The sequence below is a fragment of the Falsiroseomonas oleicola genome (assembly GCF_019029495.1).
Lineage (GTDB): Bacteria > Pseudomonadota > Alphaproteobacteria > Acetobacterales > Acetobacteraceae > Falsiroseomonas > Falsiroseomonas oleicola.
In genome coordinates this window covers 1273447-1326991 of record NZ_JAERQM010000001.1, presented here as the reverse complement: position 1 = coordinate 1326991, position 53545 = coordinate 1273447, and the positions used below count along the sequence as shown (strand labels likewise).

The following is a 53545-nucleotide window of genomic DNA, read 5'->3' as shown; positions in this document are numbered from 1 at the left end:
AAGGGCAAGGCCCAGGGCGCCGTTGGCCGCACCAAGGACGCCGCGCGCGACGCGATCGACGGCAAGGATCGCGTTTGACGACCGGCGTGGGGCTCCGGCCCCACCCGTGTGCAGATAAAAACCCCGGCAGGGTGACCTGCCGGGGTTTTTCGCGTCCGGAAGCCCTCAACCCCAGGGGTTGCGGCGCGGCCCGGCGGGAGGCTTCGACCAGGGGCCGGCGGCGGGCGGGGCCACCGGCATCGGCCGCGAGGGCGGCCGACCGGCGCCGCCCCCCAGCGCGCGCAGCGCCGCGACCCGGTTCGCCGTCTTCGGATGGGTGGAGAACAACCCATCCATGCGCAGTCCCGACAGCGGGTTGATGATGAACATATGCGCGGTTGCCGGATTGGCCTCCGCCGCCTGGTTCACCCGGCCTTCCTTGTAGGATTCAAGGCGCATGAGTGCGGAGGCCAGACCCTCCGGATCGCCGGCGATCTTGGCGCCCACCCGGTCCGCCTCATATTCGCGGGACCGGCTGATCGCCATCTGCACGATCATCGCGGCGATCGGCGCCAGCACCATCATGGCGATGGTGCCGATCAGGCCGAAGGGATTCTGGCGGTTGTCGCCCCGGCCGAACAGGAAGCCGAACTGCGCCAGCATGCCGATGGCACCCGCGATGGTCGCCGTCATGGTCATGATGAGGGTGTCGCGGTTGCGGATATGCGCCAGCTCATGCGCGATCACCCCCGCCACCTCCCGCTCCGGCATCATGTCGAGCAGCCCGGTGTTCAGCGCCACCGCCGCCCGGTCCGGGCTGCGGCCGGTGGCGAAGGCATTGGGCTGGTCCTCATGGATCACATAGAGCGCCGGCATCGGCAGCCCGGCATTGGTGGCGAGCTGCTGGGTCATCTGGAACAGCCGGGGCGCGTCACCCGGGCCGATGGGCTGGGCATTGTGCATGCGCAGCAGCATCCGGTCGCTGTTCCACCAGGCGAAGACGTTCATGCCGCAGGCGACCAGGAAGGCGATGACCATGCCCTGCTGGCCGCCCAGCATGAAGCCGACGCCGACGAAGATCGCGGTCATCCCTGCCAGCAGCACCGCGGTCCGCAGATATCCGCTCATCCATCCTCCGATCCGAATGCCCTGTCATGCGTTGCAGCCTCTGCAAGCCGTACAGGGATCGCCTACATGTGGGGCATGAGCAACGCGAATCACGGGGGGGCGCCTGCCGCCGCCCACATCACGAATAGCCCGGCCTTGGCCCAGCAGGTGCCGCTGCCGCCGCAGGAACCGCCTGGCCCGCCGCCGGGCCATCCGGTGCCGGAGCCCGACCCCGCGCCGATCCAGCCGCCGCCGGATGGCGACATGCCGATGCCGGGCGACCCGCCGCCGCCCCCGCTCGGCGATCCGCCGGCCGAGGCGCCGATCCGCCTGGCCCTGCCGCCGGAGATCGGGGGGCCGAAGGGGCCGGAGCCGACACGCTATGGCGACTGGGAACAGAAGGGCCGCGTCAGCGACTTCTGAGGCCAACGCTCGATTTCATCGACCGCTGGAATCATATTTGATGCCCTCAGGCGCCGGGCGCGGCCTCCGGCCGCTTGGCTCATCGCGCCGAAGGCGCGCCTTCGGCGCGACGGACAACCGGCGGGCCGCATTCGCGGCCTCGGCCGGCATTGCCGGCCGCAGGTTCAGTCTTTTCGGGCGTTGGTATGAGCCGCCGATTCCGTGTGCCCCGACTCGAGTCGCGACTCGGGCGCGACTCGGGGAACGCGCTAGTCGGCGACTCGGAGGCCTACCCCCACATCTTGTGGTGGGAGAACGAAATCCGGGAGTCAGCGATTCGTTCCCGCGACTCGGACCAGGCTGTTGATTCAAAAGGGGCGTGCCTGGCACGGATTACGCCTGATTCACCTCATGTTCCAGAACAGGGGCGAATCGCGAACCAGAACGGTGGCGGCAGGCGCCTCAGCGGCCCCGGCGCGCCAGCCAGAAACCGAGGCCCAGCACCCCGGCGGCGGAGACGGCCAGCGCCCATTCCGCCCCCAGCGCGGCCCGCCCGGCGCCCATCGCGGCGGGGCCGAGCGACTGGCCGAGGAAGAAGCTGAAGGCATGCAGCGCCACGGCGCTGCCGCGGGCCATGGGCGCCACCTCCGTCACCCGGGTCTGGATGGAGCTGTGCATCATGTAGAAGCCGAGGCCGAGCAGCAGGCAGCCGCCGATCAGCACCGCCGCCACCGGCGCCAGGGCCTGGGCCAGCAGCCCCAGCGCCGCCAGCGCGCCCCCCAGCACCACCATGCGCGACTGACCCATGCGCCGCAGCATCAGCCCGGCGAGGGCCGCGAAGACGAAGCCGCCGACGCCGAAGAAGGCCACCGCCAGCCCCGCCTCCGCCACGCCACCCTGGCCACGCTCCGCCAGCAGCGGGGCGATGAAGGGGAAGATGCCGAAGATGAACATCCCCTCCAGGAACACGCAGGCATAGAGCACCCGCGCCGCCGGCTGGGCGATGATCTGCCCGTAGCGGCGCAGCGCATCGGCCAGGTTCAGCCTTGGCCCGCGCAGCTCCGGCCGGCTGCGATCCGCCCGCAGCATCGGCACCGCCGCCAGCGCCGCGGCCGCGCAGACCAGGGTGACGCCGCGCCAGCCGATCCAGGGCTCCAGCATCGCCGACAGCAGTGCGCCACCGGAGGACCCGGTGAGCCCCGCCACCAGCAGCCGCGACAGCGCCACCTGCCGGCGCTCGATCGGCACCTGGTCGCCGATGGAGGCGATGGCGAGGGGAAAGATGCCACCCGCCGCCGCCCCCGCCAGGATGCGCAGCAGGGTGAGGGACAGCAGGTCCGGCGCCATCGCCGTGATGGCCAGCGCCACCGCCAGCAGCAGCAGGCAGATGCGGATCACGCGCTGCTTGCCGGCCGCATCCCCCAGCGGCCCCAGCACCGGCTGCACCAGCGCATAGGGCAGGGCGAAGGCGGTGGAGAGCAAGGCGATGGTGGCCGGGGTGGCGCTGAATTCCGCCGCCAGCTCCCCCACCAGCGGGTCGAAGGCACGCATGGCCAGCGCTGAGGCGAGGCAGGCCAAGCCGAGCACGAGGATCAGGCGGCGCGTCTCGGAAGAGCGCCTTTCGGGAGGGTCGGCCATGGCCGCGGATGCTGCTTGCTGGCGCCGGCCCGCGCAACCGCGCCCGGCGCAATCCTGGCGGGCGCCCCGGATGAGGCTGGTGGCACGTATCAAACCATGTGTTAATTATCGTATTCTGGACATGCTCTTCGTCAGGACCGCCGTGTGACTCCCCCCTTCGCCGTCGCCTTCCAGCCCATCGTCGATGTTGAGACCGGCCTGACCCTGGCGCAGGAAGCGCTGGTGCGCGGCCCGGCCGGGGAATCGGCCGGCAGCGTGCTGGCTTCCGTTGCGCCGGAGGCGCGCTATCGCTTCGACGCCGAAATCCGCCGCGGCGCGATGGCGGAGGCGCTGCGCCTGGGCCTGCCGGCGACCAATGCCGCGCTGACCCTGAACATCTTCCCCGGCTGCATCGGCGCGCCCGAATTCTGTGCCACCCGCACGATGGCCGATGCCGAGGCCATGGGCTTCCCGACCGACCGCCTGATCTTCGAGATCAGTGAGATGGAGCCTGTGGAGGATCCCGAGGCGCTGGGCCGCACCCTGGCCAATTTGCAGCGACGCGGGTTGCGCATCGCGCTGGACGATGTTGGCACCGGCCATGCGCGAATCCCGCTGCTGATGGTCTGGCGCCCGGACGGCGCCAAGATCGCGCGGGAGGTCATCATGGGCCTCGACAAGGACGAGGCCCGCTTCGAACGGGTGCGGGAGACGCTGGAACAGCTTCTCGCCTTCGGCATGGTGCCGGTGGTGGAGGGTATCGAGACCCCCGGCGAACTGGCCGCGCTGCGCCGCCTCGGCGTGCGGGCGATGCAGGGCTACCTGTTCGCCCGGCCGGGGCTGGGCGTGCTGCCGGTGCCGGTGGTGCCGCGCGCCGCTACCTGATCCTGTTATCCACCAGGTCCTGCACCACGCCCGGATCCGCCAGCGTCGAAGTATCGCCCAGCGCCTCCGTCTCATTCGCCGCGATCTTGCGCAGGATCCGGCGCATGATCTTGCCGGATCGGGTCTTCGGCAGGCCGGGCGCCCATTGGATGGCGTCGGGGCTGGCGATGGGGCCGATTTCCTTGCGGACCCAGGCCACCAGCTCCTTGCGCAGCGCCTCGGTGGGCTCCTCGCCGGTCTTCAGCGTGACATAGGCGTAGATGCCCTGGCCCTTGATGTCGTGCGGCATGCCGACCACGGCGGCCTCCGCCACCTTGGGATGGGCGACCAGCGCGGACTCGACCTCCGCCGTGCCCATGCGGTGGCCGGCGACATTGATGACGTCATCGACGCGGCCGGTGATCCACCAATAGCCATCGGCATCGCGCCGGGCGCCGTCGCCGGTGAAATAGGTGCCCTTGAAGGTCGAGAAATAGGTCTGCACGAAGCGCTCATGGTCGCCATAGACCGTGCGCATCTGCCCGGGCCAGCTATCCAGCAGCACGAGGTTGCCCTCGGTCGCGCCTTCCAGGACATTGCCGTCATTGTCGACCAGCGCCGGCAGCACGCCGGGCAGCGGCAGCGTGGCGGAACCCGGCTTCTGGGCAATGGCGCCGGGCAGCGGCGAGATCAGGATGCCGCCGGTTTCCGTCTGCCACCAGGTATCGACGATCGGGCAGCGCTCGTCGCCCACATTCCGGTAGTACCAGAGCCAGGCTTCGGGATTGATCGGCTCCCCCACGCTGCCGAGAATCCGCAGGCTGGCGCGGCTGGTCCGCTTCACCGGCGCCTCGCCTTCGCGCATCAGGGCGCGGATGGCGGTGGGGGCGGTGTAGAAGATATTGACCTGGTGCTTGTCCACCACCTCCCAGAACCGGGAGACGGTCGGGTAGTTAGGCACGCCCTCGAACATCAGCGTGGTCGCGCCATTCGCGAGCGGGCCATAGACGATGTAGGTGTGCCCGGTCACCCAGCCGACATCGGCCGTGCACCAGTAGATCTCGCCGTCGCGATAGTCGAAGACGTTCTCATGGGTGAAGCTGGCCCAGACCATGTAGCCGCCGGTGGTGTGCAGCACGCCCTTCGGCTTGCCGGTGCTGCCGCTGGTGTAGAGGATGAACAGCGGGTCCTCCGCGTTCATCCGCTCCGGTTCGGCGGTTTCCGGCTGGGTGTCGCAGGCGTCCGACCACCAATGGTCACGCTCCGGCATCATCTGTACCGCGCCGCCGGTGTTTTTCGCGACGATGACGTTGCGGATGGAGGGGCAGGTCTTCAGCGCCTCATCCGCATTGGCCTTCAGCGGCACCTTCCGGCCGCCGCGCCGGCCCTCATCCGCCGTGATCAGCAGTACGCAATCCGAGTCCTGGATGCGGGATGCCAGGCTGTCGGGTGAAAAGCCGCCGAAGACGATGGAATGCACGGCGCCGATGCGGGCGCAGGCCAGCATGGCGACCGCGGCCTCCACGATCATCGGCAGGTAGATGCAGACCCGGTCGCCCTTCTGCACACCCATGTCGCGCATGGCATTCGCCAGCTGGCAGACCCGGGCGTGCAGTTCCTTGTAGGTCACCTTGGCATCGCTGGCCGGGTCGTCCCCCTCCCAGATGATCGCCACCTGGTCGCCGCGGGTCGCCAGATGCCGGTCGAGGCAGGAGACGGAGGCGTTCAGCACCCCATCCTCGAACCACTTGATCGAGACCTTTCCGGATTCGCCGCCGAAATCGGTGTTCTTGATGATGGTCGGCGCCTGCATCCAGGCGATGCGCTTTGCCTCCTTCGACCAGAAGGCGTCGGGGTCGCGGGTTGCGGCCTCCACCATCGCCTTGTAGCCGGCGGCGTCCACATGGGCGCGCGCGGCGATCTCGGGCTTCACGGCGATCAGGCTGTTATCGGTCATGGGCGGTCCCCGCAGTCTTGTCGGCGCATCTCGTTCCGGTCTTCTGACCGGTTCATAGAAAGGGAATGGGGCACGCGGCCATGAGATGCGTCAACCGGCGGCATGCGAAGTTGAAGGAGAGGCCGGCGTGACGGCAGGGGATGGATGGGCGAATTCGGCCGCGGCCTGGATTGAGGCCCAGGGCGAGGCCGGCGACTACGGCCGCCGCTTCGTGCTGGATGCGCCGATGCTGGCACGCGTGGCGGCAGCACCGGTGCGGCTGGCACTCGATATCGGCTGCGGCGAGGGCCGCTTCTGCCGGATGCTGCGCGACCGCGGCATTCCGGCCATCGGCATCGACCCGACCGAGGCGCTGCTGGCCGAAGCCCGCCGCCGCGATCCGGAGGGCGACTACCGCCCTGGCCGGGCGGAGGCGCTGCCCCTGACGGATGGCGCCTGCGACCTGGCCATCAGCTACCTGAGCCTGATCGACATTCCGGACGCCGCCGCCGCCATCGCCGAGATGGCCCGCGTGCTGGCCCCCGGCGGCCGCCTGCTGATCGCCAATCTCAACCCCTTCTTCACCGCCGGCATGCCGGAGGGCTGGGTGCGCCAGGACGGCGAAAAGACGCATTTCGCCATCGACCACTATCTGGAGGAGCGCGCCGACTGGGTCGGCTGGCGTGGCATCCGCATCCGCAACTGGCACCGGCCGATGAGCCACTACATGACCCTGCTGCTGGGCCAGGGCCTGGTGCTGACCCATTTCGCGGAACCCGCCCCCGCACCGGGCGGCGACCCGCACGCGGCGGCGCGCTACCGCCGCGTGCCCTATTTCCACATCATGGAGTGGAAAAAACCTAACTCTCCGCCGTGATCCCCCGTTCCCGCGCGATGGCCGCGAAGGTCGCCACCGTGCTGTCGAACAGGCTGGCAAAAGCCTCCCGCCGCAGGCCGGAGGGGGTGAAGCCCAGCGCGGCCAGCCGCGCCTGCAGCGCCGGGTCCGACAGCATGGCGGCATTGGCGGCCTGAAGCCGCTCCAGCGCCGGCTCCGGCGTGCCGGCGGGGGCGAAGAAGCCGATCCAGGTGTCCTGGACGAAGCCGGGGGCGATGCTCTCCCCGGCCGTCGGCACCTCCGGCAAGGCCGGCGGGCGGCCGGCGCTGGTGACGAACAGCGGCACCAGGCTGCGCGCCCGGGCATGCGGCACGCCGGCGGAGAAGGTTACCACGCCGACATCGATATTGCCGGCTAGCAGGTCCTGCAGCACCGGCCCGCCGCCGCGATAGGGCACATGCTCCACCCGCAGCCCGCCGGCGGCGCGCAACATCAGCTCGCTGGTCAGGTGCTGGGAGGCACCGATGCCCGGCACGCCGACATTCAGCGCCCCCGGCCGCGCCCGCGCCGCCTCGGCGAAATCCCGCGCATGGGTCAGGCCGGAGCGCGGATGGGTGAAGAAGCCATGCTCCGCCGTGATGGCCAGCGCCACCGGCCGCAGGCTCTGGCTGAGGGAGGGTGCGCCGGGCACCGGCAGGGCCTCGGTCGCGGCGAAGGTGTCGTTGGCCAGCAGCAGGGTATGGCCATCCGGCGTGGCGCGCGCCGCCGCCTGGCCGCCAACGCGGCCGGAGGCGCCGCCGATATTCTCGATGACGATGGTCTGGCCGAGCTGCGCGCCCAGCGCCTGCTGCACCGCGCGGGCGAGCTGGTCCACCGCGCCGCCGGGCGGCCAGGGGACGACCAGGCGGATCGGGCGGTCGGGCCAGGCGGATTGGGCGCGGGCGATGCCGGGGGCCGCCAGCGGCGACAAGGCGAGGGTGCGCAGCAGCAGGCGGCGGCGGAAATGGTCACGGGGCGCGTGAGTCATGGGAGGCTCCGAAGGGCGTCAGGATCAGCGGGATAGGCGCGGATCCGGGCGACATCGCGCGGTCTGGCGGGGCGGAATGGGCTTGTGCATGGAATTTTATTCTATCAAACACAGTATATCCGTCAATCAGAAGATTTTTATTCCATGTTGGGGCCTGGTGCAGAGAGCCGCCATGCTGCCGTAGCCGGCCGCGGCGCGGTTCCCTGCCCGATTGGCGCCGAAGCGCGGCGGAGTTCCGTCGCATCGCGCTGGCGTGATGTCCCTGCCGCTTTCCTGCCACGGTCGTGCCACCCATCTGCCGTGGCGGACCGCGGCAATGGGCCTGCATCGGAAAGGGTCCTGCCCATGCGCCATATCCGCCGTGCCGCCGTCACCGGCCTGCTCGCCGTCTGGCTCGCCCCGCTGTCCCAGGTGGCGGAGGCGCGCAGCGCCCGCGTCTTGGCGGCCGAACAACCCTGCCTTCAGATGATGGAGGAGGAGCCGGAGCGCGTGGCGATGCCGCAGCGCCCGACGCCCCCCGGCGACCCGGCCGGCTGACGCCGGAACCCTCTCCACCCAAAGGGGGGAGAGGGCAGGGTGAGGGGGGCGTGCCGAACGCCGGACGCCTTTCCCTGGCTGCGCCGGCCCCTAGCTTCGCCGGAACGCCACCAGCAGGTTGTTGGCCGGCATCTCCGTGACCCCGGGCGCGCCGAACCCCGCCTGCGCCGCCTCCGCCGCCACATCCTCCAGCCGCCGCAGGCCCCAGGACGGGTCGCGGGCGCGCAGGCTGGCGTCGAAATCCTCGTTGCTCGGCGCGGTTGGCACCCCCTCGCGGCGATAGGGGCCGTAGAGCACCAGCGGCGCGCCCTTCGCCAGCACGGCCGCGGCGCCGCGTATCAGGCCGGGGGTCGCCGCCCAGGGCGCGATATGGATCATGTTGACGCAGAGCACCGCATCCGCCTGCGCCAGCGGCCATTCCGGCGCCATCGCATCCAGCGCCAGGGCCGGGCGGATATTGGGCTGGCCGGCGCACCAGGCATCGATGCTGGCCCGCGCATCGGCATCCGGATCGCTGGGCTGGAAGACCAGGCCGGGCAGCGCCTGGGCGAAATGCAGCGCATGTTCGCCGCTGCCGCTCGCCACTTCCAGCACCAGGCCGTTGGCCGGCAGCAACGGCCGCAGCGCCTCCAGGATCGGGTCACGGTTGCGGGCGGCGGCGGGGGCTTCGCGGCGTAGGTCGGGGGTCATGCCTTCCTTTCCCCATGCCATGCCGAAGACGTCAACCGCGCGGCGCGCAATCGGTTGCGCAACATCTTGATGCGCGGCCCGGCGCTGCGCCATCCTGCGCCGCGACGCGGGCCCTGGAATGCCCGCGCGGAGGAACGAACCCATGATGCGCAACACGATCGCCGCGGCCGGCTTTCTGGCCGCGCTGACCTGCCTGCCCGGCGTGATCCAGGCCCAGCAGCCCGCCGCGCCACCCGCCTGGGCCATCGGCCGGGAAGGCAGCGGCATGGCCGGCACGCTGGCGCCGCACGCCCCGCGCCTGACGGTGACGCCGCCCGCGCAACTGCCGCTTGCGGCCATCCGCCTGCCGCAGGGCTTCACCGCGGAGGTCTATGCCCATGGCATGCCCGGCGCGCGGATGATGGCGGAGGGGCCGAACGGCACCATCTTCGCCGGCAGCCGCACCATCGGCCGGGTCTATGCCATCACCCGCAATCCGGACGGCACGACCCGCACCCGAACCCTGCTGCAGGGGCTGAACCAGCCCAACGGCATCGCCGTGCTGGACGGCAATCTCTATGTCATCGCCATCAACAGGGTGCTGCGCTTCGACAATATCGAGCAGAATCTGGACAATCCGGGCAGCGGCACCGATCTGACCGCCGCCTTCGCCCTGCCGACGGAGGAACACCACGGCTGGAAGTTCCTGACCACCGGGCCCGATGGCCGCCTGTATACGAATGTCGGCGTGCCCTGCAATATCTGCGACTTCAACCGCGACACCCATGCCCTCCTGGTCTCCTTCCGCCCCGATGGCAGCGACCGGCGGATCGAGGCGCGCGGCGTGCGCAACAGCGTCGGCATGGCGCTGCATCCGGTGACGCGCGAGCTCTGGGCCACCAATAACGGCCGCGACTGGGCCGGCAACGACATCCCCAACGACACGCTGCACCGGGTGCGACGCAGTGGCGAGGATCACGGCTTTCCCTTCTGCGTCGGCGACTGGGCCGATCCCGGCGCGCCATCCCAGCGCAATTGCAGCGAGTTCGTGCAGCCCGCCGCGCTGCTCGGCCCGCATGTCGCGGCGCTTGGCATGCGCTTCTACACCGGCACCATGTTCCCGGAGGCCTATCGCAACCAGATCTTCATCGCCCGCCGCGGGTCCTGGAACCGGGAACGGCTGAACGGCTTCGACGTGGTGGTGGCGAAGCTGGACGCGGAGGGCCGGGTGACCGCCATCGAGCCCTTCCTGGAAGGCCTGCGCGACGATGCCAATCAGCGCTTCCTCGGCCGGCCTGTCGATGTGCATGTGATGCGCGACGGGTCGCTGCTGGTGGCGGAGGAGCAGTTCGGCGCCATCTACCGGATCACCTACCGCCAGTGACGGGCTGGCGCATGACCCTGGTGGCGGCCGCCCTGGCCGCCACCGCCCTGTTTCCCGCCGCCGCGCAGGATGCGGCGCGGGGGGCGGCCCTGGCGGAGGCGCGTGGCTGCGGCGGCTGCCATGGCGCGGCCGGCATCAGCGAGGTGGCGAACACCCCCTCCCTCGCCGGCCAGCCGGCCGAATTCATCACCCTTCAGATGATCCTGTTCCGCGAAGGTCTGCGCCAGGCGGCGCCGATGAACGCGCTGTCGCAGGGGCTGGAGGATGGGCAGGTGGAGGATCTGGCGGCACATTACGCGGCGCTGACGCCCGCCGCCCCGCCCGGTCGCGGCGCGCCGGATGCCGCCCTGGCCGAACGCGGCCAGGCGCTGTCCGACCGGCTGCATTGCGGCGTCTGCCACCTGCCGGATTTCAGCGGCCGCAACCAGATCCCGCGCATCGCCGGCCAGCGCGAGGACTTCCTGCGCCACACCTTGGCGCAATACCGCGACAGCCAGCGCCGGGGCACCGACACCAATATGAATGCGGTGATGCATGGCGTCACCGATGCGGAGATCGCCGCCCTGGCGCATTTCATGGCCCAGCAACGCTGATGCCAATGGCTGAAAGGCTGCCCAGCGGCCGGTGAAGCCGGCCGAGGCCGCGCATGCGGCGAGCCAAGCCGCTAGAGGCGGCGCCCGTCACGCCTTCGGCGTGCCTGTGGCACGCATGAGGGCCAAAAAGGCAGCCGGCAAAGCCGGCTGAGCGGCCGAATGGCCACCGCCGCCTATGCGGCGAGCCAAGCCGCCGGAGGCGGTGCCCGGCGCCTGAGGGCCAGAATCACGTCACTCTATCCAGTTCCGCATCGCTCATCGCGCCCGGCACGATGGTCATCGGCACCAGCAGCCTGCCGGCGTAGCGGCCGGTCAGGGCCTGGATCAGCGGCCCGGGGCCGGAGCCGCCGATGGCGCTGGCCAGCACCAGGATGGAGATGCGGGGGTCTTCGGCCAGCAGGGCCAGCAATTCGTCGCGGGCATCGCCTTCGCGGATCAGCAGCATGGGCAGGCCGCCGGTGATCTCGTTCACCTCCGCCGCCAGGCCGGAGAGCATGCGCTCCGCCTCCTCCCGCCTTTCCTCGCTGAGCATGGCGCCGACGCCGGCCCATTCCACCTGGCCGGCTGGCTCGATCACCCGCAGCAGGGCGACACGGCCGCCGGATTTGCGCACCCGCAGCGCGGCATAGCGCAGCGCCACCCGGCGTTCCGCGCTGTCATCCACCACCACCAGGAAGACCCGGTCCCGCCGCGCCTGCGCCGCCTCCGCCGTTTCACCCATCGCTCGATCCCCCAGGCTCGGGGCCGACCGGGCAGGCGGTCAGTTGCGCCGGAAGACGACGCTGCCGAACCAGCCTGCCAGGCCCGCCATGACAATGCAGGCGATGCCATACAGCACCGGCTGGTTGCGCGCGATGTCCGCCACCCAGGCGGCGCTGCCGGTGCGCACCACATCCAGCCGCAATTCCTGCCGCGCCACCACCCTGCGGTCGCGCACCAGCATCACCTGCACCTGGTAGATGCCATGCGCCACCGTGGCCGGCAGCGGCAGCCGGGCATGGAACAGCCGGCCGCCGGAGACCTCGATCGGCCTTTCCCGGTCCACCCAGAGCCCGGCTTCCTGCTGCAATCCCGCCAGCGCCTGCCGGAATTCCGCCCCCTGGGAGCCGAGCTGCACCAGCGGCAACTGGTCCAGCGCCAGCCGCAGGTCGGCGCGTTCCACCCGGTCCAGCATCGCCGGCACCGGGCGGGTGGAGGCCAGCGCCCAGTAGCTGGGCACGCGGTTGAAGCGGGCGGCGTCGCCGTTGATCCAGAAGCCCAGCACATTGGTCTTCTCGCGCACCATCATCGCCGTCTCGGGGCCGGTGACCAGCACCAGCACCTCATCCCCCAGCGGGCCGATCAGCCGTTCGGTGGCACCGAAGACCAGGATCTCGGCGCCGGAAAAGGCGGTGGTCACCTCGATCCGGCGGGTGGAGAGTTCGACGGACAGCGAAGGCGGTGCCACGGCGGTCGCCTGCGCCAGGGCCATGCGCGGCGCGGCCAGCAAGGCCGGCAGCAACAGAAGCAGGCCCAGCCAGCGCCTCATGGCACCGGGCCGATGACGAACAGCGCCTCCGGCACCCGCAGCAGGTCCCACAGCAGGGACAGCGCCACCGCCAGCACCAGGGCGCCGAGCAAGGCGCGCATTTCCTCGCCCCGCAGCTTGGTGCCCATGGCCGCGCCGAACTGCGCGCCCGCCACGCCGCCTGCCAGCAGCAGCAGGGTCAGCACGATGTCCACGCTGCCGACCTGAATCGCCTGGAGGAATGTGACATTGGCGGTGACGAAGACCACCTGGAACAGCGACGTGCCGATCACCACCGCCGTCGGCATGCCAAGCAGGTAGATCATCGCCGGCACCAGCATGAAGCCGCCGCCGACACCCATGATGGCCGACAGCACGCCGATGGCGAAGCCGATGCCGAGCGGCGGGATGACGGAGATGTACAAGCGCGACTTGCGAAAGCGCATCTTGAAGGGCAGGCCGTGCATCCAGAGATGCTCATGCAGCCGTGCCGGCCGCGCGCGCTTGCGGCGCAGGATGGCCGTCAGGCTTTCGCGCACCATCAGCGCGCCGACGCTGCCCAGCACGACGACGTAGAAGATGGCGACCGCCAGATCGACCTGCCCGGCACGCCGCAGCCAGGCGAACAACTGCACGCCGGCCAGCGAGCCGAAGAAGCCGCCGATGATGAGCACGAAGCCCATCCGCATATCGACATTGCCGCGCCGCCACTGCGCGATGAGACCGGAGACGGAGGCGCCGAGCGTCTGGTTGGCGCCCGATCCGACGGCGACGGGGGCGGGGATGCCGATCAGGATCAGCAGCGGCGTCAGCAGGAAGCCGCCACCAACACCGAACAGGCCGGACAGCCAGCCCACGCCAAAGCCGATGCCCAGCAGCAGCAGGGCATCGACCGACATCTCGGCAATCGGCAGATAGACCTGCATCGCGCGGAAGTCTCGCTTGGCGGCGTGGCCGGAAGAAGGCGGCCAGAAAATACGGGGAGGAAGGCGGCGACAGAAGGGCGGTATCGACCTGCGCGCAGCGCGCCGCAACCCGGCTTGACGCCGTAAAGGCGATCATTCCGGTCAGATCGACGTGCGAGGGATGCCTGTGCGGTACAGGTGATGCTTCGATGACGGCACGGCGTGGCCGATGACGGAACGAGGGCGATACGCTACCTGAATGCGCCTCGCCCGGAGCAACCCCGATGATCCTGCGCCGTCGCCTGCTCATCACCCTGTCGGCCGGCCTCGCCGCGCCCGCGCTGCGCGCGCCGGCGGCCCAGGCGGCGCGGCGCGTCACGCTGCTGCACCTGAACGATTTCCACAGCCGGCATGAGGGTGCGCAGGCCTCCGCCGCCAGTTGCCGCACCGAAGCGCCCTGCCTCGGCGGCGCGGCGCGGCTGGTGGCCGCCTTCCACGCGGCGCGCGCGGCCGCCGCCGCGGAAGGCCGCGCGGTGCTGGCGCTGGATGCGGGGGACCAGTTCCTCGGCAGCCTGTTCTACACCCTGCACAAGGGTCTGGCCGAAGCGGCGGTGCAGCGGCAATGGGGCGTGCAGGCCATGGCGCCCGGCAATCACGACTTCAATGGCGGGCCGGAGGTGCTGGCCGGCTATCTCCGTGCCCTCGGCGCGCCGCTGCTCGCGGCCAATATGGACATCGCGGGGGAGCCGGCGCTGGCCGGGTTGGTGACACCATACCGGGTCTTCACCACCGGCGGCGCGCGCATCGGCGTCATCGGGCTGACGCTGGAGAATATCCCGCAGGTCTCCTCCCCCGGTCCGAATCTCCGCTTCACCTCCGGCGAGGCGGAGGTGGCACGTGCCATCGCCGCGAGCCGGGCGGAGGGGCCGGCCACGACCGTGGTGCTGTCGCATCGCGGCCTCGCGGCCGACCAGGCGCTGGCCCTGGCCGTGCCCGGTATCGACGTGATCGTCGGCGGCCATTCCCACACGCTGGTCACGCCGCCCATGGTGGTGGATGGCGCCGACCGCCCGGTGCGGATCGTGCAGGCGGGCGCCTTCGGCCGCTGGCGCGGGCGGCTCGACCTTGACCTGGCGGTGGATGGGCGCGTCGTGGCGCATGGCGGCGGGGCGGAGGAGATCACCCCGGCGATGCCGGAAGACCCCGCGACGGCGCGGATCGTGGCGGACTTCGCAGCGCCACTGGACGGCTTCCGCAACCAGCCCGTCGCCCGCTCCGCCGGCGGGCTGGAGAATACGACCTGCCGCCTGGGCGAATGCGCGGTCGGCAATCTGCTGGCCGATGCCCTGCTGGCCGCGGTGCCGGGGGCGGATCTGGTGCTGACCAATGCGGGCGGCATCCGCACCGGCCTGCCCGCCGAGACCATCACCATGGGTGACGTGCTGACCACCCTGCCCTTTTCCAACACCGTCGCGACCCTGCGGCTGCGCGGTGGCGACCTGCTGGCGGCGCTGGAGAATGGCGTCTCCACCCCCGGCAGCGGGCGGTTTCCCCAGGTGGCAGGCCTGCGCTTCACCTGGAACCCGGCCGCGCCGGCCGGGCAGCGCATCGCGGAGGCACGGCTCACCAGCGCAGCCCATGCCGGGCCCGTCGATCCCGAGCGGGTCTATCTGGTGGTCACCAACGACTTCCTGCGCCGGGGCGGCGATGGCTACGCCATGTTCCGCGACCGGGCGCTGGAGGCCTATGACGCCGGCCCGCCGCTGGAGGAGGCGCTGGCCGCGCATCTGCGGAGGCTCGGCCAGGTGGTGCCGCGGCTGGAGGGCCGCATCGCGCGGCGCTGATGCTCAGGTCATTATCGTGCCCTTGTAAGTCTGGCGCATCCGAATTGGCTGGCGATAAGCTGGTTGGTGCGGTGGCGGAGGGCCGCGTTCGCGGCCTCGGCCTGCCTGAAGTGCGGCAGGCCGCATGGGGTGCTCAAGCTCCGGGCGTGTTCGCGACGCACAGCCGCCTGGCATCGCAGCCACGCGCCTGGCGCGCCGCAGGGGCGACGCAGCGCCGCATCCCCACCCGTTGCAGCCCCCGGTAAAACGGACCACATAGGTCGGGAATCGCCAGACCATCGCGGAAACCCAAAAATGTTCATCGAAACGGAAGCCACCCCGAACCCGGCCACCCTGAAGTTCCTGCCGGGCCGGGACGTGATGCCGGGAAGCGGCACCGCCGATTTCACCGCCGCCGAGGACGCCACCGGGCGCAGCCCGCTGGCCGCGCGCATCTTCGCCGTGGGCGATGTCGCCCGCGTCTTCCTCGGCCAGGACTTCGTCACCGTCACCAAGACCGAGGCCGCCGACTGGCAGGCGCTCCGCCCGCGCGTGCTGGGCGCGGTGATGGAACACTACCTGGCCGGCCTGCCGGTGATGGAAGGCGAGGAAGCCGAGGCCGAGGCGGAGGACTTCGCCGAGGAAGACGGCGAGATCGTCACCCAGATCAAGGAATTGCTCGACACCCGCGTGCGCCCGGCGGTGGCCGGCGATGGCGGCGACATCGTCTTCCGCGGCTTCCGCGAGGGCGTGGTGAAGCTGCATATGCAGGGCGCCTGCGCCGGCTGCCCCTCCTCCCGCGCCACGCTGAAGCACGGGGTCGAGACCATGCTGCGGCATTACGTGCCGGAAGTGGTCCGGGTGGAGCAGGTGGAGGCCTGATATCCAAATCCCGGTGATCGTGACCGATCACCGCCTGAATCGCCGGCCAGGCTGCGCGCCACTTGGCGCGACGGCCATTCGGGCCGCCGATAATCACCATTGGCGCCGGGCGATTGGCCCCGGCCGCCAATGCGCCTATCCCCTTGGCAACGCCGCACCCCTGGGTGCCGCCGGCTGCTGACGGAGAGACCGATGACCGATCGCCCGACCCTCGACGACCAGGCCCTGGACATCCTGTTCCGGGAGGCCCGCACCCAGAACAAGTGGCAGGACCGGCAGGTGCCGGACAGCAAGCTGGAGGAAGTCTACAACCTCCTCAAATTCGCCCCGACCTCGGCCAACGCCTCCCCCGCCCGCTTCGTTTTCATCCGGACGTCGGAGGGCAAGGCCCGGCTGAAGCCGGCGCTGTCGGCCGGCAACATGGAAAAGACCATGACCGCCCCGGTCATCGCCATCGTGGCGCATGACATGGCCTTCTACGACAAGCTGCCCTTCCTGTTCCCGCATGCCGATGCGCGGTCCTGGTTCGCCAGCACCCCGGCCCTGGCCGAGACCACCGCCTTCCGCAACGGCACGCTCCAGGGCGCCTATCTGATCCTGGCCGCCCGCGCCGCCGGCCTCGATGCCGGGCCGATGAGCGGCTTCGACAATGCCAAGGTGGACGAGGCCTTCTTCGCCGGCACCACCTGGAAGTCCAACTTCCTGGTCAATCTCGGCTATGGCGACCCCGAGGGCCTGTTTCCCCGCAGCCCGCGCCTGAGCTTCGACGAGGCCGCGCGCCTGGAATAGTTTTTCGGCAGGGCCGATATTGGAGAGGGCCGGGTGGCAACATCCGGCCCTTTCCTTGTCTTCAGTTCCCGAACAGCCGCTGCACGCGCCCCATGATCTCCGGCAGGGTCAGGCCACTCGGTGGCGGCGCTGTCACCGTCCCCTCCGGCACCCGGCTGCGATAGCGCGCCAAAGCGTCCCGCGTGCCTTCCAACCGCAGCTCCGCCGGCTCCGCCTGGTTCGAGTCGGCGCCGAGGCCGGTCATCCGCACCAGCGCGGTGGGGCTGGCCGCGAGTTCCTCCGCCGCCCGCGCGGCATCCTCCGCCTTCGGCGCGCAGACCAGGTTGCGGCCTTCCAGCCCGCAGGGCAGCTCGAAGAACCGGTTGGGCGGGAAGCGCAGCTGCGCCGTGCCGGTGAAGGCCAACAACCCGCGGCTCGCGGCATCCAGCGACAGGTCCCGCGCCGTGACCACCGGCACCAGCCGCCCATGCCGCTCCTGCACCTCCAGCAGCAGCGACGACGCGCTGGCGCTCTGCGCCGCCTCCACCGGCATGCGGTGCCGGAGCAGGCAGTTGGACTGGTCCGTCATGCGGTCGGCGACGCAGGAAAGGCGCCAGCTTCCGACTTCCTCCGGCACCTGGGCCTGCAATTGCGGCGCGGGTTGCGCCAAAGCGGCCGTGCCGGCGACGATGAGGGCGGCGGCGAGGGAACCAGGGAGGGCCATGCGGGTCATCACTGGCAGATAGGAAGCGAAGGGGCGGGTTCCATGGCGGATGTGCGGTTTCCTGACGGGGTTGTGGTGCCGTCGCTGGGCCAGGGCACCTGGCATATGGGGGAGGGTGGCGACCCTCGGGCGGAGGCCGATGCGCTGCGCCTCGGCCTCGACCTCGGCCTGACCCTGATCGACACGGCGGAGATGTATGCCGAGGGCGGGGCGGAGGAGGTGGTGGGCGAGGCCATCGCCGGAAGACGGGATCAGGTGTTCCTCGTCTCCAAGGTCTACCCCCACAACGCCTCCGCCAGGAAATTGCCGGTGGCGCTGGCCGCCAGCCTGAAACGGCTGCGGGTGGAGCGGATCGACCTGTACCTGCTGCACTGGCGCGGCAGCGTGCCGCTGGCGGAGACGGTGCAGGCGATGGAGGCGGCCCGCGCCAAGGGCCAGATCGCGCGCTGGGGCGTCTCCAACCTCGATGTCGCCGATCTGCGGGCGCTTGGCCCGGCGCTGGCCGACTGCGCGACGGACCAGGTGCTGTGGAACCTGGAAGCGCGCGGCCCGGAATTCGACCTTCTGCCCTTCTGCGCCGAAAGGGGCATGCCCGTGATGGCCTATTCCCCCCTCGGCCAGGGTGGGGCGCTGTTGCGGCACAGGGCGCTGCGGGCGGTGGCGGCACGGCATGGCGTGGCGCCGGCGCAGGCGGCGCTGGCCTTCGTACTGGCCCGGCCTGGGGTGATCGCGATTCCGAAGGCGTCGGATCCGGCGCATCTCCGCGCCAATGTGGCGGCGCGGGACCTGCGGCTGACGGCGGAGGATATGGCCGAGTTGGACCGGGCCTTCCCGCCGCCGTCACGCAAGCAGCCGCTGGAGATGATCTGAGCGGCGGGGCGTTACCAATACCCCGCCATGATCTCCCGCGCCCAGTCCGGCTCCCGCACCGCGCCGCGCGGGTCGAAGCCGGTCATGTGCGGCTTCACGTCGAAGACCGGCGACCCCGCCACCGCATCCAGCCCGCGCAGCCGCAGCACTAGCCCGTCCACGCCGAGCAGCGCGCAGGTGGTGACGCCGAGGCGGTTCGGGCGCGGGGCGCCGCGCTGGGCGAGGATGCCGACCCTGGGCCAGTCCTGACGGCCGCGCGGGTGGCGGGCGTTGCGCTCCACCGCCTCCGGGTCCAGGCGGTGGAAGCCGAAGACCACCACCACATGGCTGAAGGCATCGAGGCCGCGCGCGGCATCCGGCCCCAGCACCGCCGGGTCCAGCGCGATCTCGGCCTCCACCGCGTCCCACCCATCGTCCAGCGGCTCGGCCCGGCCGCCCTGAACGGTGCCGATCGGGGTGATCCTCATTGGAACACCGGCATGGCGGGCACATCCGGCACCGCGACCGGCGGCGGCAGGTCGATGATGACGCTGGCCGGGTCCTGCCGCGGCGTGCGGTCCAGCCAGTAGGTCACGCTCTGCGGCCAGAAGATCACCACCGCCACCAGCAGCAATTGCAGGCACAGCCAGGGGATGGCGCCCAGGTAGATGTCCCGCGTCAGCACCGATTTGGGCGCCACGCCGCGCAGGTAGAACAGGGCGAAGCCGAAGGGCGGGTGCATGAAGGCGGTCTGCATGTTGATGCAGATCAGCACCCCGAACCACACCAGGTCGATGCCCAGCGCCTTCGCCGCCGGCGCCAGCAGCGGAATGACGATGAAGGCGATCTCGAAGAAATCGAGGAAGAAGGCCAGGAAGAAGATGAAGATGTTGACGAAGATCAGGAAGCCGGTCTGGCCGCCCGGCAGCAGCGCCAGCAGATGCTCGATCCAGATGCCGCCATCCACCCCCTGGAAGACCAGGGTGAAGACCGTGGCACCGATCAGGATGAAGATGACCATGCTGGTGATGCGCATGGTGTTGCCCATCGCCTGGCGGATCAGCGCCCAGGTCAGGCGCCGGTTCACCGCCGCCAGCAGCACGGCGCCGACCACGCCCATGGCGCCCGCCTCGGTCGGCGTCGCCAGGCCCATGAAGATGGTGCCCAGCACCATGAAGATCAGGCCCATGGAGGGCACCATGCCCTTCAGCACGCGCCACCACAGCCGCCAGTCGCGCGGGGCCAGCGCCTCCGGCGGCAAGGGCGGGACCTTCTTCGGCTGGAACACGGAAACCAGCCAGATGAACATCAGGAACAGCGAGATCTGAAGCAGCGACGGCCCGATGGCGCCGGCATACATGTCGCCCACCGACTGGCCGAGCTGGTCCGACAGCACGATCAGCACCAGCGATGGCGGGATGACCTGGGTGATGGTGCCCGAGGCCGCGATCACGCCCGTGGCGATGCGCATGTCGTAGCCGTAGCGCATCATGATCGGCAGGCTGATCATGCCCATGGAGATCACGCTGGCGGCGACGGTGCCGGTGATGGCGCCCAGGATGGCGCCGACGATGATGACCGCATAGGCCAGCCCGCCCGGCACCTTGCCGAACAACTGCCCGGTGCCTTCCAGCAGATCCTCCGCCAGGCCGCAGCGTTCCAGCACCGCGCCCATCAGGGTGAAGAAGGGAATCGCCAGCAGCAGGTCGTTGGACAGGATGCCGAAGACCCGCAGCGGCAGGTTGAACATCCAGGCTTCCGGGAAGAAGCCAAGCTCGATCGAGATGAAGCCGAAGAACAGCCCGACCGCGGCCAGGGAGAAGGCCGCCGGAAATCCGATCAGCAGGAACACCACCAGCCCGCCGAACATCAGCGGCGGCATGATGTCTTCGTGCAGTAAACCGCTCACTGGTCGGGCCTCGCATAGACGGCGTGCAACTGCCCCTTGGCCAGCTCGATGCCGCGCAGCACGGCGATGCGCTTCACCAATTCGGAAAGCCCCTGCAGGGACATCAGGAAGAACCCCAGCGGCATCAGCAGCTTGACCGGCCAGCGGATCAGACCGCCGGGGGAGGAGGAGACCTCCGCCCGCACCCAGGCCTCGACGAAGAAGGGCCAGGTCATCCAGGCCAGCAGCGCCATGGCGGGCATCAGGAAGAAGGTGAGGCCGAGCACATCCACCCAGATCCGCGCCCGCATGCGCAGCGAGCCATAGACCAGGTCGACGCGCACATGCTCGTTGCGGAACAGGGTATGGCTGGCGCCCAGCATCACCATGCCGGCGAAGCAGTACCACTGCACCTCCAGCCAGGCATTGGAGCCGGAGGAGAAGCCATAGCGGGCGAAGGCATTGCCGGCGCTGACGGTGCAGGCGATCAGCACCAGCCAGTCGGCGATCCGTCCGAAGCCCGTGGTCAGGGCATCGACCCCGCGGCTGAAGGCGAGCAACGGTCCCAAAGGAGACGCACCCCCGAGGCTGATCCAGGCGGGCGGCATGCCCGTGGCTTGGCGGGCCGGCACGAGGCGCGCGGCTGCTCCGCCGCCCCGCCGAGCCGGGCGGCGTCCTGTAGCGCCGCGGGACGGGGTTGGAAAGCAGCAAGGCGGCCCGGCGGGGCCGCATGGGACTGGAAAAACCGCCATGGGGCCGAGACTTGATGACCCGGCGGACTTCTTCGACGGGGTGGGGGTGCTATCCTCCGAGTCGGTGACCCGCTGCAAATCCCTGCCGTGCTGACGGCGCTCCTTCTCACCCTGGCGGGCCTCGGCCTGCTGGGCCTTTGCGCCGTGCCGCTGTCCCGCGCGCGCTGGGGGTGGATGGTGGTGCATGGGGGGGCGCTGGTCGCCTCGGCGCTGTTCGCCGGGCTTGGCCTGGCGGTGCTGGCGGGCGGGGCCTTGCCGGCGCAGGCGCTGCCGCTGGCGATTCCGGGCGTGGCGGCGCAGGTGGCGGTGGATGCGCTCTCGGCCTGGTTCCTGCTGATCCTGGGTCTCGCCGGGGCCTGCGCCTCGCTGTTCGCTTTGGCCCATGCGCGGCACGCGCCGCCCCGGCTGCTGGCGGCCTATCCGCTGTTCCTGGCCGGCATGGCGCTGACGCTGATCGCGGCGGATGGCTTCACCTTGGTGCTGGGGTTCGAGGCGATGTCCCTCGCCTCCTGGATCCTGATCGCGGCGGAGCATGAGGATGCGGCGCATCGTCGCGCCGCGCGGCTGTACCTCGCCTTCGCCCTGTTCGCCGGTGCCTGCCTGATCCCCGCCATGGGGCTCCTGGGCGGGGCGGCGGGCGATGTGTCCTTCGCCGCGATCCGCGCCGCGCCGCCGGAGGGCTGGGTGGCGGCGGCGGTGCTCGGGCTGGTGCTGGCGGGCGCCGGGTCCAAGGCCGGGCTGCTGCCGATGATGGTCTGGCTGCCGCCCTATGCGGCCGCGCCGAGCCATGTGGCCGCGCTGATGTCGGGGGCGATGAGCAAGGTGGCGCTCTATGTCCTGGCGCGCGTGCTGCTGGACCTTTCGGGGCCGGCGCAGCCGCTGTGGTGGGGCGTGCCGCTGCTGGTGCTGGGCGCGGCTTCCGCCGTGTTCGGCGCGCTGCGCGCCAATCTGGAGAGTGACGGCAAGACGCTGCTGGCCTGCTCCACCATCGAGAATGTCGGGCTGATCGCGGTGGGCCTTGGGCTCGCCGCCTGTTTCCGCGCCGCCGATCTCGGCGTGCTGGCCGGGCTGGCGGCGGGGGCGGCACTGCTGCATGCGCTGAACCATGCGCTGTTCAAGTCGCTGCTGTTCCTCGGCCTGGGGGAGGTGCAGCACGCCGCCGCCTCCCGCCATCTGGACCGGCTGGGCGGGCTGATCCATGTGATGCCGGTAACCGCCGCGGCGGTGCTGGTGGGCGCGGCGGCGGCGGCCAGCCTGCCGCCGCTTTCCGGCTTCGCCAGCGAATGGCTGCTGCTGCAGGCGCTGCTGGCGGCGTGGCGGGTCGGCGACCTGGCCTTCCAGGTGCTGGGCGTGGTGGCGGTTGCCGCGGTGGCGTTGGCGGCGGCGCTGGCGGCGGCGGCGATGCTGCGGATGTTCGGGCTGATCTTCCTCGGCCGGCCGCGCACCCCGCGCGCGGCCGGGGCGCAGGATGGAAGGCTGGCGGCGCGACTGGCCCTTCTGCTGCCGGCCGGGCTGACGGTGCTGTTCGGACTGATGCCGGGGCCGCTGCTGGATCTGGCGGCGGGTGCGGTGCAGATCCTGGCGCCGCAAGGCGTCACGGAGCGCGGCAGCCTGGCCGTGCTGCGCGTCGGCGATGGCGGCGCGCGCTACTGGCCGATCGGCGTGGCGCTGGTGCTGGCGGTGCTGGGCGGCGCGGTCTGGTGGCTGGTGCGCCAGCGCAGCCCGGCCGGCGTGGCGCGCGGCCCGGCCTGGGATGGTGGCTTCATGGCGCCGCCGCCGCACCTGCCCTTCGGCGACCCGATGACCCAGCCCTCCGCCACCGGCTTCGGCCAGCCGCTGCGGCGCATGCTGGGCGGATCGCTGCTTGCCGCGCATGAATCCGTGGTGATGCCGCGCCCGGGCGACCCCGGCCCGGCCCATGTCACCTCCGGCCAGATGGACCCCACCGAGACCCTGCTGCTGGCGCCCGTGGCGCGGCTGCGGGATGCGCTGGCCGGCTGGGCCGACCGGCTGCGCGACCTGTCGCTGACCGCCTGCCTGATCCTGCCCTTCTCCACCCTGGTGGCGCTGCTGGCGCTGACCGCCTGGCTGGAGGCGCGCTGAATGGAGAGCCTCGCCGCGCTGCTGACCCAGGCGCTGCACCTGCTGCTGGTGCTGCTGGCGGCCGCGCTGGTTGAGGGTTGCCTCCGCTGGCTGAAGGCGCGGATGCAGGGCCGCATCGGCGCCTCCCCCCTCCAGCCACTGCGCGATTTCCGGAAGCTGCTGCGCAAGCGGCCGGTGCTGGCGGAGAATGCGAGCTGGATCAGCCGCGCCGCACCCTATGCCGGGGTCACCGTCGCGCTGGCCGCGCTGGCGCTGGTGCCGAGTTTCGCGCGCGGCATGGCCCTGGCGCCGCTGGCCGATCTGGTGCTGATCGCGGGGCTGCTGGCGGCGGGGCGGATGGCGCTGGCGCTGGCGGGGATGGATGCCGGCACCGCCTTTGGCGGCCTCGGCGCCGCCCGCGAAATGTCCTTCGCCGCTTTGGCCGAACCGGCGCTCCTGCTGGTGGTGCTGGTGCTGGCCATGCTCGCCGGCAGCACGGGGCTGGAGGCGATCGGCACGCTGTTCCAGGATGGCAGCCTGGGCCTGCGCGTGTCGCTCGGCATGGCTTTGGTGGCGATGCTGGCCGTGGCGGTGGCCGAGAATGCCCGAATCCCGGTGGACAACCCCGCCACCCATCTGGAACTCACCATGGTGCATGAGGCGATGCTGCTGGAGGCCTCCGGCCGGCATCTGGCGCTGTGGCAGGCGGCCTCCGCGCTGCGGCTGACCCTGTGGCTGGCCTTGCTGGCCGCGATCTTCTTCCCGTTTGGCACCGCGCCGGTGGGCTTCGCGCCGCTGGACTGGGCGGTGGGGGCGCTGGCCTGGCTGGCGAAGATGGGGGTGCTGTGCCTGGCGCTGGCCGTCTTCGAGAGCGCCATCGCCAAGATGCGGGTGTTCCGGGTGCCGGAATTCCTCGGCACGGCGCTGCTGCTGGGGTTGCTGGGCGCGCTGCTGCTGTTTCTGTCGACGAGGCTGGCATGAGCTTCGGCAGTACCGGTTACGACGTCGCCCACCTTCTCGGCGGGGGCGTGCTGCTGCTGTCCTTCGTGCTGCTGTATCAGCGGCGGCTGGATGCGGTGATCAATGCCTTCGCCGTGCAGGGCGCGCTGCTGGCCGCGGCCGCGGCCTGGCAGGGTTACAGCCAGAACAACGGGGAGCTGTATGTCACCGCCGCGCTGGCCTTCGCCGCCAAGGCGGTGCTGATCCCCCTCGCGCTGCGGCTGCTGCTGCGCCGGCTCGGCCTGCACCGGACCATGGAGACGGCGCTGGGCGTCGGCCCCTCGCTGCTCGCCGCCGCCGCGCTGGTCGGGCTCGCCGTGATGGTGGTGCTGCCGGCCACCGCCGGGCAGGCGCAGGCGCTGACGCGGGAGAACCTGGCCCTGGCGCTGTCGGTGGTGATGCTGGGCATGCTGATGATGATCGCCCGGCGCAATGCCGTCAGCCAGGTGATCGGCCTGCTGAGCCTGGAGAACGGGCTGATCCTGGCCGCGGTCGGCGTGCAGGGCATGCCGCTGGTGGTGGAGCTTTCGACCGCCGCCCTGGTGCTGATGCTGGCGCTGGTCGCCGGCATCGTGGTGTTCCTGCTGCGCGACCGCATGGCGACTCTGGACACGGAATCGCTCAGCCGCCAGCGCGGGGAGGGGGAGGCGCCATGAGCGGCTTCCCGCTCGCCTGGATCGTCGTGTTCTTTCCCTGGGCCGGGGCGCTGCTGCTGTTGTTGCTGCGCCCGCGCGGGCGGCTGCCGGCCTGGGTCAATCTGGGTGTTTCCGCCGCAAGCTGCGGCCTGGCGCTGTCGCTGCTGGCGCTGCCGCAGGGGGTGCAGGGCTGGACCCGGACGGATTCGGTGAACCTGCCGCTGGTCGCCCTGGCCGGCATCATCGGCCTGGCCACCGCCGCCTTTTCCGCCGCCACGGTGGAGGGGGAGCGCTTCGACGCGCTGCGCGCCCGCGCCTATCACGCCGCCTTCCAGGTCTTCATGGGCGCGCAGTTCCTGGCGCTGCTGTCGGACAATCTCGGCGTGATGTGGGTGGCGATCGAGATCGCCACCCTCGCCTCCGTGTTGATGGTCGCGGTGCATGGCACGCCGGCGGCGATCGAGGCGGCGTGGAAGTTCTTCCTGCTGTGCGGCGTCGGCATCGCCCTGGCGCTGTTCGGCACCATCCTGCTGTATCTGGCGGCGCAGCCCCTGGTCGGCCATGGCGATCCGGGCCTGTCCTGGGCGGCGCTGCGGGCGGTGGCGGCGCATTGCGATGCCGGGATTCTCTCGCTCGCCTTCATCTTCATCATGGTGGGCTACGGCACCAAGGCCGGGCTGGTGCCGCTGCACACCTGGCTGCCGGATGCCGAAGCCGAGGGGCCGCTGCCGATCAGCGCAGTGCTGTCCGGCCTGCTGCTGAATGCCTCCCTGCTCGCCATCCTGCGGGCCAAGGCGATCGTCGATCTCAATCCGGGCGTGCTGGCACCGGGGCCGCTGCTGGTGGGTTTTGGGCTGGCCTCCCTGCTGCTGGCCTCCCTGGCTTTGTGGCGGCGGCGGGATGCGCGGCGCTTCTTCGCCTGGAGCAGCATCGAGCATATGGGCCTCGCCACCCTGGCCTTCGGGCTTGGCGCGCCTTTGGCCGGGATGCTGCATCTGATGGGCCATTCCCTGGTGAAAAGCGCGGTGTTCTTCGGCGTCGGCGCCGCCGCGCAGATCAAGGGCAGCCAGAAGATGGAGGCGATCAAGGGCCTCGCCACCAGCCATCCGGTGCTGGGCTGGGGGCTGGCGCTGGGCATTGCCGGGCTGGCGGGCATGCCGCCCTTCGCGCTGTTCGTCTCCGAATTCCGGCTGGTGGCCGCCGCCGCGGCGGGGCAGCCCTGGCTGTTGCTGCCCCTCGGCCTGGGGCTGCTGCTGGCCGGCACGGCGCTGGTGCGCGCCTTGCAGCGCATGTGCCTCGGCCCGGCGAGCCCGGATGCGCCGGTGCCGGGGGCCTTTGGGCTGCCGGGGGGGCTCGCCTGGGCCAGCGTGCCGATGTGGACCCTGCTGGCGCTGGCCGCCGTGCTGGGTTTTGCGATCCCGGCGGGGCTGGAGGCATTGCTGATGGATGCGGCGAGGCTGCTCGGATGAAGGCCTCCACCCTCATCCGCCGCGGCGCGGCGCAGCCCTGCCGCCCGGTGCCGCGCCATCTTCTGGCGCCAGCCGATTTCGCCCGGCTGCCGGCGGGGCTGGTCGAGGAACCATCGCTCGCCCTGCTGTCCCTCTGGGCCGAGCCGGCGATGGTGCATGCCGCCTTCCTGGAGGAGGAGAGCGGCGCGCTGCTGCTGGCCAGTACCCCGGCCGAGGCCGGGCACTATCCGGCGCTGTCCCCCGCCCGCCCCGGCGCGGTGCGGTTCGAGCGGATGATCCACGACCTCTGGGGCCTGGCGGCGGAAGGTGGCCTCGATCCGCGCCCTTGGCTGGACCACGGCCGCTGGCCGCTGACCGCGCCGCTCTCCGCCCGCCCCGCCCGCCACGGCGCGCCGCCGGAGCAGCCCAGCTTCCTGCCGATCGAGGGCGAGGGCTGGCACCAGATTCCGGTCGGCCCGGTGCATGCCGGCATCATCGAGCCCGGCCATTTCCGCTTCACCGTGCAGGGGGAGATGGTGGTGCGGCTGGAGCAGCGGCTGGGCTACACCCATAAGGGCACGCTCGGCCTGATGCTCGGCAAGTCGCCGCGCACCGCCGCGCGCTTCGCCGCCCGCCTGTCCGGCGACAGCACCGTGGCCCATTCCCTGGCCTTCGCCGAGGCCGCCGAGGCCGCCTGCGAAACCACCGCCCCGCCCCGTGCCGCCTGGCTGCGCGCGGTGATGCTGGAATCGGAGCGGGTCGCGAATCACCTCGGCGACTGGGGCTTCCTCTGCAACGACGCCGCCTTCGCCTTCCCGCATGCCCGTTGCGGGATGTTGCGGGAGGCGATGCTGCGCGCCCAGCTTGCCGCCTTCGGCCATCGGCTGATGATGGACCGGGTGATTCCCGGCGGGGTCGCGGTGGATCTGGCGCCGGAGGGGGCGGATGCGCTGCTCGCCGCGCTGGCCCTGGTGGAGGCGGAGGTGCCGGTGCTGGATGCGATCCATGAGGATCATGCCAGCCTTCAGGACCGCCTGGTCGGCACCGGGGTGCTGGCGCCGGAACTGGCGCGGGCCTTTGCCGCGGGCGGCGTCATCGGCCGTGCCTCCGGCCGGGCTTTTGACGCGCGGCTGGCTTTTCCTTCCGCGCCCTATGCCGGCGCCCCGCCCGAGGCCGTGCTGCGGCAGGAGGGCGATGTGGCGGCGCGGATGCGGGTGCGGATCGCGGAGCTGACCGACAGCATCCGCCTGATCCGCCGCCTGCTGGCGGGCCTGCCCGCCGGCGAGATCCACGCGCCGCTGCCGCAAAGGGGCGGGGAGGGGTTGGCGCTGGTCGAGAGTTTCCGGGGGGAGATCGCCACCTGGATGGCGCTGGACGATGGCGGGCTGATCCGCGCGGTCTTCCCGCGCGACCCTTCCTGGCTGCAATGGCCGCTGCTGGAGGCGGTGGTCGAGGACAACATCATCGCCGACTTTCCCCTGTGCAACAAAAGCTTCAACTGTTCCTACAGCGGGGTGGACCTGTGACGCGCCCAGCGCCTGAGAGCAGGGTGGCAAGGCGGCCGAAGGCCGAGGCCGCGAACGCGGCCCGCCGCCAGTGCGGCGAGCCAAGCGGCCGGAGGCCGCGCCCGGCGCCTGAGGGCAGCCAAAGGCAGCCGGCAAGGCCGGCTGAGCGGCCGAACGGCCGCCGCCGCTTATGCGGCGAGCCAAGCACCCGGAGGGTGCGCCCGGCGCCTGAGGGCACAAAAAAATGAGCGGGCGCTATCCGACGAAGTCGGGGGAGGCGGCGGGGGCCAGCGGGCTGTTCACCGTCACGCTGATCCGCCCCGGCCCCACGCGCGGCGTGATCGAACACTGGGCCTATGACGACCGTGCCCATGCGCTGGACGAGATCGGCTGGCTGGCCCAGCGGGTGGCCAGCGGCACGGAACTCGTGCTGCGCGACCCGGAGGGCAACGACCTGTTCCGCTTGGCGCGGATCGCATGAGGGGGCCATCGAAGATGCTCTGGCCGAAACTCGCCCGCGGCCTCGTCTCCCGTCCCCTGACCGAGCCGGTGCCCTCGCCGCCGGCGGAGGTCGTCGCCGCCCTGGCCGCGAAGCTGGAGGCGACGGGCCGCGTCCGGCTCGGCCGCAGCCTGGCGATCCGGCAGGTCGATGCCGGGTCCTGCAATGGCTGCGAGCTGGAGATCAACGCCATGTCTGGCGTGATCTACGACCTGGAACGGCTTGGCCTGCGCTTCGTCGCCTCCCCCCGCCATGCCGATGTGCTGCTGGTGACCGGCCCGGTCACCCGCAACATGCGGGAGGCGCTGGAGCGGACGCGAGCCAGCGCCGCGGAGCCCTGCTGGGTGGTGGCGGTGGGGGATTGCGCGGTGGATGGCGGCGTTTTCAAGGGCAGCTATGCGGTGGAGGGGGGCGTCGGCCAGGTGCTGCCGGTCGACCTGCTGATCCCCGGCTGCCCGCCCGCCCCGGCGCAGATCCTGGAGGGGCTGCTGGCGCTGCTGGAGGCGCAGGACGCGCCCGCGCCGAGGGGCTGAATCGCGCAATCAAGCAAAAAAAAGGCCGGTCGCGATGTCGCGACCGGCCCAAGGGGCCGCGCCATGGGGGATCGGCCCCCAGGGCGCGGCCTCGTCGATGGCGGCCTCCGGGAATTGTGGCCGCCACCGAATCCGAAGGCGTCAGCCCTGGCTGGGCGTCACCGGCTGCCGGGCGCGGCGCGGCTGGCCGGACTGGCGGCTGGCGCGGGCCTGGCGGGCCATCGCGGTGCGGGCGCGGCGCGCCTCGGCGGTCCGGACGCGGCGGGCCTGGCGCATCTCCGCGCTGCGGGTCCGGCGGGCCTGGCGCGCCTCGGCGCTGCGGGTGCGGCGCGGGGTGGCGGCATTGGCCCGGCGGGCGCGGCGCGGCGCGGTGGCGGCCGGGGCCTCACCTGTGGTGGCCTGGGGTGTCGGCGCGGTGAACTGCGCCGCGGCGGGCGGGGCCAGCAGCAGCGGTGCGCCCAGCAGGGCGGCGGCGATCAGAAGGCGGAAGGTGGCGCGCATGAGTGCGATTCCTGTGGCGTGGCTCGGGTGGCGATGCGGATGTTCGCCGGCGGCCGGGGGGAATCGCCTTCGACACGGCGCAGACTGCGCGCCGGCGCATGTCGCCAAGGTGGGGCCGCGCTGAATTCGCGGTTAACTCAGCCCGCCAGCTTCGCCGGATCGGTGTTGGAGCCGCAGAGCACCACGGCCACGCGCGCCCCCGGCGGCGGGGTGAAAGCGCCGCAGATCAGCGCGGCCAGCGCCGTCGCGCCGCCCGGCTCCGCCACCAACCGCAGCGCGTCGAACAGGCGCCGCTGCGCCTCCGCGATCGCCGCATCGGGCACCAGCACGGCCATTGCCACATGGTCGCGCGCCACCGCGAAGGACAGGGCGCCGACCTGCCGGGCGCCCAGGCTGTCCGCCGCCAGCCCGCCGACCGGCGCCGGCACCGGCCGGCCCTCCCGCAGCGCCGTGTGCAGGGTGGGACAGGATTCGGGCTCGACGCTGATGACCTGCACGCCGGTGCCGGCATACCAGCCGGCGATGCCGCCGATCAGCCCGCCGCCGCCGGTCGCCACCAGCACATGCGTGACCTCCGGCGCATCCTCGGCCAGTTCCAGCGCGACGCTGCCCTGGCCGGCCAGGATTTCCGGCTGGTCATAGGCATGCACCAGCAGCGCGCCGGTGGCGGCGGCACGGGCCTCGCTGGCGATTCGCGCCTCGTCATAGGCGGCGCCCACGCGGTGGAGGATGGCGCCATAGGCCTCGATCCGGGACGTCTTCGCCACTGGCGTCGGCAATGGACAAAAGACCTCCGCCCGATGCCCCAGCGCGCGGGCGGCATAGGCCACCGCCGCGCCGTGATTGCCACCGGAGGCGGTGACCACACCGGCCGGCGGCACGGCCACCGAGAGCATGCGGTTGAAGGCGCCGCGCGGTTTGAAGGACCCGCTGGCCTGCAACAGCTCCAGCTTCAGGATCAGGGGCATGTCCAGGCCGAGATCGGCACCTGCCATCCGCAGCACCGGGGTGCGTCGGATATGGGGGGCGATGCGCGCGGCGGCGGCGGCGATGGTTGTCTGGCTCGGTTCAGGCATGGCGGCAGGCTGGCAGCCGGCCCTCCGACTGGCAACCGGAGGCGCCGGACCTCGCCCCTTTTACCTTCGCCACCTTTCTGCCATGGTCCGCCGACCCTTCGAGGTTAACCGGCTGTCATGTCGTTGCACGGGTCCTGCGTGGCCCTGGATGGTGAAGGTGTTTTGATCCTGGGTCCTTCGGGCTCCGGCAAGTCGGATCTCGTCCTGCGCCTGCTCGGCCGGGGCGCCGCCCTGGTGGCGGATGACCAGGTGACACTGGCGGTGGATGGCAACGCGCTGCTGGCCAGCGTCCCGGCGCCCCTGCGGGGCATGCTGGAAATCCGCGGACTCGGCCTGATGCAGGACCTGCCGGTGGCCGGCCCGGTGCCGCTGCGGCTGGTGGTGCGGCTGGTCCCGGCGACGGAGGCCCTGCCGCGCCTGCCGGAGCCCGCGCGCTATGCGGTGCTCGGCCAGTCCCTGCCGCTGGTGAGGCTGCACGGGCTGGAAGCCTCGGCACCCGACCGCATCGTCTTCGCCTTGGCGGCGGCCGGTGGGCGCGCCCGCATGGCGGCCGGCGCCCTGGCGGAGAGCCCGGCATGAGCCCGTCGTTGCGCCCGGTGTTGCTGGTCACCGGCCTGTCCGGCGCCGGCAAGGCCAGCATCCTGCGCACGCTGGAGGATTTGGGCTTCGAGACGGTGGACAATCCGCCGGTGACCATCCTCCAGGAACTGGTGGGCGATGGCGACGCGCCGCTGGCGATCGGCGTCGATGCGCGCTCCCGCGGCTTCGACGCCGCCGCGCTGCTGGCCGAACTGGCCGCGCTGCGCGCCCTGCCCGGCCTCGCCGCCAGCCTGGTCTTCGCCACGGCGGAGGAGCCGGTGCTGCTGCGCCGCTTCTCCGAAACCCGCCGCCGCCATCCCTTGGCGCCCGGCGGCCCGCTCGGCAGCCGGGTGACGGAGGGCATCGCCCGGGAAGCCGCGCTGCTGGCCCCGTTGCGGGAGGCGGCGGATTGGGTGGTGGACACCTCCGACCTGCCTTTGCCGGAGCTGCGCCGGCTGATCGAGCGGCGCTTCCGCCCCGACCGTGCGCTGGGGCTGGCGATTGGCATCGTCTCGTTTGGATTTCCGAAAGGGCTTCCGCGCGAAGCTGACCTCGTCTGGGATGTCCGCTTCCTGCGCAACCCGCATTACGACCCCGCCCTGCGGCCGATGAGCGGGCGCGATGCGCCTGTCGCCCGCTTTGTCGAGTCCGATGTCGCCTTCACCCCATTCTGGGATCGCATGACCGGGATGATGGAGCTGCTGTTGCCCCGCTACGCCGCCGAAGGGAAGAAGTACCTCACGATCGCCATCGGCTGCACCGGGGGGCGCCACCGCTCCGTCCTTGTGGCGGAGCGTCTTGCATCCCATCTGTCTTCCATCGGCTGGCGGGTGGATCTCATCCATCGCGACCTGGCCGCCCACCCCGCGACAGGCGGGGGGGCATCGGTTGCGGGGCAGGAGGCCCTGGCGCACTCATCATGATCGGACTTGTCCTCGTCACCCACGGCCGCCTGGCCGAGGAGCTTCGCCTCGCCATGGAGCACGTGGTCGGGCCGCAAGGCGCCGTCGCCACGGTCTGCATCTATCCGGAGGACAAGCTGGAAGCGCGGCGGGAGGATATCCGCCATTGCATCGCGCGGGTGGACCAGGGCGATGGCGTGGTGGTGCTGACCGATATCCTGGGCGGCACCCCCTCCAACCTCGCCTTCCAGCTTTGCGACCATCGTTCCGTCGAGGTGATCGCGGGGGTGAACCTGCCCCTGCTGGTCAAGCTCGCGAAGATCCGGGGCACCGAGCCCTTGCCCGAGGCGGTGGCGCATGCGACGGCTGCCGGGCGCAAATATATCGCCAGCGCGGCGGAGATGCCGGAGGGGATGGTGAAACCCCCCAACGGTCATTCGACGCCCGAGGGAGGCCCCAGCAAGGGGAATGACGCATGAATGAATGGCCCGACGAAGCCGGCGAGTCCAAGGCACGTCCCATGCCGGCCGAACCCCTGGCGGCGGAGCCGGGTCCCTGCGGCTGCGACCCCTCCGGCGGCATTGCCCTGCGGCAGACCGTGAAGATCATCAACAGCCGGGGCCTGCATGCCCGCGCCGCCGCCAAGCTGGTCACCGTCGCCGAACGCTTCTCCGCCTGCGTCAGCGTCAGCCGCCACGGCCAGACGGTGCCGGCCTGTTCCATCATGGGGCTGATGATGCTGGGCGCCGGCCAGGGCAGCGAGGTGCTGGTGGAGGCCGAGGGCTGGGACGCCAAGGAAGCCCTGGAGGCCATCGCCGGCCTGATGGAGGCCGGCTTCCATGAGGACTAGACCCCGGGGCGGTTTATGAAGCCAGAGAAGACCGGACCCGATTCCCCCACCCGTCGTGCCCCGCGCAGGACGAAGGAAGTGGTCATCCGTGGCATCCCTGTCTCCCAGGGCATCGCCATCGGTACCGTCTTCGACACCACCGAACCCCCGGCCGAGGCGCCGCGCCGCAACATCGCGGAATCGGCGGTGGACGCGGAGAAGCAGCGCCTGGCGGCGGCCGTCACCGCCTCCCGCAAGCAGGTCGCCAAGCTGAAGATGCGCCTCGGCGTGCTGCCGGAGGAGGCGCAGGAAGAACTCGAACCCCTGCTCGACGCCTATGCCATGATGCTGGGCGAAAGCCGGCTGCTGCGCGGCGCCCGCAAGCGCATCGAGACCGGGCTGCTGGCCGCCGAGACGGCGGTGGGCGATGAGGCCGCGGCGATCGCGGATGTCATCCTCTCGGCCAAGGACGACGATAAAGCCGGGCTGCGCCGCCGGGCCGGGGAGGTGCGGGAGATTGCCCGCCGCCTGACCCGCAACCTGACCGAGAACTCCTTCCGCAGCTTCAAGGACGTGCCTGAGGGCGCCATCCTGGTGGCGGATGAGGTGACGCCGGCCGATGCCGCGCTGCTCGACCCCGCCCGCATCGCCGGCGTGGCGACGGAGGAGGGCGGCGCCGATGGCCATACCGCCATCATGCTGCGCGCGCTGGGGATTCCGGCCGTGCTGGGCGCCCATGGGCTGACGGAAGCCGCGCGGCGCGGCGACCAGATGGTGCTGGATGGCGCGGCGGGGACCATTTCCCTGCACCCGACGGCCGCCACCCTGGTCTGGGCCAAGGACCAGGTCGCGGGATACGCCCGCGAACGCACGCGATTGGCCAAGCTGCGGCGGCTGCCGGCGGTGACCACGGATGGCGAGCCGGTGGAACTGCTCGCCAATATGGAAATCCCGGCGGAGTTGCCGCTGATCGCCCAGGCCGGCGCCCAGGGCATCGGCCTGCTGCGCACCGAATTCCTGTTCATGAACCGCGAGGATCTGCCGGACGAGGACGCCCAGGTGGCGGCCTATGCCCCGATCGTCGAGGCGATGGCCGGCGATCCGGTGACCATCCGCGTGCTGGACTGGGGCGGGGAGAAGGACATGCAGGCCCTGGCCGAGGGAATCGGCCCGCTGCATTCCAGCCCCAACCCGGCGCTCGGCCTGCGCGGCACCCGCATGCTGCTGAAGCGGCCCGAATTGCTGGAGGCGCAGTTCGCCGCGATCCTCCGCGTGGCCGGCGCCGCGCCGGATGGCGTGGTGCGCGTGCTGCTGCCGATGATCACCATCCCGTCCGAGGTGAAGCAGGCGCGGGAGATCTATGAACGCGTCGCCCGCCGTCTGCGCCGCCGCGGCGAGAGGCTGCCGGACAAGCTGCCCGACCTCGGCGCCATGATCGAGACGCCCGGCGCCGCGCTGGCGGCGGATGCCATCGCACTGGAGGCGGATTTCTTCGCCATCGGCACCAATGACCTGGCCATGTACACCCTGGCGGTGGACCGCGCGGATGCCGAGGTCAGCCACCTGTATGACCCGCTGCACCCCGCCGTGCTGCGGCTGATGCAGTTCGCCACCGAAGCGGCGCTGCGGCTGCGCATGCCGGTCTCGGTCTGCGGCGAGATGGGCGGCAATCCGCGGCTGGTGCCGCTGCTGCTCGGCCTCGGCCTGCGTTGCCTGTCGATGAATGCCAGCGCCATTCCGCGCGTGAAGCAGGCGGTGCGCAGCCTGGATATCGGCGATTGTGCCCGCTTCGCCCGCCGGGTGATGGAACAGTCCGACCCGGCGCGCATCCGCGAATTGGTGGATGGTTTTGCCAGTGGGGTGACGGAGCGGGGGTGAAGCGTGATGACCGAAGGTGCGAAGGCACCGAAGGTCTGAATCGCGCGTTCTAGATACCCCCCTCTCAATCCACGGGCAAAAAGATGAAGACCACTGCCGCGACCAGGCAGGCCATCGCGGCAAAATAGGTCCAGCGGAGCTGCTCCCCCAGGAACATCACGCTGAACACGGCGAAGACCGCCAGGGTGATGACTTCCTGCATCACCTTCAACTGCTGGCCCGTGAAGGTGCCGTAGCCGATGCGATTGGCCGGCACGGCGAAGCAGTATTCGAAGAAGGCGATGCCCCAACTCAGCACCACCGCCAGCCAGAGCGGCCAGGCCGGCTGCTTGAGGTGGCCGTACCAGGCGAAAGTCATCAATACGTTCGAGAACACCAGCAGCAGCGGCGTCAGGAAATAGGGGCTCGTCATCCGGGAAGGTCTCGCGCGGGTTGGACCACGGGTGGAGCGGGCGGCGGCAACCGCTTGAGGAGGAAGATCATGATCGCCATGGCCGGCAATGCGGCCAGGGTGGTCAGGGCGAAGAACCAGGACCAGCCCAACCCCTCCGCCAGCCAGCCGCTGCCGGCGCCCAGCGTGCGCAGCGGCACGGCGGCGAGCGAGGACAGCAGCGCATATTGCGTCGCGGTGAAGGACCGGCTGGTCAGCGCCGAGAGGTAGGTGACGAAGGCCGCGTCGGCGAGACCGTCGGTGAAATTCTCCACCCCGACCTGGGTCCAGAGCATCGGCATGGAGTAGCCGGTCTGGGCCAGGGCCACATACATCAGGTTGGACAGCATCTGCAGCAGGCCGGTGACGACCAGCGCCCGCGCCGTGCCCAGCTTCGCCACCACCCAGCCGCCGGCCAGCGCCCCCCCGAGCGTCATGAACAGGCCAAACACGCTGCCCACCGCCGCGACTTCCAGGCGGGAGAAGCCGAGTTCCCGGTAGAAGGGCGCGGTCATGATCCCGGCCAGCGCCTCCCCCAGCTTGAACAGGGCGACGAAGGCCAGGATCGCCACCCAGTAGCGGCGGCCCATGAAATCGACGAAGGGATCGACCACCGCCAGCTTCAGCCGGCGCGACCAGGGCAGCACCACCACCGGCGGCGCCGCGGGCTCCGGCCCCAGCAGCACGGCGAGGAAGCCGACGCCGACCAGCGCGGCGCAATAGGCGAAGGCGGCGGTCCAGCCGGCGAATTCGGCGATCGCCAGCGCCCCGGCATTGGCCGCCAGCAGGGCGGCGCGATAGCCCCAGATGTAGCAGGCCAGGCCATAGCCCTGGTTGCTCTCCTCCAGCACCTCGATGCGATAGGCATCGACCACGATGTCCTGGCTCGCCGACAGGAAGGCGACCAGCACGGCGACCATCACCGTGATCTCCGCCGCCGTCACCGGATTGGTGAAGCCGAGGCCGAGGATGGCGGCGGCCAGCACCGGCTGGATGGTCGCCAGCCAGCCCCGCCTGCGGCCGAGCCAGCCGAAGGCCGGCGGCGCCGCGTGGTCCAGCACCGGCGACCAGAGGAACTTGAAGGCATAGGCCAGCCCGATCAGCGCTGTCAGCCCGATGGCGGTCAGCGAGACGCCGGATTCGGAAAACCACTGCCGCAGCGTGAAGGCGGTCAGCGGCAGTGGCACGCCGGCCGAGAAGCCCAGCGCCAGCAGCACCAGGAAGCGGCGATCGCGGAACAGATTGGCCAAGCAGGACTCCTCTCGCCCAACCTATTGCTTACAGGCGCGCCGCGGGCGGCGGAACCCGCCCCTTGCGGTGCCGTCCCGCGCGCGGGAGATAGCCGCCTATCCTGAAGACGAGGCGACCATGCCGGATGCCGAAGAGGCCCCTGAGGCTGAAGACAACTATGTCTATGACGAAGCGACCGGGGAATGGCGCCCGGCCGGGGAGGTTGCGGCCGCCGCCGTGCCCGGCCCGGTGGAGGTGCGCGATGCCTCCGGCAATCTCCTGGCCGATGGCGATTCGGTCACCCTCATCAAGGACCTGAAGGTGAAGGGCGCCAACCAGACCCTGAAGCAGGGCACCGTCATCCGGACCATCCGGCTGACCGAGAATCCGGAGGAGATTGACTGCCGCCACGACAGCATCAAGGGCCTGGTGCTGCGGACGGAGTTCGTGCGCAAGCGCTGAGCGGCTCAGACAGCGACCGCGTCCGGCACCTTCGTCGCAAGGCATTCCGCCGAGGCGACGGGCATGGTGAAGGTGAAGCGGGTCTCCGCCGCATCGGAGGCGACGCGCAATGCGCCGCCATGGGCGCGGGCGATCTCCGCGGCGATATACAGGCCGAGGCCGAGCCCCTGCTGCCCGGGCTGGCCGGAGGCGCGGAAATAGGGCTGGAACAGCCGGCCCAGCGCCTCGGGCGGAATTGGCGCGCCGGCATTGCCGACCTCCAGCTCGAAGCCATCCGGCCCCGAGGTGGCGCGGAGCCGGATCGGCGCCTCCGCCGCGCCATGCGCCACCGCATTGGTCAGCAGGTTGGAGCCGAGCTGCATGAGCCGGCCGACATCGCAGGCGACGGGCGCTGCCAGGGCGAAGGTCGCCTCGATGCGCCGGTCCGGTGCGCTGGCCGCGACCTCCGCCACCACCTGGCGAAGCCCCTCCTCCAGCGCAATGCCGCTGCCGGGCGAGACGGGAATGCCGTGGCGCAGCCGGCCGGCGGCGAGATCCATGACATCCGAGATCAACCCGGCCATGCGGCGCACGCTGCGCTGGGCCATCTGCACAAGCCCTGCCGGCTTCTCCGCCAGTTCCGTCCGGGCGAGCATGCGCAGGCAGGCATCGACGGAGGCCAGCGGGTTGCGCAGGTCATGGCCCATCACGGCGATGAACTGCTCCCGCAGCACCGCCGCCTCCTGCTCCTCCGCCAGGGCGGCCTGGCTGGTCAGCACGCGTTCCTGCGCGTCGATCTGGAAGCCGATCATCTCCGCGAAGAGCTTGAACATGCCGAGGGTGGCCGGCGTGTCGAGCCGGCGCGGGGCCGGGTCGATGGCGCAGAGCGTGCCGAAGAAGCGGCCATCGGCCAGGGTGATGGGCACGGAGATGTAGCTGCGGAAGCCGTAGAGCGCGGGGGTGTGGTGGGTGCCATAGACCGGGTGGCCGGCCACGTCGTCGATCGTCACCGGCGCGCCGTGCTGGCGGATCTCATGGCAGATCGTCGTCTCGACCTTCAGCGCGTCGCCCGGGCGCAGGCCGAAGCGGATGTCATCCCGCACCGCGCAGGTCACCCAGTTCGCCTCCGTCACCCGGGCCACGGCGGCGAAGCCCATGCCGGTGGCGTCGCAGACGACATCCAGGATGCGGGGGACGGCGGCGATGGCGGATATGGTGTCGATATCGGATTGAAAGGCGTGGCGCATCGGCCCATCCTCGGACACAGGATCGGAGGATAGCCGATGCGCGGGGCGGCGTCGCGGCGTTCCGGCGCGGGCATTGGGGGCCGCACCTGGTTTTGACCGGCGGCTACAGCCGCCCTCGCGCCCGCGCCCAGAGCACCAGCGCCGCGTCATAGGGCACCGCCGGCACCTCCCGCAGCCGCCAGAACCAGCGGCGCGGCTGGCCGGTTTCGGCCGGGCCGGCGGGGGGCGGCACGGCGCGGGCCGCCACGCCGGCCAGGCGGAACAGCAGCAGGCAGCGCGGCAGGTGGTAGCGATGCGTGGCCACCCGCAGCTCCGTCCCCGGCGGCAGGCCGCGCAGCAGTGCCAGGCAGGCGAGGACGGAGGAGAAGGTGTCGGTCCCGGTCGGTTCCTGGAGGATGCGCGCCTCCGGCACCCCCGCCGCCATCAGGATCGCGGCCATGGCCACGCTCTCGGCTGGCGGGTGGCGGCCGATGGCGCCGGTGGGGATGTAGAGCGCCGGCGGGGTCTGCCTTTCGCCCCAGCCCAGCGCCGCCTGCACCCGGGCGCGCAGCGCCGGGCTCGGCGTGCCGTCCGGCCGCACCGCCGCACCCAGGATCACCACGGCGGCGGGTGGCGTTTCCATGGTCAGGAAAGCGGCGCGGCGATCAGCAGCCGGTTCATCCGCTCCATCGCATGCACCAGCGCGGCGCGGTCGCGCGCCGCCTGGTCCGGGCTGGCGCCGGCGGCGATCACCGCCCGGATGATCTCGCCCCAGGGCGTCCTGCCGTCGATCCGGGCGAGGATGGCGCCGGCCAGGCGCGGCAGCGGCACCGCCACGCGCAGCCCGTCGAAGCTGACCGGCAGCACCCCATCCGGCCGCAGCCCGCGCGCGAGCGTCGGCCCGTCCAGCTCCCGCAGCACCGGGATGCTGCTGTCCTCCGCCCAGGGCCGGGTCACCTCCGGGTCCTCGGCGCGGGTCAGATAGGCGATGTGGATGCCCATATTGCCGCAGATCGCTTCGGCCAGGGCGGCGCGGGCGATGGGGTCGAGGCCGGCGGCGCGGGCGCGCAGCTTCGGGTCGGTCAGATAGCTGTCGGGGTCGTAGCGCAGCGGTTCCACCAGCGCCTCGATCCGCAGGCCCGCGCCGGCCACCAGCGCGGCCAGTTCCGGCACGGTGAAGGCCCGGTCGCGCGGGTTCAGCAGCAGGTCGTACAGGCCGGCATCGCCGCCCTTGATATGGTCCGTGATCCAGGGGTTCTTGCGCAGCCAGGCGGTTTCCGGCGTCTGCTTCCACAGCCGCTTGGCCAGTTCCACCCGGGCCGGCGGTGCCTCCGCCGCCGGGGCCAGCAGGTGCAGCGCGTCCTGCAGCATATAGACGCCGGTGCGGCCATGAGGGGCATAGACCATGATGCCCATGCCACCGCCGGGCGCGAGCTGGCTGGCCAGCGCCGCCAGCCCCGCCGCCGGGTCGGGCAGATGGTGCAGCACGCCGCAGCAATCGATGTAGTCGAAGGGGCCGAGGCCGAGGCCCGGCAGGTCCAGCAGCGAGCCGGGCTGGAAGCGGATATTCGTAAGCTTCCGCGCCGCCGCCCGCGCCTCCGCCACCTGCCGCGCATGGGCCGACCGGTCGAGCCAGGTGACCTGGCCGGCACGGCCCAGCGTCGTCATCTGCTGCGCCAGCATGATGGTGCCGTCGCCGGACCCGCCGCCAGCCATCAGCGCGCGCAGCGGCTGGCTGGCCGGGCGGCGGCCGCCGAACACCCAGTGGTCGATCTCCCGCAGGTGTGAGGGGCTGCCCAGGACCAGCCGCTTCGCCTCCTCCCGCGCATCCCGCGCCGGATAGGGATAGGCCTCGTACTGGGCGGCGAGTTGCGCGTCGGCGGGATCGGGTGCGGTCATCCCCGCCTGCATAGAGCATGCGGCGGCATCGCGGAAACCATTCACGGTTGCCCCTGGCAAGGTTGCGCCGTATCTAGCGGGGCATGGTCCGTATCGCCCTTCCCCTCCTCGCCGCACTGGTCCTTCCCCATGCCGCGGAGGCCCAGCGCGCCCCGCAGCGACTTGGCGCGCATCAGGCCTGGACGGCCGCGACGCATCAGGAAGGTGGGCAGAAGGTCTGCTACGCCTTCACCCGTTCCACCGGCGCGCAGGCACGGCAGAATGTGACGCTGACCATCACCCATCGCCCGGCCGGGCGCGACCAGGTGGCGATTTCGCTTGGCGCGCCGCTGGCGCGGCAGGCGGAGGCGGTGATGACCGTCGCCTCCTCCTCCGGCAACACGGAATTCCGCAGCTATGGCGTGGTGCAGTCCAGCGCCTTCTTCCAGGGCACCCCGCAGCTGATCTCAGCCTTCCGCGGTGGCCGCGACGCCACGGTGCGCACCCCGGGCCAGGGCCGCGCCACGGTGGCCGACACCTTCTCGCTCAGCGGCTTCACCGCGGCCTATGAGGCGATTTCGCGCGAATGTCCGGCGGGGCGATGACCGCCCCGGCGCCGGCCTCCGCCGAGCTCGACTCGGCGGAGCGGGCGCGGATCCTGGCCAAGGCCGCGCTTTTCGCGCCACCGCCCGCCACCCTTCCCGATGGCCGCCGCGACCTGGTCGGACTGACGCGTGAGGAACTGGCCGCCGAGATGGTGGCCATTGGCGAAAAGCCGTTCCGCGCCAAGCAGCTCTGGCACTGGATCTACCACCAGGGCGTCACCGACTTTGCCCGCATGCCCTCCATCGCCAAGCCGATGCAGGGCAAGCTGACGGAGCGATTCGTGGTGGGGCGGCCGGAGGCCACGACGGTGCAGACCAGCACCGACGGCACCCGCAAGTTCCTGTTCCGCTACCGCGATGGGCAGGAGGTGGAGACGGTCTATATCCCCTCCATCGATGAGGATCGCGGCGCGGTCTGCATCTCGACGCAGGTGGGCTGCACCCTGTCCTGCAAGTTCTGCCACACCGGCACGCAGAAGCTGGTGCGGAACCTGGGCGCGGCCGAGATCGTCGGCCAGTTCATGGCCGCCCGCGACAGCTACGGCGAATGGCCGAGCCCGAAGGACGGCACGGCGCGGCACCTGTCCAACATCGTCGTGATGGGCATGGGGGAGCCGCTCTACAACTACGAGAACACCGCCAAGGCGCTGCGCATCGTCATGGACAATGAGGGCATCGCGCTCTCCCGCCGTCGCATCACGCTGTCCACCTCCGGCGTCGTGCCGATGATGGATCGCTGCGGGGCGGAGCTGAATGTGAACCTCGCGGTCAGCCTGCATGCGGTAACCGATGAGCTGCGCAACGAGATCGTGCCGCTGAACCGCAAATACCCGATCGAGGAGCTGATGGCCGCCTGCCGGCGCTATCCCGGCGCGAGCAATGCGCGGCGCATCACCTTCGAATATGTGATGCTGCGCGGCGTGAATGACAGCCCGGCGGAAGCGCGGGAGCTGGTGCGGTTGCTGAAGGGATTGCCGGCGAAGGTGAACCTGATTCCCTTCAACCCCTGGCCGGGCAGCCCCTACAAGACCAGCAGCGGTGAGGCGGTGCGCGCCTTCGCCGAGATCGTGGAGGCCGCCGGCTATTCCAGCCCGGTGCGCCGCCCCCGCGGCCGCGACATCTCGGCCGCCTGCGGCCAGCTCAAGACCGAGAGCGAGCGCGTGCGCCGCGTGAAGGCCGACGTGGCGTGACAACCCCGCCGCGGGAGTCCGCGGCGTTCACCATGAATCCTCCCATTTGGCTGATGGCGCTGGCGGCCTTCACCATTGGCTGCGGCATGCGGATGCTGGACCCGCTGCTGCCCATGCTGGCGCGGGAGTTCGGCGTGGGTCTGGGGGCGGTGGCGCCGCTGATCGGTGGCTTCGCCCTGGCCTATGGCATTGGGCAACTCGTGATGGGGCCGCTCGGCGACCGCTTCGGCAAGATGCGGATCGTGGCCATTTCCATGGGCCTCTATGGCGCGACACAGCTCGCGGCCTCGATGTCGGGCGACCTCGGCACGTTGCTGACGGTGCGGGTGCTGGCGGGATTCGCCTGCGCCGCGGTGATGCCGCTGTTCATGGCGCATATCGGCGACCAGGTGCCCTACGACCAGCGCCAGGGGATGATCGGCCAGTTGATGACGGGCATGGTCGCCTCCCAGCTCCTGGCCGCGCCGCTCTCGGGCGTCATCGCGGAATATGCCGGCTGGCGCACCGCCTTCCTCGGCCTCGGGCTGATGACGGCGGGGATGACGCTGTTCTTCGCGGTGAGGCTCGGCCCGACCCTGTGGCAGTCGCCGGCCGCGGGCGGCCGCACCATGGGCCTGTCGGGCTTCCTGCGCATCCTGGAACGCCGGCCCGGACGCCGGCTGCTGATGGCGGCGGCGGCGGACGGTTTTTTTCTGTTTGGCGGCGCCTTTCCCTTCCTTGCTTCCCTGCTCATCGAGCGTTTCGGGCTGTCGGCGGCCACCGCCGGGCTGGTGGTGGCGAGCTTCGGCATCGGCTCCTTCGTCTATACGCAGAACGCCGCGCGGCTGGCGCGGCGGCTGGGGGAAAGGCGGCAGGTGCTCTGGGGCGGCATCGGGCTGACCCTGGCCATGACGATCTTCGCCCTGGCCAATGCCTGGTGGATGGTGGCCCTGGCGCAATGCGCGGTCGGGCTGCTGTTCTTCATGCTGCATGGCGTGCTGCAGGCCCGCGCCACGGAAGCCCTGCCGGAGGCGCGCGGCACGGCGGTGGCCGCCTTCGCCATGGCGCTGTTCTTCGGCCAGAGCCTGGGGTCCGTGGTCTTCGGCAGCCTGATCGTCGCCACCAGCTACACCACGGCCTTCCTGGTCTCCGGCGCCGGGGTGCTGGGGCTGGCGATCTGGGCGCGGGCGCGGCTGCTCAACCAGCCGGGATGAGCTGCCGCATCCCGGCCAGTTCCGCCGCCACCAGGGTCTCCATCGCCGCTTCCAGCCCCTCCAGCGCCGTGGCGCCATCGGCGCCGTCCATGACGCGATGGTCGAAGGACAGGAAGACCTGCACCCCGCCATCGGCGCCGATCGGGCCATAGGATAAAAATCCCGGCAGCACGCTGACGCTGTCCACGATCACCGCGCCGCGCGCGCCGAGGGCGGAAATGGCGAAGGTGCCGCCATAGCGCAGCAGCGGCCTGCCCCGGGCCACCGCCCAGCGCAGCATCAGCCGGCGCAGCGGCCAGGGCAGGCGGGCGAAGCGCAGCAGCCGGTGGAAATGCCGGCTCTCCCCCGGCGGCGCGGTCTTGGCCTGGTGCAGCCGCGCCGCGAGGTCGGCGATCGGCGTGGCGTGGGCTTCGGTGAAGCGGGCCAGCGCCAGGGTCGCCACCCCCTCATGCTCCCGCTCCAGAACGATGCAGCCCACGGCATGCGGCGCTTCCAGCAGATGCGGCCGGGGCAGGGTGGCGTGCAGGCGGCGCAGCGCCGGCTGCGCCTCCGCCGCCAGGGCGAAGGCCTTGGTGAACAGCACGGTCCAGGGCGGGCGCGGCGCCGCCAGCGCGTTGCGGGCGGCCAGGGCGCGCGGAATCGCCAGCCGCGCCGCCAGCGTGCAGCGCGGCACCCGCAGGGAGGCCCAGGACAGGTCCGCGATCATCTGGCGGCCCGGCCCGGGGTGGAGGCGGCGGAGACTCATCGGGCCGGCCGGCCCTCCCACCAGCGGCGCAGCCTTTGCGCGGCTTCGGCATTCACCGCGCCCGGCGGCATTTCGCCGCGGGCCAGGGCGGCGACCTGGCGGACGGTGTCCATCGCCTGGTGTTCCGCCGCCTCCGGCGTCAACCCGCCGATATGGGGCGTGGCGACGACATTGCCGCGCGCGGCCAGGGCCGGGTCGGGCCGCTGGTCGGGCGCGCTGCCGACATCCATGGCCGCGCCGCGCAGCCGGCCGGAATCGAGCGCGGCGGCCAGCGCCGCCTCATCCACCAGCTCCCCGCGCGACAGGTTCACCAGGAAGGCGCCCTCCTTCAGCGCGGCGAAGGCGGCGGGTCCGACGATGTGTCGCGTCTCCGGCGAGGAGACCGCCAGCGGCACCAGGAAATCCGCCTCCGCCAGCAATTGCGCCAGCGGCGCGGCCTGCACGCCCTCGGTGGCACCGGGCGGGTTGTAGGGGTCGTGCACCAGCACCCGCATCCGGAAAGCGCGGGCAAGTTCTGCCAGCCGCCGGGCGATGCGGCCCCAGCCGATCACCGCCAGCGTCTTGCCCGACAGTTGCGTGCCCATGCGGGAGCCCGGCGGGTTGCCGGCGTGATAGGCGCCGGCCAGCGGCGAGACGCCGCGCGCCAGGTCGATCATCATCCCGATCGCAAGCTCCGCCACGCTGTCCACGAAGCCCGGCGTCGCCTGGGTCACCAGCACCCCGGCGGCGGAGGCGGCGGGGACGTCGATGGTGGAGATATCGACGGCGACCCGCAGGAAGGCCAGCAGGTCGGGCGCATGGGCAAAGGTCTCGGGCGTGCCCGGGGTGGCGCGGTCGGCGACGATGCAGTGGCAGCCAGCGGCGGCCCGCGCCAGCTCGGCGCCGGAGAGCGGCCGTTCGCCCGTGTGCAGTGTGACGTCGGCCACCTGTCGCAGGGCGGCCAGCGGCGCCTCGGCGTAGTAGCTGCCGCGCATTTCCGGCGTATGCGTGAGAAAAACCCGCAGCACGATGATCCGTCCCCTTGCCCTGACTCAGTGATCCCGGCTTCCGGCACCGGGTTACAGGGATGTAGCTTATGCGGCATGGATGACGCCGCGAGAATTCCCTTCACCGAAGGTCTCGATCCGCCCCGCCTGGCCGTGCCGCCGGGCGCCGTGGATTGCCACCATCATGTCTATGACGCCGCCTGGCCGGTGGTGCCCGGCGGCAGGCCGCATGGCAGCGCGATGCTGGCCGACCATGCCCGGCTGCTGGCGCGGCTCGGCGTGCAGCGGCACGTGCTGGTGCAGCCCTCCAGCTACGGCCTCGACAATGAAGGACATCTGGACGCCCTGCGGCAGGCCGGGACAGGGCGGGCGCGGATGGTGGCGGTGGTGCGGCCGGAGGCCGATGCGGGACTGCTGCGCGACATGGCGGAGGCCGGCGTGGTCGGCGCGCGGGCCAATCTGGTGCAGGGCATCCCCCTGTCGGCCGCCGATGTGGCGCCCCTGGCGCGGCGCATGGCCGATCTCGGCTGGCACCTTCAGATCTTTGCCACGGCCGAGATGATCGCCGATCTCGCCCCGGTGCTGCGCGCCGCGCCCTGCCCGGTGGTCTTCGACCATTTCGGGCAACTGCCGCTGGAAGGCTGGGCGGCGCATCCGGCCTGGGCCGTGATGATGGATCTGCTTCAGGCCGGCCGCGGCTGGGTGAAGCTGTCCTCGCCCTACAGCCTGGACCAGGCGCGGCCAGCCGCCGTCACGCCCCTGGCCCAGGCGCTGGTGACGGCGGCGCCGGAGCGGATGGTCTGGGGCACCAACTGGCCGCATCCCAACGCCACCACCATCCCCGACGACGCCGCGCTGCTGGACCTGCTGGCCGATTGGGCGCCGGAGACCGCGGTGCGGGACGCCATCCTGGCGGCGAATCCGGCGCGCCTCTACGGCTTCGCGCCGGGCTGAGCGGCCGCCGTCCCGGTCCAGCGCGGCAGCGGGACGCGGATTTCCGCGACCAGCCCCCCGGGCTGCCATTCCGTCTGCCAGGTACCGCCCAGCCGGCGGATCTGGGCCAGGATCACCGCCATGCCGGTGCCCTTGTGCCGGGGCGAGTCGCCGATCTCCGGGCCGCCCGCTTCGGCCCAGCCCAGCACCACCTCCGCCCCCATGACCGCCGCCGACAGCCCCACCCGGCCTTCCGCCGCGGCGAAGGCGCCGTGCTTGGCGGCGTTGGTCGCCAGCTCGTGCAGGATCATCGCCACCGGCTGCACCGCCGGCGCGGCCAGCGAGGGCGGCGCGCGCAGGGCCAGGTCGATATGGTCGAGATAGGCCGCGAGTTCGGCGGCGACCAGCGCCGCCAGGGTGGTCGGCTGGCCATCGGCGCGCTCCACGAGGCTCTGCGTGCGCGCCAGGGACAGGATGCGGCCTTCCAGGCTGTGGCGGTAGTCGGGCAGATTGTCGCCCCGGGTCAGCCGCACCAGCGACTGCACCACGGCCAGTGTGTTGTTGGCGCGGTGCTTCACCTCCCGCATCAGCAGGGCCTGGCGTTCCTCCGCCTCCACCGCCTCCGTCACGTCGCGCAGCATGCCGACGATATGGGTGCGCGCCCCTGGCGGGCCGAACATGCGGCCCAGGAACTCGATCCAGCGGATGGCGCCATCGGTCTGGCGGATGATCCGCACCCGCTCGCAATAGACGTCGCGGTTGCGCTCGCCGCGCAGGTCGGATTCGAAGGTGGCGAGGGCGGCGTCCTTGTCGTCCGGGTGGTAGCAGTCCCAGAAGCCGGTGCGGGCGACCGGCATGTGGTCGGGCACGGGCAGGCCGAACATCGCGAAGGCGTTGGGCGTGACCGTCACCAGCCTGGTGACCATGTCGGATTCGAAGAAGGCGATGCCGAAATTCGCGATCGCCAGCCGTGCCCTTTCCCGCCCCGTCTCGGAGCCGAGATCGAACCCGATCATGGTCATCTGTCCTGGCCTCGGATCGGCGCCTGCTCCCCGTTGAGCCCCGCAGTCTCAAAATTCTTGATATCGTGGAATCCGACCCCGCGGAATGGCCGCGCGCGTCAGCCGGTGAGCAGCCGTGCCAGCAGCAGCGCCGCCAGCCCCGCCGCCATGGCCGGCAGCAGCCGGCCGCGCAGACGCCAATAGGCCAGGCCACCTGCCGCCAGCCCGACCAGCCGCGCGGCCAGGGGCACCGTTGCCAGCAGCCCGGCGGGGGCGGCGATGGCCAGGGTGACGAAGGCCGCCAGGGTGGCGACGGAGACGGCGGAGGCCCAGGCGATGGCCGGATGGTCGGGCCGCAGCGCGCCGCCCAGCAGCAGGCCGAGCCCGCGCAGGGCCAGGCCTACCAGCACGGTCAGCAGCAGCGCCAGGTCCGGCTGGCTCATCGCCAGCGCTGCCAGAGGAAAGCCAGGCTGCCGCCGATCAGGCCCGCCAGCGGCAGACCCCAGGCGCCCCCCACGGCATGGGCCAGGGGCGCGGCCAGGATGCCGGCCAGCAGCGCCGGGGCGACCCCCGGCCGGCCGGCATCGGCGGCCAGCAGCAGCGCGAAATACAGCGGATTGGCGAACAGCAGCGCCGCCCGCAGCGGCAGCGGCAAAGCGGGCGCCGCCAGGTGCCCCGCCGCCGTCGCCGCCATCGCCGCGCACCAGGAGGCCACGGCGAAGCCCAGGAACCAGGGCAGCCGCGCCGGCTCCGCCAGGGCCGGCAGGCGGCGCATGCCCGCCGCCCAGGGGGTGATGGCGATGAAGGGCAGCGCCAGCCAGCGCGGCGCGCGGCGCCCGAGCAGCGGCGCGATGGCCACGGCCATGGGCAGGAAGCGGGCATTGGCGGCGGTGGCCGCCCGCGTCGCCGGCAGCGCGGCGCCGCCGCCGGAGGCCACCTGCAACAGGACCAACTGCCCCGCCATGCCATAGACCGCGCCGGTGCAGAGCAGCGCCCAGCCCAGCGGCAGCCCGGCCTCCGCCACCGCCGCGCCGAAGGCCAGGAAGGTGGCGCCCATCGCCAGGGCCGGCGCGCCCAGCGCCTCCGTCACGCCTTGCCGGGATGCCTGGCCGGCGCTCACAGATGCCGCCGCAGCAGCGGCAGGGCCTGCTCGACGCAGGCGCGGCCTTCCGCGATGGCTTCGCGGCCGCGGTGGAAATCCATCAGCGCCATGTCGCGCAGCCGGGGCAGCAGCAGCACATGCGGCGGGTCGCCGGCCAGCCGGGTGCGGGTGATCTGGTCCTGCATGATGTTGATGGAATTCGCCAGCACGTCGAAATAGCCGGGCGTCGCCGCACTGAGCGGGAACAGCCGCCCGGCCAGCGCCACCGCCTGGTCCCGCAGCGCCAGCGGCAGGTCGCGCAGCGCGCGGCCCATGCCTTCCGAACTCGGCGGGGAGGTCGCCGGCGCCGCCATTGGGGGCGCGGTTGCTTCGAAGCGGCGGCCGAGCAGATCGCCATTCAGGTTGACGGCGATGATGACCTCCGCCCCCAGCGCCCGGCAGACGGAGACCGGCACCGGGTTGCACAGCCCGCCATCCACCAGCCAGCGCCCCTCATGCAAGGCCGGGCTGAACAGGCCGGGCAGGGCGGCCGAGGCGCGCACCGCCGCATGCATCGGGCCGGACTGGAGCCAGACCTCCCGCCCATTGGCGAGGTCCGTGGCGACGGCGGCGTAGCGCAGGGGCTGGCTTTCGATCGACCCGGCGAGGCCCAGCCCGTTGAGGAAGGACAGCAGTTCCTTGCCATCGATCAGCCCGCCGCCGGTCAGCCGGACATCCAGCAGGCCGACGATCTCCCGCCAGGTCGCCGCCTCCACCCAGTCCCGCAATCGCGGCAGGCGGCCGGCGACATGGGCGGCGCCGACCAGGGCACCGATGGAGGTGCCGCAGACGATCTCGGGATGGATACCCGCCTCGGCCAGCGCATCCAGCACGCCGATATGCGCCCAGCCCCGCGCGGAGCCGCTGCCGAGGGCGATGCCGATGCGGGGCATCTCAGGCAGTGGCGCCGCCATCGACGGTGAAGCGGGCGCCGGTGACGTAGCTCGCCTCCGGGCTGGCGAGCCAGACGACCATCGCCGCCAGTTCCTCCGGCCGTCCGTAGCGGCCGAGCGCCACGCCGGCGCGCTGCGCCTCCGCCCCCGGGCCGTCGGCGGGGTTCATCTCGGTGTCGGTGGAGCCGGGGTCCACCAGGTTCACGGTGATGCCGCGCGGGCCGAGGTCGCGGGCCAGCCCCTGGGTGAAGCCGACCAGCGCCGCCTTGCTCATCGCATAGAGCGTCAGCCCCGGCTGGCCCACCTGATGCGCCAGGGTGGAGCCGATGCTGATGATGCGCCCGCCCTCCGCCATGTGGCGCAGCGCCTGCTGCGCGGCGATGAAGGGCGCCTTGCTGTTCACCGCCAGCACGCGTTCCAGCTCCGCCTCCGTCACCGATTCCGGCGCGCCATAGGGGAACAGGCCGGCATTGTTCACCAGCACGCGCAGCCCGCCGAGTTCGGCCGCCGCGCGATCCACCGCCGCGCGGATCGCGCCGGCATCGGCGCTGTCGGCCTGGATGGCGAGGCCGCGGCGGCCCTGGGCTGCCAGCGCGGCGACCACCTTGTCGGCGGCGGCGGCGTTGCTCTGGTAGGTGATCGCCACGTCATGCCCCGCGGCACCCAGCCGCAGCGCGATGGCCGCGCCGATTCCGCGGCTGCCGCCGGTGACCAGGGCCGTGCCTGCCATGTTCCGAGTCCCTCGTCGTTGCGGCAGGAAGCTAGCCGCCCTCACGGCACCCCGAAATACCCCGCGAATTGTTCCCGCAGCTTCGTCTTGAGGATCTTGCCGGTGGCGGTGTGCGGAATCTCATCCACCACCACCACATCATCCGGCAGCCACCATTTCGCGACATGCGGCGCCAGATGCGCCACCATCCCCTCCCGCGTCACCGCCCGCCCGGGCTTGGCCACCACCACCAGCAGGGGCCGCTCGTCCCATTTCGGGTGACGCGCGGCGACCACGGCGGCCTCCGCGACATCAGGATGGCCCATGGCGAGATTCTCCAGCGCGATGGAGGAGATCCATTCGCCGCCGGACTTGATGACGTCCTTGGTGCGGTCGGTGATGTGCATGTAGCCGGCGGGATCGATGGTCGCGACATCGCCCGTCTCGAACCAGCCGTCTTCCGTCAGCGCATCCCCGGTGCGGAAATAGCCGCGCGTCACGGTGGGGCCGCGCACCTGGAGATTGCCGAAGGTGCTGCCGTCCCAGGGCTTTTCCACGCCATCGTCGCCGACGATGCGCATGTCGACCGTGAAGGGCGGAAAACCCTGGGTCTCCTGCAGGTCCAGCACCCCTTCGGCGTCGCGCCCCGCCACTTCCGGCTTCACGCCGCAGATGGTGCCGATGGGGCTGGTCTCGGTCATGCCCCAGGCATGCACCACATGCACCCCGCGCTGCTCGAAGGCGGAGGTGAGCGCGCGGGGGCAGGCGGAGCCGCCGATCACCACGCGCTTCAGCGTGGTGAGTTCGGCGCCCGTCGCCTCCATGTGCTGCAACAGCCCGAGCCAGACGGTGGGCACGGCGGCGGTGAAGGTGACACCCTCCGCCTCCATCAGCGCATGCAGCGAGGGGCCGTCCAGCTTCGGCCCGGGCAGCACCAGCCCGGCGCCGGTCAGCGGCGCGACGAAGGGCAGGCACCAGCCATTGGCATGGAACATCGGCACCACCGGCATCACCCGGTCCATCGCCGAAAGCCCCATCATGTCCGGCGCCGCGACCGCCAGCGCGTGCAGCACATTGGAGCGGTGGGAATAGAGCACGCCCTTGGGTTCGCCCGTGGTGCCGGAGGTGTAGCAGAGGCCGGCGGCGGCGTTCTCCTCGCCGGGCGCCCAGGCGAAATCGCCATCCGCCTCCGCCAGCCAGCTTTCGTAATCCACCGCGCCGGGCAGCTTCGTCTCCGGCATATGCGCCGCATCCGTCAGCACGACGTAGCGCGTGACATGGGGCAGCTTTTCCGAGATGCCTTCCGCCAGGGCGATGAAGGAAAGGTCCAAAAACATCAGCCGGCTTTCGGCGTGGTTCAGGATCCAGGCGATCTGGTCCGGAAACAGGCGCGGGTTCAGCGTGTGATAGACGGCGCCCGCCCCGGTGATGCCGTACCAGGCCTCGATATGGCGCCAGGTGTTCCAGGCCAGTGTCGCCACCCGGTCGCCCGGCCGCACACCCTCCCGCACCAGGCGCTGGGCGAGCGCCAGCGACCGCCGGCGCAACCCGGAAAAATCGGTGCGGTGGATCGGCCCCTCCACGCTGCGGCTGACCACGGCGCGGCCACCATGGTGGCGGGCGGCGTGGTCGATCAGCCGGTGGACACGCAGCGGCCAGTCCTGCATCAGCCCGAGCATCTTTCGCGCCTCCCTTATCTTGCTTGACCGGAAGTCTTCGCCCATCCGCGCTGCCACGCAACCGCCATGGCCTTGCGGCAGTCTCCCGGCTAGCTTTCCCCGGCAGCCACAGGAATCCCCGGACCCATGCCCGATTCGGGCGGCGCCCCCTCGCTCCCCGCCCCCCCGCCTTCCCACAAGGTGAAGGCGGAGCCGCATCGGCGGCGCTGGATGTCGCCGCTGCTGCGCCGCATCCTGCTGATGAACGCCCTGCCGCCGGCGCTGCTCGCCGCCTCCCTGCTCTATCTGGACCAGTACCAGAACGGGTTGCTGGCAGCGGAGGTCGAATCACTGCGGACCCAGGCCCGCATCTATGCCGCCGCGATCGGGGAGGCGGCAGCCACCCCGCGGGATGACCGCACCATCCTGGTGCCGGAAGCCGCCCGTCCGCTGCTGCGCCGGCTGGTGGAACCTTCCCCCAACACCCAGGCGCGGCTGTTCGACAATACCGGCCTGCTGGTGGCCGACAGCCGGGTGCGCGAAGGGCCGGGTGGCGCCATCGTCACCGAGCCCCTGCCGCCGCCCGAACCACGCGGCGCCTTCGCCGGCACCGTCGGCGGCCTGTATGAACAGGTGCTCGCGATGCTGCCGCGCGGCGCGCAGGACCAGGTGCGGGTGGATGTGAATCCCAACGCCCCCTCCTTCGACTGGCAGCCCGAATTCGGCGGCACCAGCGGCCCCGATCGGCGGGAGGAGCTGCGCCTGGCGCTGGAAGGCGGCGTCCGCCCCTATATCCGCCGCACGGCGGAGGGCCGGTTGCTGGTCTCCGTCGCCGAACCCGCCCGCCGGGGCGCCGCCTCCGTCGGCATCGTGCTGCTGACGCGGGAGGCGCGGGAGGTGGATGCGCGTCTGCTGGATATCCGCGTTTCGGTCCTGGCCCTGTTCGCCCTGGCGCTGGTGCTGACGGTGCTGCTGTCACTGTATCTGTCGCGCACCATCGCGACGCCGATCCTGCAACTCGCCCGATCCGCAGCCGCGATGCGCGAAGGCGAGGGCCGTGGCGGCAGCGTGCCGAGGCCGCTGCTGGCCCGGGCGGATGAGATCGGCGTGCTGGCGCGGGACCTCCAGACCGCGGCCCGCGCCCTGTGGGCCCGGATCGACGTCAACGAACGCTTCGCGGCCGATGTGGCGCATGAGCTGCGCAATCCGCTCACCTCCGTGCGCAGCGCCATCGAGACGCTGCGCCGGATCGAGGATCCGGTGAAGCAGCGGCGGCTGCTCGCCATCATCGCCGACGACGCGGTGCGGATGGACCGCCTCATCAACGACATCTCGGACAGTTCGCGCGTGGATGCGGAATTGTCGCGGACCATCGCCGTGCCGGTGGATGTCGCCCCGATCCTTGGCGCGCTGGGCGAACTGCACGCCGCGACGCGGGAGGAGGGAAGCCCGACGCTGGAGATCGAGGCACCGGCCGAGGGGCTCATCGTGCGGGGCGTGGAGGGTCGGCTGGTGCAGGTGTTCCGCAACCTGATCGGCAACGCCATCTCCTTCAGCCCGAAGGATGGCCATGTGGTGGTGCGGGCGCGGCCCACCGGGCAGATGGTGGAATTCATCGTCGAGGACCAGGGGCCGGGCATTCCCGATGCCAAGCTCGAGAGCATCTTCGACCGCTTCTACAGCGAACGCCCCACCGGCGAGCGCTTCGGCCAGCATTCGGGCCTGGGCCTGTCGATCTCGCGCCAGATCGTGGAGGGTTTGCGGGGCCGCATCGCAGCCGAGAACCGCCGTGACGCCGATGGCGCGATCCTTGGCGCGCGTTTCATCGTGAAACTGCCGGCAGCCTGATATCAGCGGGCCGGTCACGCGGAAGGGCCGTTGGTATAAGACGGCGCGCAACTGACGCGGCGTTTGATTTCGGTTGAAACGGGCGACGCCGTGCCGACATCGAACTGTGATTGACATAGGGTCGCGGTCGGCATTATCGGTGCATCCGGAAAATAAAATATAGTATTATTTTTTGTTCAAAGGAGATGCTGGATGTCCGGTGCGCTGGTCGGGCTATCGCTTCTGGTCATTGGTGACAGCCACTTCGTCTATCCTGGATCGCTGAGCACCCATCTTCATGACATGTTGCGGCGGGAAGGCGCGACGGTCGCCACCTACAGCGCCTGCGGCGTCGGCGCCGGCGCCTGGGTGGTGCCACGCGGCGTGCCCTGTGGCACCGCGACACGCGTCGGCGCGGGCAATCTGCAGACCAACCGTACCAATACCGCGCGCAGCTTCTCGATCGACGAGCTGGTACAGCGCCACCGGCCGAACCTGGTCATCGTCGGGATCGGCGACACGATGGGCGGCTATTCGCAGCGGGAGATGCCGCGGCAGTGGATCACCGACCAGGTGCGCACCCTGACCACGCGCTTCCAGGCCACCTCCATGCCCTGCATCTGGGTCGGGCCGACCTGGGGCACGGAGGGTGGACCCTTCTTCAAGACCTTCGACCGGGCCAAGGAACTGTCCGACTACCTGGCGACCCAGGTGGCGCCCTGCGCCTATATCGACAGCACCGCCTTCTCCCGCCCCGGCGCCTGGCCGACCTATGACGGCCAGCACCACACGGCGGCCGGCTATGCCAATTGGGCGCGGTCCCTGACGCCGCAGATCATCGCCCTCATCAACTCCGTCCGGCGGCGCTGAGCCATGCGCCGCATCCTCCTGCTGCTCGCAGCCCTCGCCGCCCCGCTGGCCGCCGCGCCGCCCGTCCAGGCCCAG

General features: G+C 71.3%; 58 protein-coding genes (2 of these 58 running past the window's edge). 31 read left to right on the top strand and 27 right to left on the bottom strand.

Annotation, left to right across the window (positions count from 1 at the left end):
- Positions 1-78: the final stretch of a CsbD family protein gene (locus tag JJQ90_RS06395; RefSeq protein WP_216873601.1), read on the top strand. The gene continues 117 nt to the left of window position 1, outside the view; the window shows 78 of its 195 coding nt (coding positions 118-195); its start codon lies off the left edge, out of view; its stop codon occupies positions 76-78.
- An 87-nt stretch (positions 79-165) separates the two neighbouring features.
- Here JJQ90_RS06395 and htpX read toward each other — a convergent pair whose 3' ends face one another.
- Positions 166-1107: a zinc metalloprotease HtpX gene (htpX, locus tag JJQ90_RS06390; RefSeq protein WP_216873600.1), complete on the bottom strand. Its 942-nt coding sequence runs from the start codon at positions 1105-1107 to the stop codon at positions 166-168.
- Positions 1108-1242: 135 nt separating this feature from the next.
- Here htpX and JJQ90_RS27615 point away from each other — a divergent pair, with 135 nt between their 5' ends.
- Positions 1243-1509 (top strand): DUF1674 domain-containing protein, encoded by a 267-nt coding sequence (locus JJQ90_RS27615; protein ID WP_377097986.1) that lies wholly within the window; start codon positions 1243-1245, stop codon positions 1507-1509.
- 441 nt (positions 1510-1950) lie between these two features.
- Here JJQ90_RS27615 and JJQ90_RS06380 read toward each other — a convergent pair whose 3' ends face one another.
- Complete coding sequence (locus JJQ90_RS06380) at positions 1951-3126, bottom strand: MFS transporter (protein WP_216873599.1); 1176 nt, start codon at positions 3124-3126, stop codon at positions 1951-1953.
- A 144-nt stretch (positions 3127-3270) separates the two neighbouring features.
- On the opposite strand from JJQ90_RS06380, the gene JJQ90_RS06375 reads away from it, so the two are divergent.
- Positions 3271-3990: an EAL domain-containing protein gene (locus tag JJQ90_RS06375; RefSeq protein ID WP_216873598.1), complete on the top strand. Its 720-nt coding sequence runs from the start codon at positions 3271-3273 to the stop codon at positions 3988-3990.
- Here JJQ90_RS06375 and acs read toward each other — a convergent pair.
- On the bottom strand, positions 3983-5926 hold the full coding sequence (gene acs, locus JJQ90_RS06370) for an acetate--CoA ligase (protein WP_216873597.1): 1944 nt from the start codon (positions 5924-5926) through the stop codon (positions 3983-3985). The genes JJQ90_RS06375 and acs overlap by 8 nt on opposite strands.
- Positions 5927-6053: 127 nt before the next feature.
- Here acs and JJQ90_RS06365 point away from each other — a divergent pair, with 127 nt between their 5' ends.
- Positions 6054-6782, top strand: coding sequence for a class I SAM-dependent methyltransferase (locus JJQ90_RS06365; protein WP_329959388.1), 729 nt, complete (start codon positions 6054-6056; stop codon positions 6780-6782).
- Here JJQ90_RS06365 and JJQ90_RS06360 read toward each other — a convergent pair.
- Positions 6766-7767 carry a Bug family tripartite tricarboxylate transporter substrate binding protein gene (locus tag JJQ90_RS06360; RefSeq protein ID WP_216873595.1) on the bottom strand — a complete coding sequence of 334 codons (1002 nt, stop codon included), beginning with the start codon at positions 7765-7767 and terminating at the stop codon, positions 6766-6768. The genes JJQ90_RS06365 and JJQ90_RS06360 overlap by 17 nt on opposite strands.
- A gap of 345 nt (positions 7768-8112) precedes the next feature.
- Here JJQ90_RS06360 and JJQ90_RS06355 point away from each other — a divergent pair, with 345 nt between their 5' ends.
- Positions 8113-8304, top strand: a complete 192-nt coding sequence (locus tag JJQ90_RS06355; protein ID WP_216873594.1) for a hypothetical protein — start codon at positions 8113-8115, stop codon at positions 8302-8304.
- A 90-nt stretch (positions 8305-8394) separates the two neighbouring features.
- Here JJQ90_RS06355 and JJQ90_RS06350 read toward each other — a convergent pair whose 3' ends face one another.
- Positions 8395-8994: a DUF938 domain-containing protein gene (locus JJQ90_RS06350; RefSeq protein ID WP_216873593.1), complete on the bottom strand. Its 600-nt coding sequence runs from the start codon at positions 8992-8994 to the stop codon at positions 8395-8397.
- A 142-nt stretch (positions 8995-9136) separates the two neighbouring features.
- Between JJQ90_RS06350 and JJQ90_RS06345 the strand changes: the two genes are divergently transcribed.
- Positions 9137-10357, top strand: a complete 1221-nt coding sequence (locus JJQ90_RS06345; RefSeq protein ID WP_230410352.1) for a PQQ-dependent sugar dehydrogenase — start codon at positions 9137-9139, stop codon at positions 10355-10357.
- Positions 10354-10950, top strand: a complete 597-nt coding sequence (locus JJQ90_RS27460; protein ID WP_216873592.1) for a c-type cytochrome — start codon at positions 10354-10356, stop codon at positions 10948-10950. Before JJQ90_RS06345 ends, JJQ90_RS27460 begins: the two co-directional genes overlap by 4 nt.
- A gap of 226 nt (positions 10951-11176) precedes the next feature.
- On the opposite strand, the gene JJQ90_RS06335 is transcribed toward JJQ90_RS27460, so the two are convergent.
- Genes JJQ90_RS06335 through JJQ90_RS06325 form a run of 3 tightly spaced genes read right to left on the bottom strand, consistent with a single transcriptional unit; the run spans position 11177 to position 13383 of the window.
- Entirely contained in the window at positions 11177-11671 is a 495-nt protein-coding gene (locus tag JJQ90_RS06335) for a universal stress protein (RefSeq protein WP_216873591.1), read from the bottom strand.
- A gap of 39 nt (positions 11672-11710) precedes the next feature.
- On the bottom strand, positions 11711-12478 hold the full coding sequence (locus JJQ90_RS06330; RefSeq protein WP_216873590.1) for a TIGR02186 family protein: 768 nt from the start codon (positions 12476-12478) through the stop codon (positions 11711-11713).
- On the bottom strand, positions 12475-13383 hold the full coding sequence (locus JJQ90_RS06325; protein WP_216873589.1) for a sulfite exporter TauE/SafE family protein: 909 nt from the start codon (positions 13381-13383) through the stop codon (positions 12475-12477). The genes JJQ90_RS06330 and JJQ90_RS06325 overlap by 4 nt, the downstream gene beginning before the upstream one ends.
- Before the next feature lie 263 nt (positions 13384-13646).
- On the opposite strand from JJQ90_RS06325, the gene JJQ90_RS06320 reads away from it, so the two are divergent.
- The 3 genes from JJQ90_RS06320 (at position 13647) to JJQ90_RS06310 (ending at position 16856) form a co-directional block, all read left to right on the top strand.
- The gene (locus tag JJQ90_RS06320) at positions 13647-15206 is read left to right on the top strand and encodes a bifunctional metallophosphatase/5'-nucleotidase (protein WP_216873588.1); all 1560 of its coding nucleotides are present in this window, start codon (positions 13647-13649) and stop codon (positions 15204-15206) included.
- Positions 15207-15500: 294 nt separating this feature from the next.
- Entirely contained in the window at positions 15501-16067 is a 567-nt protein-coding gene (locus JJQ90_RS06315) for a NifU family protein (protein WP_216873587.1), read from the top strand.
- Positions 16068-16259: 192 nt separating this feature from the next.
- Positions 16260-16856 carry a malonic semialdehyde reductase gene (locus JJQ90_RS06310; RefSeq protein WP_216873586.1) on the top strand — a complete coding sequence of 199 codons (597 nt, stop codon included), beginning with the start codon at positions 16260-16262 and terminating at the stop codon, positions 16854-16856.
- 61 nt (positions 16857-16917) lie between these two features.
- Here the strand turns inward: JJQ90_RS06310 and JJQ90_RS06305 are convergent, their stop codons facing one another.
- A complete protein-coding gene (locus tag JJQ90_RS06305; RefSeq protein WP_216873585.1) occupies positions 16918-17559 on the bottom strand; it encodes a hypothetical protein in 642 nt (213 codons plus the stop codon).
- Between the two features lie 42 nt (positions 17560-17601).
- Between JJQ90_RS06305 and JJQ90_RS06300 the strand changes: the two genes are divergently transcribed.
- Positions 17602-18429 carry an aldo/keto reductase gene (locus JJQ90_RS06300; protein WP_216873584.1) on the top strand — a complete coding sequence of 276 codons (828 nt, stop codon included), beginning with the start codon at positions 17602-17604 and terminating at the stop codon, positions 18427-18429.
- 11 nt (positions 18430-18440) lie between these two features.
- Here the strand turns inward: JJQ90_RS06300 and JJQ90_RS06295 are convergent, their stop codons facing one another.
- Genes JJQ90_RS06295 through JJQ90_RS06285 form a run of 3 tightly spaced genes read right to left on the bottom strand, consistent with a single transcriptional unit; the run spans position 18441 to position 20856 of the window.
- Positions 18441-18896, bottom strand: a complete 456-nt coding sequence (locus JJQ90_RS06295; RefSeq protein ID WP_216873583.1) for a TrmO family methyltransferase domain-containing protein — start codon at positions 18894-18896, stop codon at positions 18441-18443.
- Complete coding sequence (locus JJQ90_RS06290) at positions 18893-20290, bottom strand: TRAP transporter large permease (RefSeq protein ID WP_216873582.1); 1398 nt, start codon at positions 20288-20290, stop codon at positions 18893-18895. Before JJQ90_RS06290 ends, JJQ90_RS06295 begins: the two co-directional genes overlap by 4 nt.
- Before the next feature lie 23 nt (positions 20291-20313).
- Entirely contained in the window at positions 20314-20856 is a 543-nt protein-coding gene (locus tag JJQ90_RS06285) for a TRAP transporter small permease subunit (protein ID WP_230410351.1), read from the bottom strand.
- A gap of 279 nt (positions 20857-21135) precedes the next feature.
- Here JJQ90_RS06285 and JJQ90_RS06280 point away from each other — a divergent pair, with 279 nt between their 5' ends.
- The 7 genes from JJQ90_RS06280 to JJQ90_RS06250 all read left to right on the top strand — a co-directional run bounded on the left by JJQ90_RS06280 (position 21136) and on the right by JJQ90_RS06250 (position 28749).
- A complete protein-coding gene (locus JJQ90_RS06280) occupies positions 21136-23151 on the top strand; it encodes a proton-conducting transporter transmembrane domain-containing protein (protein ID WP_216873581.1) in 2016 nt (671 codons plus the stop codon).
- Positions 23152-24111 (top strand): respiratory chain complex I subunit 1 family protein, encoded by a 960-nt coding sequence (locus tag JJQ90_RS06275; protein ID WP_216873580.1) that lies wholly within the window; start codon positions 23152-23154, stop codon positions 24109-24111.
- Positions 24108-24785: a hydrogenase-4 component E gene (locus JJQ90_RS06270; protein ID WP_216873579.1), complete on the top strand. Its 678-nt coding sequence runs from the start codon at positions 24108-24110 to the stop codon at positions 24783-24785. The genes JJQ90_RS06275 and JJQ90_RS06270 overlap by 4 nt, the downstream gene beginning before the upstream one ends.
- Entirely contained in the window at positions 24782-26233 is a 1452-nt protein-coding gene (locus JJQ90_RS06265) for a proton-conducting transporter transmembrane domain-containing protein (RefSeq protein WP_216873578.1), read from the top strand. The genes JJQ90_RS06270 and JJQ90_RS06265 overlap by 4 nt, the downstream gene beginning before the upstream one ends.
- Positions 26230-27738, top strand: coding sequence for a hydrogenase large subunit (locus JJQ90_RS06260; protein ID WP_216873577.1), 1509 nt, complete (start codon positions 26230-26232; stop codon positions 27736-27738). Before JJQ90_RS06265 ends, JJQ90_RS06260 begins: the two co-directional genes overlap by 4 nt.
- Positions 27739-27961: 223 nt before the next feature.
- Positions 27962-28198: a hypothetical protein gene (locus JJQ90_RS06255; RefSeq protein ID WP_216873576.1), complete on the top strand. Its 237-nt coding sequence runs from the start codon at positions 27962-27964 to the stop codon at positions 28196-28198.
- On the top strand, positions 28195-28749 hold the full coding sequence (locus tag JJQ90_RS06250; protein ID WP_230410350.1) for an NADH-quinone oxidoreductase subunit B family protein: 555 nt from the start codon (positions 28195-28197) through the stop codon (positions 28747-28749). Before JJQ90_RS06255 ends, JJQ90_RS06250 begins: the two co-directional genes overlap by 4 nt.
- Positions 28750-28890: 141 nt before the next feature.
- Here JJQ90_RS06250 and JJQ90_RS06245 read toward each other — a convergent pair whose 3' ends face one another.
- Together JJQ90_RS06245 and JJQ90_RS06240 are read right to left on the bottom strand one after the other, a co-directional pair.
- Complete coding sequence (locus tag JJQ90_RS06245; RefSeq protein ID WP_216873575.1) at positions 28891-29250, bottom strand: hypothetical protein; 360 nt, start codon at positions 29248-29250, stop codon at positions 28891-28893.
- A 137-nt stretch (positions 29251-29387) separates the two neighbouring features.
- Positions 29388-30326, bottom strand: coding sequence for a serine/threonine dehydratase (locus JJQ90_RS06240; RefSeq protein ID WP_216873574.1), 939 nt, complete (start codon positions 30324-30326; stop codon positions 29388-29390).
- Positions 30327-30443: 117 nt separating this feature from the next.
- On the opposite strand from JJQ90_RS06240, the gene JJQ90_RS06235 reads away from it, so the two are divergent.
- Genes JJQ90_RS06235 through ptsP form a run of 5 tightly spaced genes read left to right on the top strand, consistent with a single transcriptional unit; the run spans position 30444 to position 34514 of the window.
- On the top strand, positions 30444-30905 hold the full coding sequence (locus JJQ90_RS06235) for an HPr kinase/phosphorylase (protein ID WP_216873573.1): 462 nt from the start codon (positions 30444-30446) through the stop codon (positions 30903-30905).
- Complete coding sequence (gene rapZ, locus JJQ90_RS06230) at positions 30902-31828, top strand: RNase adapter RapZ (protein WP_216873572.1); 927 nt, start codon at positions 30902-30904, stop codon at positions 31826-31828. The genes JJQ90_RS06235 and rapZ overlap by 4 nt, the downstream gene beginning before the upstream one ends.
- Positions 31825-32286 carry a PTS sugar transporter subunit IIA gene (locus JJQ90_RS06225; protein ID WP_216873571.1) on the top strand — a complete coding sequence of 154 codons (462 nt, stop codon included), beginning with the start codon at positions 31825-31827 and terminating at the stop codon, positions 32284-32286. Before rapZ ends, JJQ90_RS06225 begins: the two co-directional genes overlap by 4 nt.
- Positions 32287-32327: 41 nt before the next feature.
- On the top strand, positions 32328-32657 hold the full coding sequence (locus JJQ90_RS06220; protein ID WP_230410463.1) for an HPr family phosphocarrier protein: 330 nt from the start codon (positions 32328-32330) through the stop codon (positions 32655-32657).
- Positions 32658-32672: 15 nt separating this feature from the next.
- Positions 32673-34514, top strand: a complete 1842-nt coding sequence (gene ptsP / locus JJQ90_RS06215) for a phosphoenolpyruvate--protein phosphotransferase (protein ID WP_216873569.1) — start codon at positions 32673-32675, stop codon at positions 34512-34514.
- A 64-nt stretch (positions 34515-34578) separates the two neighbouring features.
- Here the strand turns inward: ptsP and JJQ90_RS06210 are convergent, their stop codons facing one another.
- Positions 34579-34926: a DMT family protein gene (locus JJQ90_RS06210; protein ID WP_216873568.1), complete on the bottom strand. Its 348-nt coding sequence runs from the start codon at positions 34924-34926 to the stop codon at positions 34579-34581.
- Positions 34923-36194 (bottom strand): AmpG family muropeptide MFS transporter, encoded by a 1272-nt coding sequence (locus JJQ90_RS06205; protein WP_216873567.1) that lies wholly within the window; start codon positions 36192-36194, stop codon positions 34923-34925. The genes JJQ90_RS06210 and JJQ90_RS06205 overlap by 4 nt, the downstream gene beginning before the upstream one ends.
- A gap of 118 nt (positions 36195-36312) precedes the next feature.
- Here JJQ90_RS06205 and JJQ90_RS06200 point away from each other — a divergent pair, with 118 nt between their 5' ends.
- Positions 36313-36636 carry an alkylphosphonate utilization protein gene (locus JJQ90_RS06200; RefSeq protein ID WP_216873566.1) on the top strand — a complete coding sequence of 108 codons (324 nt, stop codon included), beginning with the start codon at positions 36313-36315 and terminating at the stop codon, positions 36634-36636.
- Between the two features lie 5 nt (positions 36637-36641).
- On the opposite strand, the gene JJQ90_RS06195 is transcribed toward JJQ90_RS06200, so the two are convergent.
- The 3 genes from JJQ90_RS06195 to JJQ90_RS06185 all read right to left on the bottom strand — a co-directional run bounded on the left by JJQ90_RS06195 (position 36642) and on the right by JJQ90_RS06185 (position 39740).
- Positions 36642-37862 carry a GAF domain-containing sensor histidine kinase gene (locus JJQ90_RS06195; RefSeq protein WP_216873565.1) on the bottom strand — a complete coding sequence of 407 codons (1221 nt, stop codon included), beginning with the start codon at positions 37860-37862 and terminating at the stop codon, positions 36642-36644.
- Between the two features lie 103 nt (positions 37863-37965).
- Positions 37966-38484, bottom strand: coding sequence for a YdcF family protein (locus JJQ90_RS06190; protein WP_216873564.1), 519 nt, complete (start codon positions 38482-38484; stop codon positions 37966-37968).
- A 2-nt stretch (positions 38485-38486) separates the two neighbouring features.
- A complete protein-coding gene (locus tag JJQ90_RS06185; protein ID WP_216873563.1) occupies positions 38487-39740 on the bottom strand; it encodes a class I SAM-dependent methyltransferase in 1254 nt (417 codons plus the stop codon).
- A gap of 83 nt (positions 39741-39823) precedes the next feature.
- Here JJQ90_RS06185 and JJQ90_RS06180 point away from each other — a divergent pair, with 83 nt between their 5' ends.
- The 3 genes from JJQ90_RS06180 to JJQ90_RS06170 are packed head-to-tail and all read left to right on the top strand — an operon-like array spanning position 39824 to position 42707.
- Entirely contained in the window at positions 39824-40324 is a 501-nt protein-coding gene (locus JJQ90_RS06180; protein ID WP_216873562.1) for an invasion associated locus B family protein, read from the top strand.
- Positions 40321-41514, top strand: a complete 1194-nt coding sequence (gene rlmN / locus JJQ90_RS06175) for a 23S rRNA (adenine(2503)-C(2))-methyltransferase RlmN (RefSeq protein WP_216873808.1) — start codon at positions 40321-40323, stop codon at positions 41512-41514. Before JJQ90_RS06180 ends, rlmN begins: the two co-directional genes overlap by 4 nt.
- A gap of 32 nt (positions 41515-41546) precedes the next feature.
- A complete protein-coding gene (locus JJQ90_RS06170) occupies positions 41547-42707 on the top strand; it encodes an MFS transporter (RefSeq protein WP_216873561.1) in 1161 nt (386 codons plus the stop codon).
- Here JJQ90_RS06170 and JJQ90_RS06165 read toward each other — a convergent pair.
- Entirely contained in the window at positions 42691-43452 is a 762-nt protein-coding gene (locus tag JJQ90_RS06165) for a hypothetical protein (protein WP_216873560.1), read from the bottom strand. The genes JJQ90_RS06170 and JJQ90_RS06165 overlap by 17 nt on opposite strands.
- The gene (locus tag JJQ90_RS06160; RefSeq protein ID WP_329959385.1) at positions 43449-44459 is read right to left on the bottom strand and encodes an NAD(P)-dependent oxidoreductase; all 1011 of its coding nucleotides are present in this window, start codon (positions 44457-44459) and stop codon (positions 43449-43451) included. Before JJQ90_RS06160 ends, JJQ90_RS06165 begins: the two co-directional genes overlap by 4 nt.
- 75 nt (positions 44460-44534) lie before the next feature.
- On the opposite strand from JJQ90_RS06160, the gene JJQ90_RS06155 reads away from it, so the two are divergent.
- A complete protein-coding gene (locus JJQ90_RS06155) occupies positions 44535-45392 on the top strand; it encodes an amidohydrolase family protein (RefSeq protein ID WP_216873559.1) in 858 nt (285 codons plus the stop codon).
- Here the strand turns inward: JJQ90_RS06155 and JJQ90_RS06150 are convergent.
- The 6 genes from JJQ90_RS06150 to JJQ90_RS06125 form a co-directional block, all read right to left on the bottom strand.
- Positions 45371-46387 (bottom strand): sensor histidine kinase, encoded by a 1017-nt coding sequence (locus JJQ90_RS06150; RefSeq protein WP_216873558.1) that lies wholly within the window; start codon positions 46385-46387, stop codon positions 45371-45373. The two genes, JJQ90_RS06155 and JJQ90_RS06150, sit on opposite strands and share 22 nt — an antisense overlap.
- A 104-nt stretch (positions 46388-46491) precedes the next feature.
- A complete protein-coding gene (locus JJQ90_RS06145; RefSeq protein WP_216873557.1) occupies positions 46492-46815 on the bottom strand; it encodes an AzlD domain-containing protein in 324 nt (107 codons plus the stop codon).
- Positions 46812-47462: an AzlC family ABC transporter permease gene (locus JJQ90_RS06140; RefSeq protein WP_216873556.1), complete on the bottom strand. Its 651-nt coding sequence runs from the start codon at positions 47460-47462 to the stop codon at positions 46812-46814. Before JJQ90_RS06140 ends, JJQ90_RS06145 begins: the two co-directional genes overlap by 4 nt.
- 26 nt (positions 47463-47488) lie before the next feature.
- Positions 47489-48406, bottom strand: coding sequence for a patatin-like phospholipase family protein (locus tag JJQ90_RS06135; protein ID WP_216873555.1), 918 nt, complete (start codon positions 48404-48406; stop codon positions 47489-47491).
- A 1-nt stretch (position 48407) separates the two neighbouring features.
- Positions 48408-49136: an SDR family oxidoreductase gene (locus JJQ90_RS06130; protein WP_216873554.1), complete on the bottom strand. Its 729-nt coding sequence runs from the start codon at positions 49134-49136 to the stop codon at positions 48408-48410.
- 41 nt (positions 49137-49177) lie between these two features.
- Complete coding sequence (locus JJQ90_RS06125; protein WP_216873553.1) at positions 49178-50794, bottom strand: long-chain-fatty-acid--CoA ligase; 1617 nt, start codon at positions 50792-50794, stop codon at positions 49178-49180.
- A 126-nt stretch (positions 50795-50920) separates the two neighbouring features.
- Between JJQ90_RS06125 and JJQ90_RS06120 the strand changes: the two genes are divergently transcribed.
- From JJQ90_RS06120 to JJQ90_RS06110, 3 genes are all read left to right on the top strand, one after another.
- A complete protein-coding gene (locus tag JJQ90_RS06120; RefSeq protein ID WP_216873552.1) occupies positions 50921-52621 on the top strand; it encodes a stimulus-sensing domain-containing protein in 1701 nt (566 codons plus the stop codon).
- Positions 52622-52813: 192 nt separating this feature from the next.
- Positions 52814-53470 carry an SGNH/GDSL hydrolase family protein gene (locus JJQ90_RS06115; RefSeq protein WP_216873551.1) on the top strand — a complete coding sequence of 219 codons (657 nt, stop codon included), beginning with the start codon at positions 52814-52816 and terminating at the stop codon, positions 53468-53470.
- A 3-nt stretch (positions 53471-53473) separates the two neighbouring features.
- Positions 53474-53545, top strand: the 5' portion of a protein-coding gene (locus JJQ90_RS06110; protein WP_216873550.1) for an ABC transporter permease. Its footprint extends 615 nt past the window's final position; the window shows 72 of its 687 coding nt (coding positions 1-72); the start codon lies at positions 53474-53476; its stop codon lies beyond the right edge, outside the window.

Bases quoted from the DNA above. Each gene is read 5' to 3' on its own strand.
- JJQ90_RS06245 (WP_216873575.1), bottom strand. From the start codon at position 29,250: ATGCGCGCCACCTTCCGCCTTCTGATCGCCGCCGCCCTGCTGGGCGCA.
- JJQ90_RS06240 (WP_216873574.1), bottom strand. From the start codon at position 30,326: ATGCCTGAACCGAGCCAGACAACCATCGCCGCCGCCGCCGCGCGCATC.
- JJQ90_RS06195 (WP_216873565.1), bottom strand. From the start codon at position 37,862: ATGCGCCACGCCTTTCAATCCGATATCGACACCATATCCGCCATCGCC.
- JJQ90_RS06115 (WP_216873551.1), top strand. From the start codon at position 52,814: ATGTCCGGTGCGCTGGTCGGGCTATCGCTTCTGGTCATTGGTGACAGC.
- ptsP (WP_216873569.1), top strand. From the start codon at position 32,673: ATGAAGCCAGAGAAGACCGGACCCGATTCCCCCACCCGTCGTGCCCCG.
- JJQ90_RS06165 (WP_216873560.1), bottom strand. From the start codon at position 43,452: ATGAGTCTCCGCCGCCTCCACCCCGGGCCGGGCCGCCAGATGATCGCG.
- JJQ90_RS06335 (WP_216873591.1), bottom strand. From the start codon at position 11,671: ATGGGTGAAACGGCGGAGGCGGCGCAGGCGCGGCGGGACCGGGTCTTC.
- JJQ90_RS06260 (WP_216873577.1), top strand. From the start codon at position 26,230: ATGAAGGCCTCCACCCTCATCCGCCGCGGCGCGGCGCAGCCCTGCCGC.
- JJQ90_RS06190 (WP_216873564.1), bottom strand. From the start codon at position 38,484: ATGGAAACGCCACCCGCCGCCGTGGTGATCCTGGGTGCGGCGGTGCGG.
- JJQ90_RS06180 (WP_216873562.1), top strand. From the start codon at position 39,824: ATGGTCCGTATCGCCCTTCCCCTCCTCGCCGCACTGGTCCTTCCCCAT.
- JJQ90_RS06210 (WP_216873568.1), bottom strand. From the start codon at position 34,926: ATGACGAGCCCCTATTTCCTGACGCCGCTGCTGCTGGTGTTCTCGAAC.
- htpX (WP_216873600.1), bottom strand. From the start codon at position 1,107: ATGAGCGGATATCTGCGGACCGCGGTGCTGCTGGCAGGGATGACCGCG.
- JJQ90_RS06130 (WP_216873554.1), bottom strand. From the start codon at position 49,136: ATGGCAGGCACGGCCCTGGTCACCGGCGGCAGCCGCGGAATCGGCGCG.
- JJQ90_RS06290 (WP_216873582.1), bottom strand. From the start codon at position 20,290: ATGCCGCCGCTGATGTTCGGCGGGCTGGTGGTGTTCCTGCTGATCGGA.
- JJQ90_RS06170 (WP_216873561.1), top strand. From the start codon at position 41,547: ATGAATCCTCCCATTTGGCTGATGGCGCTGGCGGCCTTCACCATTGGC.
- JJQ90_RS06380 (WP_216873599.1), bottom strand. From the start codon at position 3,126: ATGGCCGACCCTCCCGAAAGGCGCTCTTCCGAGACGCGCCGCCTGATC.
- JJQ90_RS06270 (WP_216873579.1), top strand. From the start codon at position 24,108: ATGAGCTTCGGCAGTACCGGTTACGACGTCGCCCACCTTCTCGGCGGG.
- JJQ90_RS06330 (WP_216873590.1), bottom strand. From the start codon at position 12,478: ATGAGGCGCTGGCTGGGCCTGCTTCTGTTGCTGCCGGCCTTGCTGGCC.
- JJQ90_RS06275 (WP_216873580.1), top strand. From the start codon at position 23,152: ATGGAGAGCCTCGCCGCGCTGCTGACCCAGGCGCTGCACCTGCTGCTG.
- JJQ90_RS06235 (WP_216873573.1), top strand. From the start codon at position 30,444: ATGTCGTTGCACGGGTCCTGCGTGGCCCTGGATGGTGAAGGTGTTTTG.
- JJQ90_RS06125 (WP_216873553.1), bottom strand. From the start codon at position 50,794: ATGCTCGGGCTGATGCAGGACTGGCCGCTGCGTGTCCACCGGCTGATC.
- JJQ90_RS06150 (WP_216873558.1), bottom strand. From the start codon at position 46,387: ATGATCGGGTTCGATCTCGGCTCCGAGACGGGGCGGGAAAGGGCACGG.
- JJQ90_RS06315 (WP_216873587.1), top strand. From the start codon at position 15,501: ATGTTCATCGAAACGGAAGCCACCCCGAACCCGGCCACCCTGAAGTTC.
- JJQ90_RS06120 (WP_216873552.1), top strand. From the start codon at position 50,921: ATGCCCGATTCGGGCGGCGCCCCCTCGCTCCCCGCCCCCCCGCCTTCC.
- JJQ90_RS06265 (WP_216873578.1), top strand. From the start codon at position 24,782: ATGAGCGGCTTCCCGCTCGCCTGGATCGTCGTGTTCTTTCCCTGGGCC.
- JJQ90_RS06200 (WP_216873566.1), top strand. From the start codon at position 36,313: ATGCCGGATGCCGAAGAGGCCCCTGAGGCTGAAGACAACTATGTCTAT.
- acs (WP_216873597.1), bottom strand. From the start codon at position 5,926: ATGACCGATAACAGCCTGATCGCCGTGAAGCCCGAGATCGCCGCGCGC.
- JJQ90_RS06135 (WP_216873555.1), bottom strand. From the start codon at position 48,406: ATGCCCCGCATCGGCATCGCCCTCGGCAGCGGCTCCGCGCGGGGCTGG.
- JJQ90_RS06355 (WP_216873594.1), top strand. From the start codon at position 8,113: ATGCGCCATATCCGCCGTGCCGCCGTCACCGGCCTGCTCGCCGTCTGG.
- JJQ90_RS06310 (WP_216873586.1), top strand. From the start codon at position 16,260: ATGACCGATCGCCCGACCCTCGACGACCAGGCCCTGGACATCCTGTTC.
- JJQ90_RS06255 (WP_216873576.1), top strand. From the start codon at position 27,962: ATGAGCGGGCGCTATCCGACGAAGTCGGGGGAGGCGGCGGGGGCCAGC.
- JJQ90_RS06155 (WP_216873559.1), top strand. From the start codon at position 44,535: ATGGATGACGCCGCGAGAATTCCCTTCACCGAAGGTCTCGATCCGCCC.
- JJQ90_RS06305 (WP_216873585.1), bottom strand. From the start codon at position 17,559: ATGGCCCTCCCTGGTTCCCTCGCCGCCGCCCTCATCGTCGCCGGCACG.
- JJQ90_RS06250 (WP_230410350.1), top strand. From the start codon at position 28,195: ATGAGGGGGCCATCGAAGATGCTCTGGCCGAAACTCGCCCGCGGCCTC.
- JJQ90_RS06185 (WP_216873563.1), bottom strand. From the start codon at position 39,740: ATGACCGCACCCGATCCCGCCGACGCGCAACTCGCCGCCCAGTACGAG.
- JJQ90_RS06345 (WP_230410352.1), top strand. From the start codon at position 9,137: ATGATGCGCAACACGATCGCCGCGGCCGGCTTTCTGGCCGCGCTGACC.
- JJQ90_RS06220 (WP_230410463.1), top strand. From the start codon at position 32,328: ATGCCGGCCGAACCCCTGGCGGCGGAGCCGGGTCCCTGCGGCTGCGAC.
- JJQ90_RS06360 (WP_216873595.1), bottom strand. From the start codon at position 7,767: ATGACTCACGCGCCCCGTGACCATTTCCGCCGCCGCCTGCTGCTGCGC.
- JJQ90_RS06225 (WP_216873571.1), top strand. From the start codon at position 31,825: ATGATCGGACTTGTCCTCGTCACCCACGGCCGCCTGGCCGAGGAGCTT.
- JJQ90_RS06300 (WP_216873584.1), top strand. From the start codon at position 17,602: ATGGCGGATGTGCGGTTTCCTGACGGGGTTGTGGTGCCGTCGCTGGGC.
- JJQ90_RS06325 (WP_216873589.1), bottom strand. From the start codon at position 13,383: ATGCAGGTCTATCTGCCGATTGCCGAGATGTCGGTCGATGCCCTGCTG.
- rapZ (WP_216873572.1), top strand. From the start codon at position 30,902: ATGAGCCCGTCGTTGCGCCCGGTGTTGCTGGTCACCGGCCTGTCCGGC.
- JJQ90_RS06295 (WP_216873583.1), bottom strand. From the start codon at position 18,896: ATGAGGATCACCCCGATCGGCACCGTTCAGGGCGGCCGGGCCGAGCCG.
- rlmN (WP_216873808.1), top strand. From the start codon at position 40,321: ATGACCGCCCCGGCGCCGGCCTCCGCCGAGCTCGACTCGGCGGAGCGG.
- JJQ90_RS06350 (WP_216873593.1), bottom strand. From the start codon at position 8,994: ATGACCCCCGACCTACGCCGCGAAGCCCCCGCCGCCGCCCGCAACCGT.
- JJQ90_RS06145 (WP_216873557.1), bottom strand. From the start codon at position 46,815: ATGAGCCAGCCGGACCTGGCGCTGCTGCTGACCGTGCTGGTAGGCCTG.
- JJQ90_RS06320 (WP_216873588.1), top strand. From the start codon at position 13,647: ATGATCCTGCGCCGTCGCCTGCTCATCACCCTGTCGGCCGGCCTCGCC.